Annotated in this window: 53 protein-coding genes and 1 pseudogene; 23 read left to right on the forward strand and 31 right to left on the reverse strand. The window is 64.2% G+C overall.

What is annotated here, in order from left to right; translation table 11 throughout:
* A pseudogene (locus CK226_RS31490) lies at nt 1–191 on the forward strand (DNA recombination protein RmuC); the annotation flags it as partial.
* A 116-nt stretch (nt 192–307) separates the two neighbouring features.
* On the opposite strand, the gene CK226_RS31495 reads toward CK226_RS31490, so the two are convergent.
* The 4 genes from CK226_RS31495 to CK226_RS31510 form a co-directional block, all read right to left on the reverse strand.
* Entirely contained in the window at nt 308–1,120 is an 813-nt protein-coding gene (locus tag CK226_RS31495; protein ID WP_095773437.1) for a class I SAM-dependent methyltransferase, read from the reverse strand.
* Nucleotides 1,121–1,202: 82 nt separating this feature from the next.
* Nucleotides 1,203–1,607: a GFA family protein gene (locus CK226_RS31500; RefSeq protein ID WP_095788484.1), complete on the reverse strand. Its 405-nt coding sequence runs from the start codon at nt 1,605–1,607 to the stop codon at nt 1,203–1,205.
* A gap of 76 nt (nt 1,608–1,683) precedes the next feature.
* On the reverse strand, nt 1,684–2,637 hold the full coding sequence (locus CK226_RS31505) for a cation diffusion facilitator family transporter (protein WP_095793928.1): 954 nt from the start codon (nt 2,635–2,637) through the stop codon (nt 1,684–1,686).
* Nucleotides 2,638–2,763: 126 nt separating this feature from the next.
* The gene (locus CK226_RS31510) at nt 2,764–3,573 is read right to left on the reverse strand and encodes a transglutaminase family protein (RefSeq protein ID WP_095793929.1); all 810 of its coding nucleotides are present in this window, start codon (nt 3,571–3,573) and stop codon (nt 2,764–2,766) included.
* Nucleotides 3,574–3,786: 213 nt separating this feature from the next.
* On the opposite strand from CK226_RS31510, the gene CK226_RS36095 reads away from it, so the two are divergent.
* Nucleotides 3,787–3,912 carry a hypothetical protein gene (locus tag CK226_RS36095; RefSeq protein WP_013891842.1) on the forward strand — a complete coding sequence of 42 codons (126 nt, stop codon included), beginning with the start codon at nt 3,787–3,789 and terminating at the stop codon, nt 3,910–3,912.
* Nucleotides 3,913–4,113: 201 nt separating this feature from the next.
* The gene (gene sugE / locus CK226_RS31520) at nt 4,114–4,428 is read left to right on the forward strand and encodes a quaternary ammonium compound efflux SMR transporter SugE (RefSeq protein WP_095793930.1); all 315 of its coding nucleotides are present in this window, start codon (nt 4,114–4,116) and stop codon (nt 4,426–4,428) included.
* A 114-nt stretch (nt 4,429–4,542) separates the two neighbouring features.
* Here sugE and CK226_RS31525 read toward each other — a convergent pair whose 3' ends face one another.
* Complete coding sequence (locus tag CK226_RS31525) at nt 4,543–4,971, reverse strand: DUF6481 family protein (RefSeq protein WP_027047610.1); 429 nt, start codon at nt 4,969–4,971, stop codon at nt 4,543–4,545.
* 221 nt (nt 4,972–5,192) lie between these two features.
* Between CK226_RS31525 and CK226_RS31530 the strand changes: the two genes are divergently transcribed.
* The 5 genes from CK226_RS31530 (at nt 5,193) to CK226_RS31550 (ending at nt 10,291) form a co-directional block, all read left to right on the forward strand.
* Nucleotides 5,193–6,254, forward strand: a complete 1,062-nt coding sequence (locus tag CK226_RS31530; protein WP_095793931.1) for an LLM class flavin-dependent oxidoreductase — start codon at nt 5,193–5,195, stop codon at nt 6,252–6,254.
* Between the two features lie 89 nt (nt 6,255–6,343).
* Nucleotides 6,344–7,510 carry an AI-2E family transporter gene (locus tag CK226_RS31535; protein ID WP_095793972.1) on the forward strand — a complete coding sequence of 389 codons (1,167 nt, stop codon included), beginning with the start codon at nt 6,344–6,346 and terminating at the stop codon, nt 7,508–7,510.
* A 71-nt stretch (nt 7,511–7,581) separates the two neighbouring features.
* Nucleotides 7,582–8,418, forward strand: coding sequence for an arylamine N-acetyltransferase (locus tag CK226_RS31540; RefSeq protein ID WP_095793932.1), 837 nt, complete (start codon nt 7,582–7,584; stop codon nt 8,416–8,418).
* Nucleotides 8,415–9,416 carry an LLM class flavin-dependent oxidoreductase gene (locus tag CK226_RS31545; protein WP_095793933.1) on the forward strand — a complete coding sequence of 334 codons (1,002 nt, stop codon included), beginning with the start codon at nt 8,415–8,417 and terminating at the stop codon, nt 9,414–9,416. The genes CK226_RS31540 and CK226_RS31545 overlap by 4 nt, the downstream gene beginning before the upstream one ends.
* Before the next feature lie 80 nt (nt 9,417–9,496).
* Entirely contained in the window at nt 9,497–10,291 is a 795-nt protein-coding gene (locus CK226_RS31550; protein WP_095793934.1) for an inositol monophosphatase family protein, read from the forward strand.
* A 33-nt stretch (nt 10,292–10,324) separates the two neighbouring features.
* Here CK226_RS31550 and CK226_RS31555 read toward each other — a convergent pair whose 3' ends face one another.
* From CK226_RS31555 to CK226_RS31580, 6 genes are read right to left on the reverse strand one after another with little or no spacing between them, the layout of a single operon-like run.
* Nucleotides 10,325–10,786, reverse strand: coding sequence for a MarR family transcriptional regulator (locus CK226_RS31555; RefSeq protein ID WP_095793935.1), 462 nt, complete (start codon nt 10,784–10,786; stop codon nt 10,325–10,327).
* Complete coding sequence (locus CK226_RS31560) at nt 10,783–11,367, reverse strand: amino acid synthesis family protein (protein ID WP_095793936.1); 585 nt, start codon at nt 11,365–11,367, stop codon at nt 10,783–10,785. The genes CK226_RS31555 and CK226_RS31560 overlap by 4 nt, the downstream gene beginning before the upstream one ends.
* Nucleotides 11,360–12,244, reverse strand: coding sequence for a UPF0280 family protein (locus tag CK226_RS31565; protein WP_095793937.1), 885 nt, complete (start codon nt 12,242–12,244; stop codon nt 11,360–11,362). Before CK226_RS31565 ends, CK226_RS31560 begins: the two co-directional genes overlap by 8 nt.
* Nucleotides 12,245–12,246: 2 nt before the next feature.
* Nucleotides 12,247–13,785 (reverse strand): 6-hydroxynicotinate reductase, encoded by a 1,539-nt coding sequence (locus CK226_RS31570; RefSeq protein WP_095793938.1) that lies wholly within the window; start codon nt 13,783–13,785, stop codon nt 12,247–12,249.
* Nucleotides 13,782–16,610: a molybdopterin-dependent oxidoreductase gene (locus tag CK226_RS31575; RefSeq protein WP_095793939.1), complete on the reverse strand. Its 2,829-nt coding sequence runs from the start codon at nt 16,608–16,610 to the stop codon at nt 13,782–13,784. The genes CK226_RS31570 and CK226_RS31575 overlap by 4 nt, the downstream gene beginning before the upstream one ends.
* Nucleotides 16,611–16,627: 17 nt before the next feature.
* A complete protein-coding gene (locus tag CK226_RS31580) occupies nt 16,628–17,491 on the reverse strand; it encodes a xanthine dehydrogenase family protein subunit M (RefSeq protein ID WP_095793940.1) in 864 nt (287 codons plus the stop codon).
* A gap of 297 nt (nt 17,492–17,788) precedes the next feature.
* Here CK226_RS31580 and pncA point away from each other — a divergent pair, with 297 nt between their 5' ends.
* A complete protein-coding gene (pncA, locus tag CK226_RS31585; RefSeq protein WP_095793941.1) occupies nt 17,789–18,403 on the forward strand; it encodes a bifunctional nicotinamidase/pyrazinamidase in 615 nt (204 codons plus the stop codon).
* Nucleotides 18,404–18,452: 49 nt separating this feature from the next.
* Nucleotides 18,453–19,862 (forward strand): sodium:proton antiporter, encoded by a 1,410-nt coding sequence (locus tag CK226_RS31590; RefSeq protein ID WP_095793942.1) that lies wholly within the window; start codon nt 18,453–18,455, stop codon nt 19,860–19,862.
* Here CK226_RS31590 and CK226_RS31595 read toward each other — a convergent pair whose 3' ends face one another.
* From CK226_RS31595 to gcvA, 8 genes are all read right to left on the reverse strand, one after another.
* Nucleotides 19,863–20,579 (reverse strand): ABC transporter ATP-binding protein, encoded by a 717-nt coding sequence (locus CK226_RS31595; RefSeq protein ID WP_095793943.1) that lies wholly within the window; start codon nt 20,577–20,579, stop codon nt 19,863–19,865.
* Nucleotides 20,576–21,301: an ABC transporter ATP-binding protein gene (locus tag CK226_RS31600; RefSeq protein ID WP_095773229.1), complete on the reverse strand. Its 726-nt coding sequence runs from the start codon at nt 21,299–21,301 to the stop codon at nt 20,576–20,578. The genes CK226_RS31595 and CK226_RS31600 overlap by 4 nt, the downstream gene beginning before the upstream one ends.
* The gene (locus CK226_RS31605) at nt 21,298–22,260 is read right to left on the reverse strand and encodes a branched-chain amino acid ABC transporter permease (protein WP_095793944.1); all 963 of its coding nucleotides are present in this window, start codon (nt 22,258–22,260) and stop codon (nt 21,298–21,300) included. The genes CK226_RS31600 and CK226_RS31605 overlap by 4 nt, the downstream gene beginning before the upstream one ends.
* A complete protein-coding gene (locus CK226_RS31610; protein WP_095788473.1) occupies nt 22,257–23,138 on the reverse strand; it encodes a branched-chain amino acid ABC transporter permease in 882 nt (293 codons plus the stop codon). Before CK226_RS31610 ends, CK226_RS31605 begins: the two co-directional genes overlap by 4 nt.
* 187 nt (nt 23,139–23,325) lie before the next feature.
* Entirely contained in the window at nt 23,326–24,630 is a 1,305-nt protein-coding gene (locus CK226_RS31615) for an ABC transporter substrate-binding protein (RefSeq protein WP_095793945.1), read from the reverse strand.
* A 155-nt stretch (nt 24,631–24,785) separates the two neighbouring features.
* Entirely contained in the window at nt 24,786–26,243 is a 1,458-nt protein-coding gene (locus CK226_RS31620) for a hypothetical protein (protein ID WP_095793946.1), read from the reverse strand.
* Nucleotides 26,244–26,258: 15 nt separating this feature from the next.
* Entirely contained in the window at nt 26,259–27,563 is a 1,305-nt protein-coding gene (gene pncB, locus CK226_RS31625; protein ID WP_095793947.1) for a nicotinate phosphoribosyltransferase, read from the reverse strand.
* Between the two features lie 134 nt (nt 27,564–27,697).
* The gene (gene gcvA / locus CK226_RS31630) at nt 27,698–28,672 is read right to left on the reverse strand and encodes a transcriptional regulator GcvA (RefSeq protein ID WP_095793948.1); all 975 of its coding nucleotides are present in this window, start codon (nt 28,670–28,672) and stop codon (nt 27,698–27,700) included.
* Between the two features lie 211 nt (nt 28,673–28,883).
* Between gcvA and speB the strand changes: the two genes are divergently transcribed.
* The 4 genes from speB (at nt 28,884) to CK226_RS31650 (ending at nt 32,138) form a co-directional block, all read left to right on the forward strand.
* A complete protein-coding gene (gene speB, locus CK226_RS31635; protein WP_095793949.1) occupies nt 28,884–29,945 on the forward strand; it encodes an agmatinase in 1,062 nt (353 codons plus the stop codon).
* 79 nt (nt 29,946–30,024) lie between these two features.
* Nucleotides 30,025–30,831, forward strand: coding sequence for a transporter substrate-binding domain-containing protein (locus CK226_RS31640; RefSeq protein WP_095793950.1), 807 nt, complete (start codon nt 30,025–30,027; stop codon nt 30,829–30,831).
* A 6-nt stretch (nt 30,832–30,837) separates the two neighbouring features.
* A complete protein-coding gene (locus CK226_RS31645; protein ID WP_095773220.1) occupies nt 30,838–31,494 on the forward strand; it encodes an amino acid ABC transporter permease in 657 nt (218 codons plus the stop codon).
* Nucleotides 31,491–32,138: an amino acid ABC transporter permease gene (locus CK226_RS31650; RefSeq protein WP_095773219.1), complete on the forward strand. Its 648-nt coding sequence runs from the start codon at nt 31,491–31,493 to the stop codon at nt 32,136–32,138. Before CK226_RS31645 ends, CK226_RS31650 begins: the two co-directional genes overlap by 4 nt.
* An 84-nt stretch (nt 32,139–32,222) precedes the next feature.
* Here the strand turns inward: CK226_RS31650 and CK226_RS31655 are convergent, their stop codons facing one another.
* Nucleotides 32,223–33,107, reverse strand: a complete 885-nt coding sequence (locus tag CK226_RS31655) for an AraC family transcriptional regulator (protein ID WP_095773218.1) — start codon at nt 33,105–33,107, stop codon at nt 32,223–32,225.
* Between the two features lie 222 nt (nt 33,108–33,329).
* Between CK226_RS31655 and CK226_RS31660 the strand changes: the two genes are divergently transcribed.
* Nucleotides 33,330–33,587, forward strand: coding sequence for a hypothetical protein (locus CK226_RS31660; RefSeq protein ID WP_245437911.1), 258 nt, complete (start codon nt 33,330–33,332; stop codon nt 33,585–33,587).
* Between the two features lie 27 nt (nt 33,588–33,614).
* Here the strand turns inward: CK226_RS31660 and CK226_RS31665 are convergent, their stop codons facing one another.
* Complete coding sequence (locus CK226_RS31665; protein WP_179301171.1) at nt 33,615–37,031, reverse strand: autotransporter; 3,417 nt, start codon at nt 37,029–37,031, stop codon at nt 33,615–33,617.
* A gap of 41 nt (nt 37,032–37,072) precedes the next feature.
* Between CK226_RS31665 and CK226_RS35220 the strand changes: the two genes are divergently transcribed.
* Nucleotides 37,073–37,297, forward strand: coding sequence for a hypothetical protein (locus CK226_RS35220; protein ID WP_179301172.1), 225 nt, complete (start codon nt 37,073–37,075; stop codon nt 37,295–37,297).
* Nucleotides 37,298–37,379: 82 nt separating this feature from the next.
* Here CK226_RS35220 and CK226_RS31670 read toward each other — a convergent pair whose 3' ends face one another.
* Entirely contained in the window at nt 37,380–38,105 is a 726-nt protein-coding gene (locus CK226_RS31670) for a hypothetical protein (protein WP_095773434.1), read from the reverse strand.
* 136 nt (nt 38,106–38,241) lie between these two features.
* Here CK226_RS31670 and CK226_RS31675 point away from each other — a divergent pair, with 136 nt between their 5' ends.
* Nucleotides 38,242–39,705, forward strand: coding sequence for a caspase family protein (locus tag CK226_RS31675; RefSeq protein WP_095793973.1), 1,464 nt, complete (start codon nt 38,242–38,244; stop codon nt 39,703–39,705).
* Nucleotides 39,706–39,769: 64 nt separating this feature from the next.
* On the opposite strand, the gene CK226_RS31680 is transcribed toward CK226_RS31675, so the two are convergent.
* Nucleotides 39,770–41,173 (reverse strand): MATE family efflux transporter, encoded by a 1,404-nt coding sequence (locus CK226_RS31680; protein ID WP_095793952.1) that lies wholly within the window; start codon nt 41,171–41,173, stop codon nt 39,770–39,772.
* 253 nt (nt 41,174–41,426) lie between these two features.
* Here CK226_RS31680 and CK226_RS31685 point away from each other — a divergent pair, with 253 nt between their 5' ends.
* The 6 genes from CK226_RS31685 to ugpC all read left to right on the forward strand — a co-directional run bounded on the left by CK226_RS31685 (nt 41,427) and on the right by ugpC (nt 47,811).
* Nucleotides 41,427–42,344, forward strand: coding sequence for an AraC family transcriptional regulator (locus CK226_RS31685; protein WP_095793974.1), 918 nt, complete (start codon nt 41,427–41,429; stop codon nt 42,342–42,344).
* A 284-nt stretch (nt 42,345–42,628) separates the two neighbouring features.
* The gene (locus CK226_RS31690; RefSeq protein WP_245437912.1) at nt 42,629–43,861 is read left to right on the forward strand and encodes an extracellular solute-binding protein; all 1,233 of its coding nucleotides are present in this window, start codon (nt 42,629–42,631) and stop codon (nt 43,859–43,861) included.
* 130 nt (nt 43,862–43,991) lie between these two features.
* Entirely contained in the window at nt 43,992–44,858 is an 867-nt protein-coding gene (locus tag CK226_RS31695) for a sugar ABC transporter permease (protein WP_095773214.1), read from the forward strand.
* Nucleotides 44,855–45,667 (forward strand): carbohydrate ABC transporter permease, encoded by an 813-nt coding sequence (locus tag CK226_RS31700; RefSeq protein ID WP_095793953.1) that lies wholly within the window; start codon nt 44,855–44,857, stop codon nt 45,665–45,667. Before CK226_RS31695 ends, CK226_RS31700 begins: the two co-directional genes overlap by 4 nt.
* Nucleotides 45,668–45,682: 15 nt before the next feature.
* Nucleotides 45,683–46,729, forward strand: a complete 1,047-nt coding sequence (locus CK226_RS31705; protein WP_095793954.1) for an NAD(P)-dependent alcohol dehydrogenase — start codon at nt 45,683–45,685, stop codon at nt 46,727–46,729.
* Between the two features lie 2 nt (nt 46,730–46,731).
* Complete coding sequence (gene ugpC / locus CK226_RS31710) at nt 46,732–47,811, forward strand: sn-glycerol-3-phosphate ABC transporter ATP-binding protein UgpC (RefSeq protein WP_095773431.1); 1,080 nt, start codon at nt 46,732–46,734, stop codon at nt 47,809–47,811.
* Between the two features lie 8 nt (nt 47,812–47,819).
* Here ugpC and CK226_RS31715 read toward each other — a convergent pair whose 3' ends face one another.
* From CK226_RS31715 to CK226_RS31750, 8 genes are all read right to left on the reverse strand, one after another.
* Nucleotides 47,820–49,406, reverse strand: a complete 1,587-nt coding sequence (locus CK226_RS31715; protein WP_095793955.1) for an FGGY-family carbohydrate kinase — start codon at nt 49,404–49,406, stop codon at nt 47,820–47,822.
* Nucleotides 49,403–50,086 carry an HAD-IA family hydrolase gene (locus CK226_RS31720; RefSeq protein ID WP_095793956.1) on the reverse strand — a complete coding sequence of 228 codons (684 nt, stop codon included), beginning with the start codon at nt 50,084–50,086 and terminating at the stop codon, nt 49,403–49,405. Before CK226_RS31720 ends, CK226_RS31715 begins: the two co-directional genes overlap by 4 nt.
* A 15-nt stretch (nt 50,087–50,101) precedes the next feature.
* Nucleotides 50,102–51,580, reverse strand: coding sequence for a mannitol dehydrogenase family protein (locus CK226_RS31725; protein WP_095793957.1), 1,479 nt, complete (start codon nt 51,578–51,580; stop codon nt 50,102–50,104).
* A 155-nt stretch (nt 51,581–51,735) separates the two neighbouring features.
* Nucleotides 51,736–52,506 (reverse strand): L-iditol 2-dehydrogenase, encoded by a 771-nt coding sequence (locus tag CK226_RS31730; RefSeq protein ID WP_095773208.1) that lies wholly within the window; start codon nt 52,504–52,506, stop codon nt 51,736–51,738.
* Nucleotides 52,503–53,507, reverse strand: a complete 1,005-nt coding sequence (locus CK226_RS31735) for an ABC transporter ATP-binding protein (RefSeq protein ID WP_095793958.1) — start codon at nt 53,505–53,507, stop codon at nt 52,503–52,505. Before CK226_RS31735 ends, CK226_RS31730 begins: the two co-directional genes overlap by 4 nt.
* A 58-nt stretch (nt 53,508–53,565) precedes the next feature.
* Nucleotides 53,566–54,390, reverse strand: coding sequence for a carbohydrate ABC transporter permease (locus CK226_RS31740; RefSeq protein ID WP_019862521.1), 825 nt, complete (start codon nt 54,388–54,390; stop codon nt 53,566–53,568).
* A gap of 11 nt (nt 54,391–54,401) precedes the next feature.
* Nucleotides 54,402–55,274, reverse strand: a complete 873-nt coding sequence (locus CK226_RS31745) for a sugar ABC transporter permease (protein ID WP_027047618.1) — start codon at nt 55,272–55,274, stop codon at nt 54,402–54,404.
* A 124-nt stretch (nt 55,275–55,398) separates the two neighbouring features.
* Entirely contained in the window at nt 55,399–56,709 is a 1,311-nt protein-coding gene (locus CK226_RS31750; protein WP_095773206.1) for a sugar ABC transporter substrate-binding protein, read from the reverse strand.
* Nucleotides 56,710–56,911 lie beyond the last annotated feature (202 nt).

The raw sequence follows: 56,911 nt of genomic DNA on the forward strand, positions 1-56,911 counted from the left end.
TGGTCTCGACATCGAAAGTGACCAAGCGCGGCCAGAAGATCGAGGCGCTGGAGTTCGGCGCGCAGGCCGATGGCGATGCCGGCCCGGAGACGCCGTCACGGGCGCCCGCGGCGAAACTCGAGCCCGGTCCGCGCGCTGCCGATTCAAAGACCGGGCAGCTCAGGCTGCGGGTCGTCGAAGGCGACGACTAGAGCAATTCCAGGAAAAGTGTGAAACGGTTTTCCGTCCGGAATTGCGTGAAAACAAAGAGTTAGAGCGGGTTGCCGTTTCCGTGAAACGGTGAACTGCTCTAGCCGGCAATTCCGGCCTAGGCCATGGCCACGATGACGTGCGCCTGGATTTTGGCGGCAACCGCGCCGCTGCCATGTCTGGCCGCAATCGCGGATGCGGCGTAATCCGTTGCGGCGTCCAGTTTCCCGGGATCCCTGGCCTCGATTTCGGTGCGAAGCACCGTTCCCTGGCAATAGGCCACGGCCGGCAGGCGCGGCGAGGGGGCGCGGCTTTGTTCAGCCCTCGTTTCGATCGCCACACCGGAAAAGCCGGCCTCTTCCAGCTCGCCGCGGATCAGCGCCGTATCGTGGTAGCCATGCGGCGTGCGGGCGAGAAAGCGCGGCGGATCGTTCGCAAACATCCTGGCCAGCGCATTGGTCACATCATCGGCGAAGACATTCTCCTCGATGCGATCCCAAACGTTGAACAGGAAATGCCCGCCGGGTTTCAGCACCCGCCTGGCCTCGCGGTAGGCGGATGGGCGGCTGGGAAAGAACATCGCGCCGAACTGGCAGCAAACGAGATCGAAGGCCGCGTCCTCGAACGGAAGCGCCATGGCATCGGCCTGGCGCCATTGGATGCGACCGTCGCGAGCCTGTCGCGAAGCGGCGTAGTCGAGCATCGGCTGGTTGAGGTCGGTCACGACATAGGTTGCGTCAGGGGACAGTTTTGGCGCCAAGGCGCGGGTGACGACCCCGGTGCCCGCGGCGACTTCCAGGACGGCTTTGGGCGAAAAGGACGCTGCCCGCCGTGCAAGGTCCGCGGCGAATGGCTCGAAAATCAACGGCACCATATAGCGGTCGTAGTTTTCCGGGATCGAGCCGGCGAACAGTTTGTCCGTTTCCAACATCGCTATTACCCGCCGCTTGATGGTGAGCGAGGCTAGCACAGAATTGCTTGTCCTGGGGCGGCTTTCGACCGGGAGCGCGGGGCTATTGCTCCTCCACGATGCTCATGCCTTCGAATTCGGGAAGCCAGTGCAGGGCCGACCGGTGCCATTTCTGTTGTGTCGGCACCAGATCCTCGCGTTGCCGCGCGGTGCCCGCCCTGATTCCATAGACCTTCGGGCCGTCGCCAACCGAAGTCGCGAAAAGATGCGAACCGCAGTCGCCACAAAAGGCCTGGGCGCGCTTGGCGCCGCTCGATCCGGTCTTGATATAGAGTTTTGGCGTGCCCCTGGTGATCCGGTAGTGATCCTCGGGCGCGGGAACAGTGACGCGAAAAGCCGTGCCGGTCAGCTGCTGGCAGTCCGTGCAATGGCAGATCGAGGTCTTCGCCGGGTCGACCTCCGCCTCATAGGTGATGGCGCCGCAATGGCACCCGCCGTCGATCTTCATGGTCGTTCCTCCGAAATCCGTCGCCTGATCTTAGCAAGGCAATGCGACGGGGCAACGGTGCAGCGCTGGTCCAGGACTAGTTCGATGCCGTTTCGATCAGCTTGCGCCGCTGCTCCCAGGTGCCCGTGGTCTGCGGCTTGACGAACAGCCGCGCGATCTCCGGCATCTCCTTCTTCAGCCGTGCCTCGATGCGCTCGACACAGGCTTCGATCTCCGGCGCCGACAGATGGTCCTCGAATTCGATGCTGAGCCCGGCAACGATCTCTTGCGGTCCCATATGGACGGTCAGGACACCGTTCGCGCGCTGCACCGCCGGATCCTGCTGCACGATCGCCAGCACCTTTTTTTGCACTTCGGGCGACGCCGGTTCGCCGATCAGCAGCCCCTTGCTTTCGCGGGCGAGGAAAATCGCCGTGGCGCCGAGAATGAGCGCGATGCCGATCGAGGCGACGCCGTCGAGTTCCGGCATCTCCAGCAGCTCCGCCGCCAGTATGCCGGCAAAGGCGACGATCAGGCCGACAAGCGCCGCGCTGTCCTCGAACAGCACGGTATAGACGCTCGGGTCCTTGCTCGACTGCAGGGCCTGCAGCCAACTCTGTTTGCCTTTCTCTCGGCGGAATTCCTTCAGCGCCACCAGCCAGGAGCTGCCCTCGAACAGGAAGGACAAGCCGAGAACGACATAGTTCACCTTGACGTTGGCGACAGGCTCCGGCGCCATGATGTGGATGATGCCCTCGTAGAACGACACGCCGGCGCCCAGCGCGAAGACCAGGAGGGCAACGATGAAGCTCCAGAAATAGAGTTCGCGGCCATGCCCAAGCGGATGCGTGCGGTCGGCCGGGCGCGCGGCACGGTGCATGCCGTAGAGCAGCAGGCCGCCATTGCCGGTATCGACCAGCGAATGCACACCTTCCGACAGCATCGCCGAGCTGCCGGTGAAGAAGGCGGCGGCGAATTTGGTCAGCGCGATCGCCAGATTGCCGGCAAGTGCCGCATAGATGACCATTTTGGAGCCGCCGTGACCGGCCATGCGGTTTGGTCCTCGTTCAACGTGCCCCAGTCTAACGGCCGGACGGCCGCAGCTCCACCATAACGCGCCAACTGCCGGGTCGTTCAAGACGCGATTTGTTTGGGACCGGCCGGCGGGAGACCGCGACTATTCGACGATCTCGTCGGTCCACACCTTGAAGCCGGCCAGTGTCCCCGGTCCGAAAATATGGGTTAGCGGCACATCCGCGGCGTCGCGCCCGGAAGCGATCAGGATACGGCCGATGCGCGGCGCATTGTTGCGCGGGTCGAAAACATGCCAGCGGCCGCCGAGATAGACCTCCATCCAGGCGGCGAAATCCATGCTCGACCACGGCTTCGGCATACCGATATCGCTGATGTAGCCGGTGCAGTAGCGCGTCGGGATGTTGAGCGCCCGGCAGAAGGTGACGGCAAGATGCGCGAAATCGCGGCAGACGCCGCTCTGTTCCCGATAGGCTTCCGCAGCGGTGCGCGTCGGCCGCGCGTTGCCGTATTTGAAGACGATGTGGTTGTGGACGAAATCGCACACCGCCTGCACGCGCGGAATGCCGAGCGGCGTATGGCCGAACAGCCGCCAGGCTTCGTTGGCCAACAGGTCGCTCTCGCAAAACCGGCTGGGCAGCAGGAACAGCAGCGTCTCGGCCGGCAGGTCGCGCACCTCGTGCTGCCAGGCCATCGGCTCGCCCATCTCGAATGTGCCGGTGTCGCGGATCACCGCATCCGTACCGAAGGTGAATCGACCGGGCGGCGCGACGAAGCGATTGCACCAATTGCCGAAACTGTCGCGATAACCCTCAACCGGAACTGGCGGGCTGGAGGTCAGGAAATCCGGCCGCTCGAGGTCGGAGGCGCGGGAATAGTGGACATTGAGCATCGCGATGAGCGGCGTCTCCTGCGGGAAGTCGAAACTCATCGCGCAGCCGATGTGGATCCGCATTGTCGTCCTGACCGGCCTGCCCGACGATCACCCGGGCGAAGGCGCGGGTCGATGCTGCAGTGCGAAAACGAGAATGGCACGGACGGCCATGGTTTACGAGCAAATTAGAAACCGGTTGAAAGCAGTCGGCCGGCGGTTGCGACAGACACTGCCCACTTGCAGCAAAGCGTTTCTCTTGTTTCACTTCATTCCCCGCAACTGGAGGAACGAATCATGGCTAAAGGTGCGATGAAGGCAGGCAAGGAAGCCCGCAAGCCGAAGAAGGATGCCAAGAAGCCGGCACCCGCTCCCGCCCTGAAGGCGCCGCCGGTCAAGGCGATGCGCATCAAGGAAAAGTAGGCCTCGGCAAGTCAGGCACGCAAATCCCACCGGCGGCGTCAGACAATGCCGCCGGGTTGATCGGGCGTTTGGACAGCCTATATCGACGGTGCGGGGACGACCCCGCGCCTCCCCAACAATACGGTCGGGACGACCCGCCATAATGATCGGTATCTGAGGATCGGATCCTGTCTCCGGCCCGGTGCTGGATGGAGCGTTCCGATGTCCTGGACTTTTCTGTTTTTCGCTGGCCTCTTCGAAATCGGCTGGGCGATCGGCCTCAAATACACCGACGGATTTACCAGGCTGGTTCCGACCGTGCTCACGGTCGCCTCGATGATCGTCAGTCTCACCTTGCTTGGCCTGGCGCTGAAGGCGCTTCCCGTCGGCACCGCCTATGCGGTGTGGACCGGTATCGGCACGGTCGGCACGGCCCTGTTCGGCATCTGGCTGCTCGGTGAGCCCGCCACCGCGATCCGCCTCGGCTGCATCACGCTGATCGTTTGCGGCATCATGGGGCTGAAATTCGCGGCCTGAAAGCGGCGTGGGACAGCGATATGCGTCCAACAGGAAAAAGCGCCGCACAAACACCTTCAGGGCCGCTGCAAGGCGACCCTGATTCAATGTTCGAGCTTGGCTGCGCCGAAGCTGCTAGCGGGCGGAAAAGCCCGGAGGAGCCCTGCCGGTCCGTGCCTTGCGCGCCGCATAGCGTGCGTCGCGCTTGGCCTTGCGCTCGGCCTCGTCGGCGAGCAGGCGGGCAATGCGCTCGGTCTCTTCGGCTTCCCGAATTTTGGCCTCGGCCTGGGCTGCCTCTTCGGCGGCGATGCGTGCCGCTTCGGCTGCTGCCTCGCGCTCGGCCTTCTCCGCGGCTTCGCGTGCCAGCTTTTCCTGCTTCAGCCTTGCCTTCTCGGCTTCGCGGATCTCACGAGCCTGGAGGATTGCCTTGCGTTCGGCCTGTCGCGCCAGCACCGCAGGATCATCTGCCGCCGGCTTTGACTTGAAGCGCTCCAGAAGCGCCTTCTTTGCCTCGTTCGCGGCGTTGCGCCGCTCGAAAATGTCTTTTTCCCTGTAGATAGCCAAGTCCACTTCCCTGAAGTCAATTCGCGAGGCTTACATACGCGCGAATGCCGAGAGTTCAAGCGCCAAAACGGTATGCCAGCCATGAAATTCCGTGATGTTGCCGCCGGGAGACGCCTTTTGCCGCCCAAACCGACATGCACTGTTCACCGTCCACGCCTCTGGCGGCAAGACAGTTCGCTCGCTACGTCTAGCTGCAAAACCCAACGCCAGGATGACATCAAATGGAACTCGGTCTCTACACTTTCGCCGACGTCAGCCCGCAGCCCGGCCCGGGCGCCATCGGGCCGCATGAGCGCTTGCGCAACCTGATCGAGGAGGTCGAACTCGCCGACCAGGTCGGTCTCGACGTCTTCGGTCTCGGCGAGCATCACCGGCCCGATTATGCCGCCTCCGCGCCGGTCGTGGCGCTCGCCGCTGCCGCCGAGCGCTCGAAGCGCATCAAGCTGACCAGCGCGGTCACGGTATTGTCCTCCGACGATCCGGTGCGCGTCTTCCAGCAGTTCGCCACGCTCGATCTTCTCTCGGGCGGCCGTGCCGAGATCATGGCCGGGCGCGGTTCGTTCATCGAATCCTTCCCGCTGTTCGGCTACAATCTGGAAGACTATGACGAGCTCTTTGCGGAAAAGCTGGATCTGCTGCTCGCCATCCGTGACAGCGTCAAGGTCACCTGGTCCGGCAATCTGCGTGCGCCGATCAACGATCGCGGCGTCTATCCCCGGCCCTTCCAGGACAGGCTGCCGGTCTGGATCGCGATTGGTGGGACGCCGCAGTCCGCCGCCCGCGCGGGCGCGCTCGGCCTGCCGCTGGCGCTTGCCATCATCGGCGGCGAGCCGGCGCGCTTCGCGCCACTGTTCGACCTCTACCGCGAGGCCGCCAAGCGCGCCGGCAGCGACCCGGCGGGTCTCGCCACCAGCATCAACGTGCACGGCTTCATCGCTGACACCACCGAACAGGCGGCCGACGATTTCTACGGCCCGCAGGCCGAGGTGATGAACCGCATCGGCCGCGAGCGTGGCTGGGGTCCGACATCGCGGGCGCATTTCGACCAGTCGCGTGGTCCCGACGGCGCCCTGTTCGTCGGCAGTCCAGAACAGGTGGCCGAGAAGATCGTCGCCCAGCACAGGGTCTTCAACAATGACCGCTTCCTGCTGCAGATGGCGATCGGCACCATGCCGCATGCCAAGATCATGAAGGCGATCGAACTCTACGGCACCAAAGTGGCGCCGATCGTGCGCAAGGAAACGGCGAAGTCCGCGCCGGCGGTGGCCGCGCCCGTCGCATAAAGGGCCTTGCCGGCTAAAGGAACCTTGCTGGCGCGCCGGCGTTTTCGTCAACGGACTGCACCAGTTGCGGTGCCCGCTGAGGGTGCATGATGAAAACCGAACCCGCCGCTACGGGCGCAGGCGTTGCCGAAAGCCCGGATCCGCGCGTCGAAGCCCGAGCGGATACCCATCTGATGCGCTCGCTGCTGGTCGGCATCTTCATCTTCATGACCGTTTATGCGCTCTATTTCGGCCGTGCCTTCTTCATGCCGGTCATGCTCGCTTTCCTGCTGGCGCTGACATTGACACCGATCGTGCGGCTGCTGCGCAAGCGCGGCATTCCCGAAGCGGTTTCGGCGACGCTCCTGGTGCTTTTGTCCATCTGCGTGTTCGCCAGCGCCGGCTATTTGCTCTCAGGCCCTGTCATCGATCTCCTCAACAACACCTCGTCGATCGGCCAGCAACTCACCGAGCGGCTGGCGCAATTGCGGCGTCCGCTGGAAAGGATCATGCAGGTCTCGCATCAGATCGAGCAGATGACCGAAACCTCGCAGGAGCCTGGCGTCCAGAAGGTGGCCGTCGCCCAGTCCGGTATCCTGTCGTCGGCCGCCAGCAACATCCTGGCGGCGGGTACAAGCCTCACCATCATCTTCGTGCTGTCGCTGTTCCTGCTCGCCTCGGGCACGATGTTCTACGAGAAGATCATCCAGTCCTTCGCCAGCCTCACCGAGAAGAAGCGGGCGCTGCGCGTCGTCTATGACGTCGAGCACGAAATCTCGCACTATCTGCTCACCGTCACCATCATCAATGCGGGTCTCGGCACCGTCATCGGCCTTGGCCTGTGGGCGCTCGGCATGCCCAACCCGCTGGTCTGGGGTGTCGCCGCCGCATTGTTCAACTTCCTGCCCTATGTCGGCGCGCTGCTGACCATCGTGCTGGTCGCGGTGATGGCGCTGATCAGCTTCGACAGCATCTCCTACGCGCTTCTGGCACCGGCCTTCGTGCTTTTGTGCGATGTCGTCGAAGGCCAGTTCGTGACACCGATGGTGGTCGGCAGGCGCCTGGAAATCAACGCGGTGGCGATCTTCATCGCCATTGCCTTCTGGTCGTGGCTGTGGGGTTTCGTCGGCGCATTGATGGCGGTGCCGCTGCTGGTCGTCATCAAGGTGTTCTGCGACCATTTCGAAGGGCTTGGCCATGTCGGCAATTTCCTCGCCGCGCAGCAACCCGCCGTAGTCGAGGACGACGTCGAGGAGAACGGCAAGGCGGCGGCATAGAAGGCGGACGCCGTTTGCCGCGGCGGTATCGAATGCCTATATCCGGCCGATCAACGTCCGGTGCCTTCCCTATGAGCGATGCTTCTGCCTTCGACCTCGACGCCTATCTCGCGCGCATCGGTTACGCCGGTCCGCGCGACACGTCGCTGGATACGCTGAAGACGCTGCATTTCGCGCATCCGCAGGCGATCCCCTTCGAGAACATCGATCCGTTTCTTGGCCGCCCGGTCCGGCTCGACCTCGCCGCGCTGCAGGACAAGATCGTCCTTGGCGGGCGTGGTGGTTATTGCTTCGAGCACAACCTCCTCTTCATGCATGCGCTGCGGGCGCTTGGTTTCGAGGTCGGCGGCCTGGCCGCGCGCGTGCTCTGGGGCCAGAGCGAGGACGCCATCACCGCGCGCAGCCACATGCTTTTGCGCGTCGAGCTCGATGGCCGTACCTACATCGCCGATGTCGGCTTCGGCGGCCTGACCCTGACCGCGCCGCTGCTGCTGGATCCCGGCCCGGAACAGAAAACCCCGCATGAGCCATTCCGCATCGTCGAGGCCGGCGATCATTTCCGCCTGCAGGCCGCCATCGGCGGCGACTGGCGATCGCTCTACCGGTTCGACCTGCAGCCGCAATACGAGGTCGACTATTCCGTCACCAATCACTTCCTGTCGACCAGCCCGACATCGCATTTCCTCTCCTCCGTCATTGCGGCGCGCGCCGCGCCGGATCGGCGTTACGCGCTGCGGGGAAACCGCCTGTCGATCCATCACCTTGGCGGCCGCACCGAGCAGACGGAGATGGCCACCGCCGCCGAACTCGCCGACACGCTGCAAGGCCTGATCGGCATCATCATTCCCGACCGCGCTGCTTTCGAGGCCAAAGTGCGTGAGACGAAGATCGTGGAGACCACCGCATGACCGAATTGTCCGTTCTCGACCTGTCGCCGATCGTCGAAGGCAGCGATGCCTCGCAGTCGCTTGCCAACTCGCTCGATCTCGCCCGCCATGCCGAGCGGCTGGGCTACAAGCGCTACTGGCTGGCCGAGCACCACAACATGCCGGGCATTGCGAGCGCCGCCACATCCGTGGTCATCGCCCATGTCGCCGGCGGCACCAAAACCATCCGAGTCGGTGCCGGCGGCATCATGCTGCCCAACCACGCGCCGCTGGTGATCGCCGAGCAATTCGGCACGCTGGCCGCTCTGTTTCCCGGCCGCATCGATCTCGGCCTCGGCCGGGCGCCCGGCACCGACATGAACACCGCGCGCGCCTTGCGCCGCAACCTCGAGGCCGGCGCCGACACCTTCCCGCAGGATGTCGTCGAACTGATGGGCTATTTCCTGCCGGCGCAGGAAGGCCAGCGCTTGCGCGCCGTGCCCGGCGAGGGCCAGAACGTGCCGGTCTGGATTCTCGGCTCCAGCCTCTACGGCGCGCAGCTCGCCGCCATGCTCGGCCTGCCCTACGCCTTCGCCTCGCATTTCGCGCCGGCCGAGCTCGACCATGCGCTGGACATCTATCGCTCGCGCTTCCAGCCGTCCGAACAGCTCGACAGGCCGCATGTGATGCTCGGCCTCAACGTCTTTGCCGCGCCCACCGATGCCGAGGCACGGCTGCTGTTCACCTCCCTGCAGCAGGCCTTCGTCAATCTGCGCACCGGCCGTCCCGGACGGTTGCCGCCGCCGATCGAGAACTATGACCGCGATCTCGATCCGATGGCCAAGACCATGCTCGGCCAGGCGCTGTCCTGCGCCGTCGTCGGTTCTCCCGAAACAGTCCGCCAGGGCATCGATGCCTTCGTGCGCCGCACCGGCGCCGACGAGCTGATGGTCACCGCGCAAATCTTCGATCACGCGGCGCGGGTGCGGTCGTTCGAGATCCTGGCAGACGCTCACAAATCGCTGTCGCAAGCAGCCTGACTTTTATCCGCCAGGTGCTTTTGCCGGCGGCGATGCTCTGCTAAGTGGCGGGCGCATCCCCAGCAAGAGCGAGCCTTCCCGTGACCCATGATCTTGACGCCCGCACGCAGTTTGCCATCGATCTGGCGCGGCGGGCCGGCGAACGCGGGCTCGAATATTTCCGCGATCTGGAAAGCCTGACCATCGAGAGCAAGGGCCATCAGGACCTGGTCTCGCAGGCCGACCGCGAGGTCGAGCTGTTCATACGTGCGGCGATCGCCAAGGACTATCCGCAGGACGGCATCGTCGGCGAGGAACATGCTTCTGTCGCCGGCTCGAGCGGCTATGCCTGGGTCGTCGATCCCATCGACGGCACCGCCAATTTCGTGCGCGGCATTCCGGCCTGGTGCGTCGTGATCGCTTGCGCAAGGGACGGGGAGACGATCGTCGGCGTCATCCACGAACCGTCGACCGGGGAGACGTTCCATGGCAGGCGCGGCGGCGGCGCCTTCATCAACGGCAGGCCGATCAAGGCAAGTGCCGCGACCGGCCTGGAAGAAGGCTCGGTGGGGACCGGATTCTCGAACCGGGCCGAGGCCGAGAACATCGCCGTGCTGATCAAGAAGATCCTCGCCGAAGGCGGTGTCTTCTTCCGCAACGCGTCCGGCGCCCTGATGCTGGCCTATGTGGCCTCGGGCCGGCTGCTTGGCTATGTCGAGGAACACATGAACGCCTGGGACTGCCTGGCCGGCATGTTGCTGATCGAGGAGGCCGGCGGCACCGTCCTGCAGGCGGATCCCAAGACGGTGCTGCAGAGCGGCACGCAGGTCATCACCGGCGGCAAGGGCGTCTTTTCGAAGCTGCAGGAATTGTGCAGGGAAGCGTTCACGCTCTGATCGCCATTTGATGCGATGGATCGTGGCGGCACCCTACGCCAGCTTGGCCAGCAGCTTCATGAAGGTGGCGATCTCCTTGGCCGAGAGCGGCGCCAGCGTCTCCCTGGTGATCTCGCGCGCCAGCGGGATCAGGCGTTCGATCGCGTCGCGGCCTTCCGCGGTCAGATTGACCAGCAGCCGCCTTTTGTCGCCCTCATGCTTGGAGAGTTCGACCAGGCCGCGCGCCTTCAACCGGTCGATCACGCCCTTCACTGTCGCCGCATCCATGGCGATCAGCGTGCCGAGCTGGTTCTGAGAGGTCTCGCCGACATCGCGCAGCTTGGCCAGTGCGGCGAATTGCGGCGGCGTCAGGTCGCCGATATGCGCGGCGAAGATCGAGACGTGGCGCTGGTGCGCCTTGCGCAGGATGAAGCCGACCTGCTCCTGCAGCAGGTAATCGTGCTCCTCGGGCTCTTCGACCTCGACCAGCTTGAGCAGATTGTCCTCGCCGCTCACCGCAGCCCGTCCCAGGCCTTGATGCCGTCGGCCGCCAGGCCGCCCATGCGGTTGTGAATGCGCGGGCCACAGGTCATGGCGAGGCAGAACAGGATCTCGTCGGGACGCGGCCCGTCGCTGATGCCGACTTCCATGGCGTCGAAATGGCTGCGCACATAGGCGGCGTTGATGTGGCCGAGCGGCACGTCGAGCTTTGAGCCGAAGGCGCCGACTTTCTTGGCCGACGGCACGATCGCCTTGGCGTCGCCAAGCCGCTCGCGCATGGCGTAGCCGCCCGGCACGTGCCAGAGCGCGCCGTGCTCCAGCTCGCCCGCCGTGCCGACAATGGCACCCTTGCCGTAGCCGTCGATCTGTTTGACGTCGCCGCCCAATGCGGCGATCAGCCTGTCGGAAAGCAGCAGGCCGAGAGGCTTCAGATCGTCCATGGCGCTCTGCAGATCCTCGACATAGCGCCCTGCGAACGGGTTCCTGACCACAGCCATGGCCGCGGCACGCCGGCGCGGCACGTCCGCGACCGGACCGCCCTCATGAAATATCTCTTCGCTCAGCACTGCGATCTTGCGGATCGGAAACTCAGGCATGGGCAACTTCCTCCCTCGGATTTTTGTTGGGTGCGGCAAGCGCCACGGAACCACTGATGCGGGCCTCACCGCCAAGAAACAGCGCCGATCCGGCAATCAGGCCGCGCCGGCGAAAATCTTCGGCGACGGCAAGGCCATTGTCCAGCGCCCGCGCCACCTCGCCAGGCGCAAGCGTGCCGACGCCTTGCGTCACCAGCCGCGCGCCGAGGTCGCTGTCGGGCGACAGTTCACATGCGGGAATGCGCTGGATGGCGGGATTGCCGGGCAGGTCCACCGCATTGGCAATGAGCGTCGCCGCCGCATCGGCCTCGGCACCGGTCCGCGCCAGCACGGTGACGGCGTCGGCAATGCCAAGCGAGAAGGAACGGCCGCGCCAGCCGCTGGTGGCGACGCCGCGAACGCCATCCTCCGCGCGGATCGTGATCCGGTCGGCCATGCCGTTGCCGGTGCCGGCGACCGCCAGGCCGATCGATCGGCCCGTGCCGAGGTGGAGGGCGCTGTCGCCGCCATTGTTGACATAGGCGCGCTCGAGCCTGCGGCCGGCAAGCAATGCGGCGAGCATTTCGTCGGCTACCGATCCTGCGACGGCGGCCATCGGCGTTATGAAACATTCCGCGAGCGGCATGACGGCCGCTTCCATGCGGCGCGCCGTCGGACCGTTGAAGGCCCGCGGCGCCAGGAAAAATGCCGGGAGCCGCAATTCGGGAAGCTCCCTGACCAGCTCGATCAGGATCGTCTGGAAGCGCGCGACCGCTTGCTCATACGCCAGGCGGCATTCCTGCGCTTCGCCAAAGGCCTCGACGATCAGATCGATCGGCCCATGGTTGAGGTGCAGCCGCTTGCTGTCCTGCAGCCAATGTGCCTGCGGGCCGTCCATCGTCAGGCTCCGTTCGATGCGGCGCGCCGCAGCTGCGCCAGCGGCGGCCATGGATTGTCGGACGGCGCACCCGTGCCGTGGCGCGGGTTGAGGTATTCGCCGCCCTTGGCGACGATATCCTCGACACTGCGGATCTCGGCCTCGTAGCCGCCAAGCCTGACATAGTCGTCACGGCGCAAGGTGAACTCGATCGGCGCCACCAGCGCCGGCGTCGGCACATAGCCGAAGGCACCTTCCGGCACCCGGGTGACATCGACCATCAGCGTGATGCCGCCGCCCGGCCAGACATAGACCGGCGCGCCGCCGACCGTCACGTAAGTCTTCAGGCCTTGCACCGAGCGGGTGAGATTGACCGGGTTTTCGGTGACGCCGGCGCGCAGCGAGCCGCCGGCACCGCCGATGAACAGCACGGTGCACAGCGCCGGCTCGCAATTGTCCTCGATCAGATTGACCGACTTCTGCAACCGCTCAGGAAACGGCTTCTGCACCGGCTTCAATTCGTCGTCGAGCTCGTAGTAGGCGAACTGCTCGCCGGTGGTCGAAACCATCAACAGCGACAGGCCCGGCCGCGCGCCCTTCTTGGCGTTCCATTCGCCGAGGATCGACAGCGGGTCGGAAATCGAGGTGCCGCCCCAGCCGAGGCCGGGCTCGGAGACCTTGAAATAGCGGCCCGGCGTCGAACGGCGTCCGATGATTTTGATGCCCGTGTCCTGCCAGCCCAGCACCTTGCCGGCCTGGTGCTCGGAGACGACGCCGGTGATGTGGTCGTCGACCACCACCACCTCGTCGACCAGCCCGCGCCATTGCGTGGCGAACATGCCGATGGTGGCCGAGCCGCAGCCGACGCGCATGCGGTGTTCTTGCTTGCCGTCGATGACAGGCGGTTTGCCGGCTTCCACGATGATGGTGGCGCCGCCGTCGATGGTCAGTTCCACCGGCTTGCGGTTGCACAGATTGAGCAGCGCGTCGCAGGTTGCCCGGCCTTCCGCCTTGGAGCCGCCGGTCAGATGGTGCACGCCGCCCAGCGACAGCATCTGCGAACCATATTCGCCCGTCGTGACATGGCCGATCGCCTCGCCTTGCGAGCGCACGACAGCCGTTTCGGGTCCGATATGACGGTCGGTGTCGATCTTCACCTTGACGCCGCAATACGAAAAAATGCCTTCGGTGACGACGGTGACGAGATCGACGCCTTCGACTTGCTGGCTGACGATGAACGGCGCCGGCTTGTAGTCGGGATAGGTGGTGCCCGCGCCGATTGCCGTGACGAAGCGGCGGCCGGTGTTGACCAGTTCGCCGTCCCATGCCTCGCCTTCGGCGACGAAGGGCACGATTGTCCCGCCGGTCTCGGCAGCATGGTCGAGAATGGTCAGCGGGTCCATGCGCACGATCCGGCCGCCGGCATTGCCGTAGCGGTCGCAGGCGCCGGTGCGGCCATCGGCTATGTAACACATGACCGGGCAGGCATCGCAGCGGATCTTCTCCGCCACCAGCTTCTCGCCGGGATCATGGGTCTCAAAACGCTCGGCAAGCTCACTCATGCGCGTGCCTCCTTTTCGCGGATGCCATCCTTTTCACGGATGCCAGCGCGGATGCGCGTCGGCGTCGCCGGAACCTTGGTGACCAGCACGCCGGTGGCATGGCGGATGGCGTTGAGGATCGCGGGTGCCGTCGGGATCAGCACATGCTCGCCCAGGCCCTTGGCGCCGAACGGCCCTTCGGGATCGGGAACCTCGACCAGGATGGTTTCGATCGGCGGCACGTCGCCGATGGTCGGGATGAGATAGTCGTGCAGATTCTCGGTGCGGCCGGGAATGTACTCTTCCATCAGCGCCATGCCGATGCCTTGCGCGATGCCGCCCTCGATCTGGCCCTCGGCCAGCAGCGGGTTGATCGCCTTGCCGACATCATGCGCGGCGGTGATCTTGATCAGCTTGACCGTGCCGAGCTTGAGATCGACCTCCAGTTCGGCGATCTGCGCGCCATAGCCATAGACGGCATAGGGCTTGCCCTGGCCCTTGGCATCGAGCGGCAGTGTCGGCGGGTCGTAGGTCTCCTCGGCGCGGAAGACGAAGCCCTCGGCATCCATGTCGAGCGAGGCGAGATCGATGCGGCGCGCGGCTTCGCCCTCGCGGATGACGATCGCCGCACCGTCCAGTTGCAGGGTTGCCTTCTCGGAGACGTTGGCAAAGCGCAGGATTTTTTCCCGCAGGGCCCGCCCGGCCTTCTCGGCGGCCTTGCCGGTCACGAAAGTCTGGCGCGAGGCAGAGGTCTTGCCTGCGTCGGGGCTGATTGCCGTATCGGCGCTTTTCAGCCGGAACCTTTCCAGCGGCAGGCCAAGCGCGTCGGCACAGATCTGCGCGATGACGGTGTTGGAACCCTGGCCGATGTCGACGGCGCCCTGGTGCAGGATGACGGTGCCGTCAGCCGCGATGCCGACCCGGATGGTCGACGGATTGGGCAGCGAAGTGTTGCCGCAGCCATACCAGCAGGACGCCACGCCGACGCCGCGCTTTTTATCGCCGTTGGCATTGTTGAAAGCATTCGCGTCGGCTTCCGCCCGCGCCCAATGCGGCCGCAAGGCCTCGAGACATTCGGCAATGCCGACGCCGGATTCCAGCTTCTGGCCGGTGACTGTTTCGGATCCGTTCCGAAGGCAGTTTTTTACGCGGAAATCGAGGCGGTCGATGCCGAGCTTGCCGGCCAGCTCATCGTAAAGCGTCTCCTGCATGATCGTCGCCTGCGGCACGCCGAAGCCGCGGAAGGCGCCGGAGATCGGGCCATGGGTGTGGATGGCGCGGCCCTCGGCGCGGTAGTTCGGCGTCGCGTAGGGGCCGGAAGCATGCACCGGCACGCGGTTGGCGACGGTCGGCCCCCAGCTGGCATAGGCGCCGGTGTTGAAATCGCCTGAAAAGATCATGCCGGTGACATGGCCGTCGGCATCGGCGCCGATGGTCGCCTTCATCTCTGCGGGGTGGCGCTTGGTGGTCGACATCATCGATTCGTTGCGCGTGTAGGCCAAGGCGGCCGGACGCCCGGTCTTCAGCGCCACGAGGCCGATCAGCGGCTGCAGCGAAACGTCGAGTTTCGAGCCGAAGCCGCCGCCGGTCGCGGTCGGCACGATGCGCACCTTGTCGACAGCCAGGCCAAGCACCTTCGCCGTGTCGTCGCGGTCCATATAGGGCGCCTGGGTGCAGGCGACGACGACCAGCGTGTCGGCGTCCATATAGGCATGGCCGGCCTCGGGCTCGATATAGGCGTGCTCGACATAGGAGGTGTCGATCGCACCGGTCACGGTCACAGCGGCGCCGGCAAGCGCCGCCTCGGGATCGCCGCGCTCGACGAAGCCGGAGGTCAAGAGGTTCGAAGGGCGGTTCCGATGGATCAGCGCAGCACCCTCAGCCTGTGCTTCGCTGGGCTGCAGGACATGCGGCAGCTCGGTCCAGCGGATTGGGAAATCCGACAGGTCCAGATCGAAAATTGCCTCGCGCTCGCCGGCGACCAGCGCCACCGCCTCGCCGCGAAGCCGCGCAAACCCTTCGGCGAGCGCCGGCTGGTCGGCAAACGGGCCGATGACGCCGAAACAGTTCTTGCCCGGAATGTCGGCCGCCGTGAAGACACCAACGATGCCGGGGGTCTTCCTTGCCCAGCCGTCGAGGTCGCCAAAGGCGAAGCCGGCGTGATAATGCGGCGAGCGGACCACCAGCACAGCAAGCGCATCGGCCGGGAAGGAATCGCCGCCGAATTTCTCGGCCCCCGTCACCTTTGGCACACCGTCCAGCCTGACGGGCGACGCGCCGATCGCATGGCCGGACTGGGGCAGGCGGAAATCGAGGCTTGCCACTTGCGAGGAGGCGTCCATCACCGCCGCGATGATCTTCCGGTAGCCGGTGCAGCGGCACAGAATCCCGCCCAGCGCATCCTGCACCTCGATTTCGGTTGGTCTCGGCGTCGTGTCCAACAGTGCTGTCGCCGCCACCAGCAGCGCCGGCGTGCAGATGCCGCATTGTGCCGCGCCATGGGCCAGGAAAGAAGCCTGCAGCGCTGACAACAGGCCGTTGGCCAGCCCCTCGACCGTCGTCACCGATGCGCCCGCGGCCGAAGCCGCCGGCATCAGGCAGGCGCAGACGGGATCGCCGTCGACCAGCACCGTGCAGGCGCCGCAATCGCCGGCATCGCAGCCGACCTTGGTGCCGGTGAGCCGCAATTCGTCGCGCAGGACCTGGGACAGCCGGCGCAGCGGCGGCACGTTGACCGAGACGGCGGCGCCATTGACCGCGAAGGCGATGTCGGCGCGCTCGAGGCCGGGCTGGACTATGCCCAAATCCGGCCGACCTTCATCCACTTCGGGCAGAACCTGGTTCATGTCAGGCTGAGCTTGTCTCATGCCGCCGCCACCATATGATCGTTCATCGGCCCAGCGGCCGTCAGCACGGCCCGGGCAACAATTTCGCGCACCGCGTCGAGCCTGTACTCGGCGCTGCCGCGCACATCGGCGATCGGCGACAGTTCCGTTATCGGCGCGGACTGGATGGCGCCGTCGAGCCCGCCATCCCCAGGCAATCCGAGCAACGCCGCCTCGACGCCGGCAAGCCGCCTGGCGACAGCCGAGCAGGACCCGACGGCAATGGCCGCTTCGGCAACCCTGCCGTTCTCCACGACCAGGCGCGCCGCCACCATGGCGATGGAAATGACGAGATAGCGTCGCGCGCCGAGCTTGACGAAAGCCGATGCACCGGCGGCGGCCAGCTTCGGCACGCGAATGGCGGTCACCATTTCGCCAGGCCGCAGGGCCGTGCGGCGATTGCCGAGAATGAAATCCGGCAAGGACAGATGCCGCGTCGCTCTCGCCGAGCGCAGTTCGACCTCGGCATCGAGCGCGAGCAGGCCCGGCACGCCATCGGCGGCCGGCGAGGCGTTGCAGAGATTGCCGGCCACCGAGGCGACGTTCTGGATCTGCGGCGAACCGACCTCGCGCGCGGCCTGTTTCAGCGCCTCGAAAGCCGGCGGCAAGGGGTGACGGATGAGGTCGGTCCAGGTCGTGCGCGCGCCGATGACAAAGTGGTCATCCGTCTCGGCAATACCGCGCAAAGCAGCGAGGCCATTGATGTCGAGGACATTGTCGCGGAACGGCTTCGCGCCCTGCGCCGGATAGAAATCCGTGCCGCCGGCAAGAATGCGCCAGGCGCCCTCGCCAAGCAAAGCGAGCGCCTCGTCGACCGTGGTGGGTTTCGCGTAACGGATCACGCTTTGCCTTCCCAGAGAGTGGGCCTTCCCCGAAATGGCCCTCCCAGGGCGTTTACCCCAGGCATGATCTTGCCGGTCCGCAAACCGGAAATTCATTCGTATGCAAATGATATCAAGCCGGTGGAAATTGTCAAAGCCAGAGTTTGGGCCGCCGTGCTTGCCAGGGTGCATGCAACGAGATTGTTACGCCTTCGGAGGTTGACGCGGCCGGCCATCTGGTCAAGTTTCTGCCTCCGGTCGCGTCAGCGGCACCTTTCCACTGGAGCCTGAGCCCAACGCAGAGAAGAAGGAGGCCCAATGGCCGACCAAGCGCTTGTTGTGATCGACCTGCAGAACGACTTTTGCCCGGGCGGCGCGTTGGCCGTGACCGGCGGCGACGAGATCGTGCCGCTGGTCAATGACATGATCCGGCACGCCGACCATGTCGTGCTGACGCAGGACTGGCATCCCGCCGGGCATTCGAGCTTCGCCTCCAGCCATCCGGGCGCGCAGCCCTTCACCATGATCGAAATGCCCTACGGCCAGCAGACGCTGTGGCCGGATCATTGCATCCAGGGCAGCCTCGGCTCGGACTTCCATTCCGGCCTTGCCTGGACCAAGGCCGAACTCGTCATCCGCAAGGGGTTTCGCCCGGCAATCGACAGCTATTCGGCCTTTTTCGAGAACGACCACACGACGCCGACCGGCCTCGGAGGCTACCTCAAGGAGCGCGGTATCGACACCGTCACCCTGGTCGGGCTGGCGACGGATTTCTGCGTCGGCTTTTCGGCGCTGGATGCCGTCAGCCAGGGTTTCAAGACCACCGTCCGGCTTGACGCCTGCCGCGGCATCGATCTCAATGGCTCGCTCGATGCCATGCTGCGGCGCATGCGCGATGCCGGCGTGACGCTCGAAGACCATTTTTCGGACTGAACGGAAGGTGGGGCGGCAGGGGAAGTTATCGCGGGTCGGTGCAGGCGTGATGGCGGGCGCGGCCCTTGCCGTCGCCATGCTGTTGCCGGACGCCGCCGTCGCGGCGGAGGAACACACGCTGCCCGGCGCCTCGATGTCGCTGTGGTGGGCGCTGCCCTTTTCCGGCCTGCTGCTGTCGATCGCCACCGGTCCGCTGCTGTTCCACCATGTCTGGGAGCATCATTACGGCAAGATCGCGGCCCTGTGGGCGGCGCTGGTCGTCGTGCCGCTGGCGCTCGCCTTCGGCATCCCTTCGGCGACCGAGGCGGTGCTGCACGCGCTGCTCACCGAATACATGTCCTTCATCATTCTGCTGTTCGCGCTGTTCACCATTTCGGGTGGCATCCTGGTCGCCGGCAACATCCACGGCACGCCGCTGGTCAATGTCGGGCTGCTGCTGGTCGGCGCGCTGCTCGCCTCGGTCATCGGCACGACGGGCGCCTCGATGATCCTGATCCGGCCGATCATCCGCGCCAACGACGCCAGGCCATTCAACGCCCATGTCATCGTCTTCTTCATCTTCCTGGTCTCCAACATTGGCGGCTCGCTGACGCCGCTCGGTGATCCCCCGCTGTTCGTTGGCTTCCTGCGCGGAGTCGACTTCTTCTGGACGACCGCCAACCTTTGGCGCGAGACGCTGTTTGTCGGCGGCTTGGTGCTGGCGGTGTTCCTGGCGATCGACATCATCCTGCACCGGCGCGAGGCCGGCGAGCCGAAGATCAAGGATCCGACGCCGGATTCGAAGGTTCGCATCCGCGGCCTGCCCAACATTCCGCTGCTCGCCGGCGTCATCGGCGCCATCCTGCTGTCGGCCACATGGAAGCCTGATGTCACCTTGTCCATTCAAGGCGTGACGCTGGAACTGCAGAACCTGGTGCGCGACGCCGTCATCCTGGCGCTTGCCTTCGTGTCACTGGCGGTTTCGCGCAAGGAATACCGCAAGGCGAACGGCTTCAACTGGGGCCCGATCGCCGAAGTGGCAAAATTGTTTGCCGGCATCTTCATCTGCATCGTGCCGGTCGTCGCCATCCTGAGGGCCGGTCACGAGGGCGCGCTGGCGCCGCTGGTCGCGCTCGTCACTTCGGCGCAAGGCACGCCCAACGATCTCGCCTATTTCTGGCTGACCGGGGCGCTGTCGTCCTTCCTCGACAATGCGCCGACCTATCTGGTGTTCTTCGAACTGGCGGGCGGCGATCCACACCACCTGATGACCGAATTCGCCTCGACGCTTGCCGCGATCTCGGCGGGAGCGGTGTTCATGGGGGCCAACACCTATATCGGCAATGCGCCCAACTTCATGGTCTATGCCATTGCCAGGCATCGCGGCGTCAAGATGCCCGGCTTCTTCGGCTACATGCTGTGGTCCGGGCTGGTGCTGATCCCGACCTTCTTGATCGCCGGCTTCCTGTTCTTCGGCTGATCAACCAACGCCCACATACCGCCGCACCGCCGACGGATCCGCGCGCAATTCCTCGACATCCACCGTCTCGCGGTTACGGCCGTTCTCGATGAACGAGACGCGGTCGGCGACCGACAGCACCGCATCGACCCGCTGTTCCACCAGGATGGTCGAGACGTGCATCTCGCGCAGTTTCGATACCGTCTCGCGGATCTTGGCGATCATCGACGGCATCAGCCCCTCCGTCGGCTCGTCGAGCAACAGCACCTGCGGTTCGAGGCAGAGTGCGCGCGCCATCGCCAGCATCTGCTGCTCACCGCCCGACAAGGTGCCCGAGCGCTGCCGCAGCCGCTGGCGCAGCAGCGGGAAGAGGTCGAGCACGCTCTCTCGTGTCGCCTTGCCCTTGCCGCGCGCCATCAGCCCGATCTCGATGTTTTCCGCCACCGTCATCTCGGCGAACAGCCGCCTGCCTTGCGGCACATAGGCGACTCCGGCCTTGGGCACTTCGTGCGCCGGCAGGCCGGTCAATTCCCGGCCGGCGAGTTTGATCGAGCCGGCGCTTGAAGGAAGCAGGCCCATGATCGCCTTCAGCGTCGTCGTCTTGCCGGCGCCGTTGCGGCCGAAAAGGCACAGCACCTCGCCCTTGTTCAGCACGAGGTCGAGGCCGTAGAGCACCTGGACTTCGCCATAGAAGCAGTCCAGTCCCGTAATCCGCAACGCCTCCGTCCTCTCAATCATGGGGCGGTCCCCAGATAGGCTTCCTGCACCGCCGCGTTTTCGCGGATCGCCTCCGGCGTGCCTTCCGCCAGGATCTTGCCGGCGTTGAAGACGGTGATGCGGTCGGCCAACTGCATGACGACGGGCATATTGTGTTCGATCAGCAGCACCGTGGCGCTGCTGGCGATGTCGCGCACCAGCACGATGAAATTGTCGATCTCGCTGTCGGCCAGCCCCTGCGTAGGCTCGTCGAGGATCAGCAGGCGCGGCTTCAGCGCCAGGCCCATCGCCACCTCCAGCAGGCGCTGGTGGCCATAGGACAATTGCCCGGCCGGCATATGGGCGCGGTCGGCCAGCCCTGTGCGTTCCAGCGCCGTCATGACAGCGGCCTGTATCGCGCTCTTGGAAGGCCCGTGCCGCAGCGTCAGTTGCACGGGCAGCGCGACATTGGCGTAAACAGACAGGTTGGCATAGATGCTGGTAATCTGGAACGTGTAGGCGATGCCTTGGCGCACCCTGACATAGGCCGGCAGGCTGGTGATGTCGGTGCCATCGAAGACGATCGCTCCCGAAGACGGCTGGATGCGGCCGCTGACCATGCTGACGAAGGTGGTCTTCCCCGCCCCGTTGGGGCCGATGACGGCGCGGATCTCTCCGGGCATCAAGGTGAAGTCGACGCTGTCGACGGCGCGCAGGCCGCCGAAATTGCGGGACAGGCCCTTGGTGGCCAAAAGCGGCGTCATGGCAGCCACCCGAGCCAGCGCTGGCGGATGCTGCCGAGAATGCCTTTGGGAAAGAACAGCACCAAAAGGATGAGCGCGATGCCGACGATCAGCAGATAGGCCGAGGTGTAGCCGCTGGTGACGTCGATGACATAGTACATGAAGACCGTGCCGATCAGCGGCCCGAGCGTCGTGGCCGCACCGCCGAGCAGCACCCACAGCAGCGGCAGGATCGAATACTGCACCGACGCGAAGCTCGAGCCGACATAGCCGAACAGCACTGCGTAGGCGGCGCCCGACGCCGCGCAGATCGTGCCGGAGGCGACCACGGCGATGAGCTTGTTGGAAAAGGTATCGTAGCCCAGCATCTTCGTGCGCTCCTCATTCTCGCGGATGGCGACCAGCACGCGGCCATACCGGGAGCGGACGACAGCCAGCGTGACCAGAAGCACGAGCGCGAACAGCACAAGCGCGCTCATGTATCGCACGGTCGGGTTCGTGAGGTCGAGCGAGGTCGCGCCGAGATTGAGGACGCGCGCCGGCTGCGGCACGACCTGGCCCTGGTCACCGCCGGTCCATGCCGCGAAGTAGAGGATCAGGAGATAAAACACCTGGGCGAACATCATGGTGACGATCATGAAGGCGACACCCGTGGTGCGCAGCGCCAGCAGGCCGATCGCCAGTGCCAGCACCGCGCCGCAGGCAATCCCGCCGAGCAAGGCCAGTGGCACGCTCCAGCCGAGCTGGATGATGGCAAGGCCGGCGCCGTAAAGCCCGGCGCCGAAGAACATGGCATGGCCGAGGCTGAACAGGCCGACATAGCCGAACAGCATGTTGTAGCCCATGGCGAACACCGCCAGCACCATGATGCGGGCGAGCAGGCCGTGATAGTAGTCCGGCAGCATGAAGCTCAGCACGAAGAGCAGCGCGATGACGCCGAGATGCAGAGCATAGGCTTTTGCCGGCGAAGCTTCGCTCATCGCGATGCCGTCCCGAACAGGCCTTGCGGCCGGAACACCAGCACCATGGCGACCAGCAGCGTGGCGATGATCTTGGCCAAGGTCGGCGAGAAGAACATCGAGATGATGCCGTCGGACAGGCCGATCAGCACGGCGGCGACGACGGTGCCGCGCAGCGAGCCGAGGCCACCGATGATGACGACGATGAAGGACAAGAGCAGCGGATCCTGCCCCATCAGGTAATGCGCCTGGCTGATCGGCACGATCAGCACCGCGGCGATGGCCGCCAGCATGGCGCCGAGCGCGAAGACGCCGCCATAGACGCGGTCGACTGGGATGCCGAAGGCCTGCGCCGTCTCGCTGTCATACTGCGTGGCGCGCATGATCAGGCCGATCCTGGTGCGCGTCAGCACCAGCCATGTCGCGATCAAGAGAAGCGCGGAAGCGGCAATGATCGACAGCTTGTAGCCGGAATAGCCGAACCACGGCAAAAGGATGCGGTAGCTGAAGGGCGGCTCGACGGGCCGCGCCTCCGGACCATAGAAGCTCAGCGCCAGCTGCTGGATGATGTAGAGCATGCCGATGGTGGCGACGATGGTGGCTTCCGGATTGTAGTTGAGCCGGCGCAGCACCAGTCGCTCGGCGACCAGCGCAATGGCGCCGACGATCAGCGGCGCGATCACCAGCGCCGCCAGGAAGCCGAGCGCCGGATGGCCCGATATCGCCGTCGAGATGGCCCAGGCCAGCACGGCGCCAAGCATGAAGAACTCGCCATGCGCGACATTGACCACGCGCATGACGCCGAACACCAGTGACAGCCCGAGCGCCGTCAGCGCCAGCACGGCTGATGTGACGAGGCCTTCGAGGGCGGCGAGGAGAAGGTGAGGACCGAAGTGCATCGGCTAAGAGCCCAAGGCACATGCGAAGGGCCCACCCCTTGAGGGGGGTGAGGAGTGGTCCGCGGAGCGGACGGAAAGCCAATTGCCTGGCTTTCCGAACGACGAACGCCCGGAGCGACAGCGAAGGGTCTGGTCCGGCAGGGCAGAGGGGGGGAGGCCGAAGGGCACTGTGCTTAAAGAACCAAGCCTAAAGCGCCTGCGTCGTATAGTCCCCTTCCGGCTCGTAAAGCCCGTCCTCGATCTTGGTCTTGTGCACCACCTTCAGCTTGCCGCCTTCGACCTTGGAGATGTTCTGGATGCCGAAGCACTGATGGATCTTGCCGTTGAAGGTCTTTGGCCCCTGCGGATGCTCCGGACCTTCGGCGAAGGCGGTCAGCGCCTCGGTCGCCTCGACCAGCTTGGCGCGGTCTTCCGGGCCCTTGTAGCCGGCGTCTTCCATCGCCTTCTTGACGACATAGAGGGTTTCCCAGCAGCCGAACATGTGCGACGCGGTGGAGACGTCCTTTGGATCGCCTACGGCCGCACCATTGTCGTCGATGCCGACGGCGGCGCGATAGGCTTTTTGCGCGGCGCTGTCATCGGCCTGCGCATAGCGCGGCGAACCCTCCCAGAAATGGCTGCCGTCCAGAAATTCGAGCCCGGGGCTGTTGATGTCGGTGGCTTCCAGCGAATCCATGAAGCCGAACAGCTGCGGCAGGTTGGAGCCGTAGAACTCGCCGAGCTCCTTGACGAAGGTGAGCACCGCCGGGCCGACCATGACGTGGTAGATCACCTCGGTCTCGGGCGGGATCTGCGGAAAATATTTGGTGAAGGAGGATTCCGTCGGCGGGATGGCGATCTGCGCGATGACCTCGGCGCCCTGCGCCTTCAGCGCCGGCGGCAGGTAGTCGCGGTGGTCGTAGCCGAAGGCGAAATCCGGGAAGATCTGTGTGACCTTCTTGCCGGCATTGGCCGCGATCCACGGCGCCATCGACTGGATCTGGCTCTTCACGTCGGTGATGCCGGGCTGGAAGACATAACGGTTGAGCTTGGTCGAGGCGACATGGTGGCCTTCGCTGACGACGAAATAGGGCATCTTGTTTTCGCCGGCGGCTGGCGCCGAGCCGATGACGACATGCGAGAACAGCGTGCCGAAGACGATGTCGGTCTTGTGCTGGGTGGCGAACTTGCCGACCACTTCGGCGCCGCGGCCGGGATCGGTGCCGTCATCCTCGATGATGACCTCGATCTGGCGGCCATTGATGCCGCCGGCGGCGTTGATCGCCTTGACCGCGGCGGCGGTGGTCTTTTCGTACCAGCGCCCATAGGCGGCGCCGATGCCGGTGCGGTGCGACTGGAAGCCGATCTTGATCGGCGCCGAGCTCTGCGCCTGGGAATAGCGGACGAAACCGGGCGCCACGGCGAGGCCGGCGCCCGCGGCAAGGCCCTTCAGGGCTGTGCGGCGGGTGAGGGTCGTCTTGGAGAGGTCGAAAAATCCGTTCTTGTCAGCCATGTTCGTTCCCCTGTTTTTTCAGTCTTGACCAACGATAAGGCGGGTTCGGCATCCTCGCTCAGAGGATGCGGAAAATTGCATGTGTACAAACTAAATCACCAAAGCCCTGATGTGGCAAGCGAGCTTTCCCCAACGACATCCGGGCCGCCCTTTTTTCATCCAACCGTTGGCGTGGCAAGCAGCCAGAGGCCGAAGACCGTGTAGGCGATCATCAGCAGGGTGAGCGGAAACTGGCTGAGCGCGGCGCGGCCAGGCTGCGGATGCAGGCGCCAGGCAAAGCCGTGCGCGACGAGAACGGCGAGCACATGGCCAAGGATGATGGCGCCGGCCTGGATGTTCCACAGCCACCAGGCCGACTCCGCCCCGGCGACGATGCCGGCCTCGACCTGAAGGTCGGCGGTGCCGAACAGGTTCCAGCCCAGCGCGAACGGGTCGGACAGCGAGGCCAGTGCATACTGGCCGTCGACCAGCAGCGCCGTCAGATAGTGCGCGACGTGGTAGGCGAGCGCGATCGACACGATCGACCACACCAGCAGTCCCGCGGCCTGGCCAAGCGGCGGACCGCCGCCGGCCAGGCGCTGGCCGAGCCAGACGGCGAGAAGGAACACCGCCGTCAGCATCGCGAATGTCAGAACGAGCCCAAGGCTGCCGCTGCCGATCACGGCAGTGCGGCCGGGGAATTCGAGCGGATTGACGCCGAACAGACCCAGCCAGAAGAAGGTTTTCGACAGGCCGTCGAAGGAGACCGAGGACAGGGCCAGCAGCAGGAAGGCGATGCCGCCGGGCGGCAATGGCTCTGCCGCCAGCAGCTGGGCGGCCGGCCAGCACAGCGCAAGCCAGCCATTCTCGTCGCGCTCGGCCGGCGCGAAACGCGCCACCATCGAGAAGAAGATCGTCAGAAACTCGCCACTGCGGCTCCAGCCGCGATAGCCGAAAGCCAGCATGGCAAGAAAGGTGAGCAGCCAGTACAGGCCGGCGGCGCAGGCGAGCCGTGCCGGGTCGTCAGGCGCCGGATCGACGAGTTCGAACCAGGCAAAGGCGAGGAACAGGATGACAGCCGGCCAGCAGCCGAGCCAGCCGGGGAGGCGCCATGGTGCCTCGTCGCCTGTGCCGACCAGGCGCGAGACGAGGCGCCACGGTCCAACCCAAGGGTTCAGCCATGACCAGAGATCGCCGAAGACGCCTTGCAGCAGCGTGATGCCGGCCCACAGCAGTGTCCAGATCACCAGCGGCAACGGGTTGGAGAGCGGGTCGCGGCTGCCGAAAAGCCCGGCGGCGACGAGAATTGCAAAGCCGGCAAAGGATATCAGGCTGATGGCGGTGCGGGCGCTGTCGCCGAGGGTGAACAGCGGCAGGCGCCTGCGGCAGAAACGGTCGAGGGCGGCCGCGGGCAGCAGCGCCAGCACGAGGAAGCTGACGGCCACGGCGAATGCGCCGCCGATCAGATAGTAGCCGGTCGGCAACAGCAGGACGTGGCCGCGATCGGAGGCGTGGGCGACGGCGGGGGTGGGAAGCGCTAGCGGAGCGACGAGGCATGGGAGCGCAACTCTCGCAAGAAAGCACTCTTCGGCGCCCCCCTCAGAGGGGGGCGTGAAGGAACTCGAACTATCCATGAGTCCGATCTCTCTTCACACCTTGACCAGTTGCTCCACCCGGTCCTTCTCGCCGAAAATCCTGAGATACCGCTGAATTTCTTTCTCGTCTCCCGTCGCCTTGGCCGGGTTGTCGGACAGCTTCACCGCCGGCCTGCCATTGGCTTCCGTTACCTTGCAGACCAGCGATATGGCGTCGAGGCTGTTGGTTTCCGTCGGCGCGCAGCCTTCGAAATCATTGGTCAAATTGGTGCCCCAGCCGAACGACATGCGCACCTTGCCCCTGAAATGGCGGTAGGTCTCCTCGATGGTTTCGACCTCGAGCCCGTCGGAGAAGATCAGCAGCTTCTGCTTCGGGTCCTTGCCCTTCTCGCGCCACCAGGACAGGATTTTCTCGCCGCCCTCGATCGGCGGCGCGCTGTCGGGGCGAAAGCCGGTCCAGTCGGCCACCCAGTCCGGCGCGTCGCGCAGGAAGGAGGCCGTGCCGAAAGCGTCGGGCAGTACGATCAAAAGGTTGCCGCCATAGTAGCGCTGCCAGTCCTGCAGCACCTTGTAGGGGGTCTGTTTCAGCTCCTTTTCCGAATTGGCAAGGGCTGCAAACACCATCGGCAGTTCGTGCGCATTGGTGCCGAGCGCTTCGAGGTCGTTGTCCATGGCCAAAAGCACGTTGGAGGTGCCGGTGAAGGCCTCGCCAATGCCTTCCTTCAGCGCTTCGACGCACCAGCGCTGCCACAGGAAGGAATGCCGCCGGCGTGTGCCGAAGTCGGAAATGCGGATGCCGGGAAGCGCCTTCAGCCGCTCGGTCTTGGCCCACATCTTGGCCTTGGCGCGGGCATAGAGCACATCGAGCGCAAACGGGCCGAAGGCCCGCATGGCCGCGCGGGAACGGAGCTCGTTGATGATCGCCAGCGCCGGGATTTCCCACAGCGTGGTGTACATCCACGGGCCGCCGAAGGAGAGCTCGTACTGGCCGCCGCGTTTGGACAGCTCGTAGTCCGGCAGCCTGAAGCCTTCCAGCCAGGCCAGGAACTCCGGTTCGAAGATCTGCTTGCGGCCATAGAAATTGTTGCCGCCGAGCCAGATCATCTCTTTCTTGGAGAAGCGCAAGGTGCGGGCATGGTCGAGCTGTTCGCGCAATTCGCCTTCATCGATCTCGTCGGCCAGCCGCACCGAAGTGGTGCGGTTGATCAGCGAGAAGGTGGTGTCGACCTTGGGGTACATGCCCCAGATCATCTGCAGCATCAAAAGCTTGTAGAAATCCGTGTCGAGCAGGCTGCGCACGATCGGGTCGAGCTTCCAGGTGTGGTTATAGACACGCCGCGCAATATCGGTCTTTGCCATGCTTGCTGCCGCCTTCGCTGCCTGCCATCCACAATCGCGACAGGCCTCATAGCATCGAATTGGCCAGAGCGCTGCCCGCTTTCAGGCTGGCCCGACAAAAAGAACGGCCTGCGCATGGCCTTGAGCAGTCGCTCTCAGCCGGCCGTCTTCGCGCCGATGACCTTGAGTTGCGGATGCTTGCGGCGGCTGATGATACGGCCGGCGACCGGAGCGTCGGCACGGCCGTCATCTCCGGCCTTCTCGGCGAACAGCCAGTCGATGAACACCTGCACGATCGGCGTCGTGCGCATTTCGTTGCGGCAGACGACGTAGAAATCGTCGACCGCCGGCACCGAAAGGCTGAACGGCGCGACCAGCATGCCCCTGGCCAGCAGCGCGCTTGCCGTCACCGAATCGCCGAGCGCCACGCCATGGCCGTGCACCGCCGCCTCGGTCGCCATGCGCGCATCGCCCAGATGATGGCGGCGGCCGCGCTCCAGGTCCAGCGCATCGGCGGCCGCCAGCCAGGTGTGCCATTCGCGGCCGTCATCGCCATGCAGGAAGACATGATCGGCCAGGTCCCTGACGCTGCGGATCGGCCGGTTGTTGATCAAGGTCGGGCTGACCACGGGAAACAGCTCCAGCCCCGACCATTTGCGCATCCAGCAATCGGCCCAGCTGCCATCGCCATAGTGCACGCAGACATCGATGTGCGGCGCGCGGATATCCCTGGGGTCGTTGGACGGGATCAGCGTCAGCTGTATGTCGGGATATTGCGCGGTGAAGCTGCCGAGCCTAGGCGTCATCCACAAAAGCAGCAATGCCGGCACGCAGGACACCGACAGCGCGCCGCTGCTGGCCGGCCGCGTCAGCCGCTGCGTGGCGGCGGCGATGCCGTCGAAGGCCGTCGATACCGCCGGCAACAGCTCCGCGCCATGCGGCGTCAGCCTGACGCGCTGGCCGACGCGCTCGAACAGCTTGACGCCGAGCGAATGCTCCAGCGCCTTGATCTGGTGGCTGACGGCGCCATGCGTGACATTCAGCTCACTCGCCGCCTTGGTCAGCGAGCCATGGCGCGCGGTTGCCTCGAAGGCGCGCAGCGGGTTCAGGGGTGGCAGGCGCTTGACCATGGATGCCCGACTTCTTTGTGAGATTTTCTCACAGAAAACACCCTAACAATATCAATTGCTTTTTCAATCGGGCTGCCGGACACTTCGGCACGAAATAGCACCAAGACGTGAAATCTGCAGACAGCCAGCGGGACAGCGACCCCGGCCGGATGACGGTCGGTTCGTTTGAGATCGCCGACGGCCGCGCTGCATCAGCCCAGGAGGAGCGGATATGGGTTACGATCGCGGCAAGCTCGACGCGTTGCGCCGCAAATATGGCGAGAGCCATGGCGGCGAGATGTTCGACCCGAAATTCCGCAAGGTCGCCGACAAGATCTTCTCCAAGAGCGGCACAAGACTGGCACCCTATTCCGGCATCCCGACCTTCCTCGCCGCGTCCTATCGCGAAATCGCTGCAGAGAACCCGGATTTCGGCGACCTGCAGGTGGCCATCATCGGCGTGCCGATGGATCTGGGCGTCACCAACCGGCCGGGCTCGCGCTTCGGGCCGAGGGCGCTGCGCGCCATCGAGCGCATCGGCCCCTACAATCATGTGCTGGAATGCGCGCCGACGCACGAGCTTCGCGTCGCCGATATCGGCGACACGCCGTTCCGCAGCCGCTACCGGCTGGAGACCAGCCATGAGGATATCGAGCGCCGCACCAACCAGATCGTCGATGCCGGCGTGCTTCCCCTGTCTGTTGGCGGCGACCATTCGATCAGCCACCCGATCCTGAAGGCCGTCGGCAAGAAGGCCCCGGTCGGCCTCATCCACATCGACGCCCATTGCGACACCAGCGGCCTGTTCGACATGACCAAGTTCCACCATGGCGGGCCGTTCCGCAACGCGGTGCTCGACGGCGTGCTGGACCCGACGCGCACCATCCAGATCGGCATTCGCGGCTCGGCCGAATATCTGTGGGAGTTCACCTACGAGTCCGGGATGACCGTGGTGCACGCCGAGGAGGTGACCGGTCTAGGCATCCCAGCCATCATCGAGAAGGCGCGCAAGATCGTCGGCGACGGGCCGACCTATGTCTCCTTCGACATCGACAGCGTCGATCCGGCTTTCGCGCCCGGCACCGGTACGCCGGAAGTCGGCGGGCTGACGACACGCGAAGTGCTCGAGCTGCTGCGCGGTCTCAAGGGTCTCAACATCGTCGGCGGCGACGTCGTCGAGGTGGCGCCGCAATATGACGCCACCACCAACACCGCGCATGCCGGCGCCCAGGTGCTGTTCGAGATATTGAGCCTGATGGTGTTCAGCCCGGCCATCACGGGCAAGGGCACCTGACACCTGAAACGAAAGGCGGCCGCCGCGCTGGAGCCGGCAGCCGCCTCAAACAATCAAAGCTTCCAGAAGGGGAATAAAAATGACAATCCACTCGACACTGAAATCATCCATTGCCGCCGTCCTGGTGCTCGGGGCCGGCCTCGGTCTCGCCACCCAGGCCGCCAATGCCGATGCTCTCGCTGACATCACCAAGGCCGGCACCATCAATGTCGGCGTCTTCGCCGACTTCCCACCCTTCTCCTCGGCCAGCGCCGATATGAGCCTCAAGGGCTACGACATGGACGTCGCGCAATACATCGCTGACACGCTCAAGGTGAAGCTCAACCCGGTCGCCGTCACCGGCCAGAACCGCATCCCCTATCTCAACGACCATCGCGTCGACATACTGATGAGCGTCGGCTACTCGAAGGAGCGCGAGCAGGTCATCGACTTCGCCGCCGCCTACGCGCCCTATTACATCGCGGTGATCGGCCCGGCGGCGATGTCGGTCAAAGGCAAGGAAGACCTTGCCGACAAGTCGATCGCCGTCAATCGCGGCACGCTCGAGGACACCTCGCTGACCGAGGCCGCGCCCGCCTCGGCCGACATCAAGCGCTTCGACAACTACAATTCGGTCATCCAGGCCTTCATCTCCGGGCAGACCCAGCTGATGGTCGTCGGCAACGATGTCGGCGCCCAGGTGCTGGCCAAGCAGGATGCGCTGAAGCCGGAGCAGAAGTTCCAGCTGCTGACCTCGCCCTCGCATATCGGCCTCAACAAGAACGAGGACGGCTTGAAGAAGGCGGTCAACGACGCCATCGCCAAGATGCTGGCCGACGGCAAGCTGGACGAAAGCTCGAAAGCCTGGCTGAAGACGCCGCTCAATCCCGACAACCTCAAGGATTGAGCCCCCGTGGCCTTTGCCTGGCTCCCGGGTGCTTTAGGCGACATCGCGCACGGCGCGGCCACGACGATCCTGCTGATCGCCGTGACCACACTGGCGGGGACGCTGCTCAGCATCCTGGGCGCCGCCGGACGGCGAAACGGCCCCGCGCTGCTGCGTCACGCCATCGCCTGGTATGTCGAAGTGATGCGCAACACGCCGTTCCTGGTGCAGCTGTTCTTCATCTTCTTCGGCCTGCCCAGCCTCGGCATCAGGCTCGACCCGATCCTGGCCGCCATGCTGGCGATGACGCTCAACATGGCGGCCTATACGATCGAGATCGTCGGCGCCGGGCTTGATGCCGTGCCGGGCGGGCAGACGGAAGCCGCCCTGGCTTTGGGGCTCAGGCCCCGCCAGGTGTTCATCAAGATCGTGCTGCCGCAAGCCCTCAAGATCATTTATCCGGCGCTCACCAGCCAGATTGTCATCATGATGCTGGAATCGGCCGTTGTGTCGCAGATCGCGGTGCGCGAGCTGACCTATGAGGCCGACATGCTGCAGGCGCGCACCTTCCGGTCCTTCGAGACCTATTTCGTCGTGACGCTGGTCTACCTCGCAATGTCGATGGCCTTGCGCCGGCTTCTGGTCACCGGCGGCCGCCGCGCGCTCGGAGCGGGCGTATCATGATCGAGTTCACTTTCTGGGACATCGTGCGCAACCTTCTGTTGGCCACACGCTGGACGGTGCTGCTGTCGCTGGCCGCTTTTGTCGGCGGCGCGCTGGTCGGCATGGCGGTGCTGTTCTTCCGGATCTCCAAGCATAAATGGAGGCGGCGCCTTGCCTCGGGCTACATCGCCCTGTTCCAGGGCACGCCGCTGTTGATGCAGCTGTTCCTGATGTTCTTCGGTCTGCCGATGCTCGGCCTGCGCATCGAGCCCTGGACCGCGGCGGTGCTCGGCCTGACCTTCTTCGCCAGCGCCTATCTCGCCGAGATCTGGCGCTCCGGCGTCGATGCCTTGCCGCGCGGCCAGTGGGACGCCGGCGCCAGCCTCGGCCTGCACTATCTGCAGGAGCTCAGGCTGATCATCCTGCCGCAGGCATTCTCGATCACCCGCGCGCCGACGGTCGGCTTCCTGGTGCAGCTGATCAAGTCGACCGCGCTGACCTCGATCATCGGCTTCGAGGAACTGGTGCGGACCTCCAACGCCATCAACAACGCCACCTTCGAGCCGTTCAAGGTCTATGGGCTGGTGGCGCTGATCTTCTTCCTCATGTGCTTCCCGCTGACGCAATATGCCCGTTCGCTCGAAAAGCGCGCGGCGGTCCGCTAGGTCCAGGCGGAATAACCGAGATGGAGTGGACAACGGGCTTGTCCGCTTCTCGCGATCAGCAGGGACAAGCCGCTATCCCACTCGCTATTTCAGAGGCAGGAAGAGTTCGACGACCACTTCGTGCAGCGGGCCCTCCGCGAGGCGGGACAGCCAGCGCTGGCAATAGACCGGAAAGTCCCGCACTTCCTCGCCGCTGGCCGGAAGCCATTCACGATAAAGGTAGAGTGCTGCGGGTTCGAGATTGTTGGTGTTGCCGGGGTAGCGCAGCACCGCGCAGCGTCCGCCGGGGATCACGCCGGCCTTCATCTGCCCGTCCTTCTCATCGATCGGCCGATCGGTCCCGACACAAATGTCCATGCTGTAGTCGGCCGCGATCGCGGGCTCCCTTTCGGAACGGAAGACGTTGAAGGTCGGGCTTGTCTCGGGCGACAAGCCCGCGGCCTTGCGCCAGGCGATGAACCGCTGGATGGTGTCCTGGAGTGTCGCCCGGTCGCCGCGATGCTCCATGATCGCCACCGGTGTGGGCGGTACATCGCGGATCGTCACGTCGTCGTGGTCAAAGATGATCTGCATGAGCGTGTTCCTTGCTTTGTCGAAAGGCCCGAAGGCCATGAGCCACGCCCCCCAGTCGGGAGATTTCCGAAACGACGAAGGCGACTGTCCGAACCGTTGCCGAAAGGCGCGGGCGAAGGCATCCGGTGCGTCGTACCCGGCATCCATCGCTATATCGGTGACGCTTTGGGCATCGCTCGCCGCAAGCCTGTGCGAAGCGCGCTTCATGCGGGCGAGTTGGACGTAGCGATGCACGGACAGCCCGAAGGTGGCCATGAATTGCCGGTGGAAATGGAATTTCGAGAACGCCGCGACGCCGCTCAACGCTTCCAGGCCCAGATCGCCGTCCAGATGCTGGTCTATGTGGTCCAGCACCCGCTGCATCCGGGCATGATAGTTTTCAACGGACGCCTTCACCGTCTCTTCCTCCGTGGCAGCACCAGATAGGCGCTACCAGATATGTCACGCTCGACCGATCTTGCGCTTTGGCCTGGTCGGTTTCCCTGTCTTCACCACGCAACCCTGATTTGCGGTAGGCCGTGCCGCGCTTCAAGGTGAGCGCAACGGCTTCGGGAGGGAGGGGCTCTGGCGATGCAGGCGAAATATCGTGTCGCTCCCGCGGGCCTCTTTGCCTTTTGGATGACACAGCCGGCCGCGGCAACCTCCCAGGAACCCGATCGCGTCAGCATAGCGGCCGACGGCAAGAACGTGCCGGCGACGCTGGACGCAATGCTGTTCAAACCGCGGGGGCAAGGGCCGTTTCCGGCGGTCGTGGCCATGCATGGCTGCCGCGGCCTGTGGAGCAGCAAGAACGGCGCGGAGTTCAGCCCGCGCCATGCCGATTGGGGCCGGCGCCTGGCCGCTCTCGGCAGGCTACGGCGAAGTCGCCGAGCCTGACCGCTGCGCCCTTTTCCTGGAATTGCTCTAGAATGCTACTTTGAGGCCGAGCTTGGCGCCGAGCGTTGAACTGTCGGTGGACCACTTTCCCCGCACTTCGCCGTTCAGTGTCGTGGCTTCCGTCATCTTCAGGTTGAAGCCGGTCGACAGCGCGGCCGAAAAGTCGGCGTCATCGAAGTTTACCTTTCTTGTGTCGATTTCCGTGGTGTTCTTCGCCCCAAACCGTTGCTGCAGTTCCAACCGCGCGTAGGGGCTGAAGACCATGGCGTTTTCCAGCTTGAAATCACCATAGATGCCGGGCGCAAACTGCACGGCACCGAAGGAAATCCTGCTCTGGCCAAATTCGTTGCCGCCGCTGTCCGTATACGAATCCCCCTTGAAGGTGACGCCGAGCAGTCCACCGCGAAGGTCGAACCGTGTGCGGTCCCCGAGCCTGAAGATGTGGCCGACCGACCCCGTGACGGCGTAACCTTGCGTATCGTAGCTGCCGGTCGTGTCGAGCACGCCGTTACTCACATCCGTGTTGCCGATAAACGCCGACGCCGACACCAGCGCGTAGTTGTAGTCCTGGCGGAACAGCGCATAGCCGCCGAACATGCCGCTGCGGTTCCTGCCGCCGCCAATGTCGACAAAGCCCTGGAACGGATCGAGCCCGACATCGGTGGAGGCGTAGCCGGCGAAAAGGCCGAGGTTGAGCCCGTATTTGGTATCGAAGCCGAAATGCTTCGCCGCATTGAAATCCAGGCTGATGGCGGCCGAGAAATCGTCGGCGCCGAAAGTCGGGCCGACGCCGCTGAAGCCGCCGTCTGAAACATCGTAGCCATCATGCTCGGTATGGGCGAATTGGCCCGACGCGAACACGCCGAAGGACGGCGAGATCGCGATTCTCGCAGAGCCGTTGGCCAATGCCAGGTCCGCGTCCAGCGCATCCTTGTTGATGCCGTAGAGCGCGTCCACCGCAACGTCCACGATACTGGCGTTGACGGCGCTGTCGGGTGCCGTGGCGATGCCGAAACCGGCGGGCGTTGCCCGGATCAACAGGGAGCCGTCCGGCGCCTCCAGTACGGAATAGGTGAACAAGGCGCCGGGTGTTCCGGGGATGCCGGTTATGGTGAAGGTGCCCGTCACGGGGGCGCCCGTCGACACGATGATCGGAATGTCGGTCTGGCCGGTGAAATTCGGCGCTCCGATCAGATTGACGTTGACGACGTTTGCCCCGGTTGCCGCGAATGCCGCGGCGACCAGATGATCCGCCTGCCCCGTCTGTTGATTTAGATCCAACGCGATTGTCGAGTTGTTGAGCGTGATGCCGCCCAATGTGAGGACATCACCCGCCGTGCCGTTCATCATGTTGATGGTCGCGTTCGTGGCGGTGACCGCGCCGGTCAAGGTAATGTTGCCGGGGGCATAAAGGGTCGAGCCGGGGCCGAGCAGCAGATTGTTGATCTGCTGCATCGTGCCGGGTGCGAAGGCGAGCGTCGCGTTGCTTAACGCGACATTGTCGAAGCCAACGAAATTCTCGGTCTTGCTGCCGCCGGCGGCAAGGTCGACGTCGCTGATTTGGGCATTGGCGCCGATGCCGCTGAAGGTGACGCCGTTGGCGAGGTTCAAGGGATCGATCGAGCCGATATTGTCGATGACCAGCGTGTCTGCGCCGATGCCACTGACATTGCCGGTCACCGTGCCGCCATGCAGTTCGACGTGCTGCCCATTGATGCCGCCATTGACCGCGCCGCCGGTCAGCCCGACCGTCTCGGCGTCGACGTTGCCGTTGATCGTGCCGCCGGATATTGCGATGCTGTCGCCGTCGCCGCCATCGCCGGTGACATTGCCGTTGACGGTGCCGCCGGAAACTGTGACGGCATCGTTTCCGGCGCCGCCGCCGACATTGCCGTTAACCGTGCCACCGCTCATCTGGACGATGTCGGCGCCGTCGCCCAGGTCGATTCCCTTCGGCGCCGCAGCCGTGCCGATCGTGCCGCTCTTGAAGATGATCGTATCGTTTCCAGCGAGAACGGAGACGAAGCCGTTGACCCGGGCGCCGTCGATCGTGACCGTGTCGTTGCCGGCTTCAGCGTCGTTATCGTCTCCCAAAACATCGCCACCCACCATTGCGCCGTTCGTAAGGGATATGACGTCGTTTCCGGCGCCGCCGTTCACGTAGGTGGCAATGCTGCCGCCGCTGATATCCAGCGTATCGGTGCCGTCGCCGCCGCTGACGCCGCCGGCGAGCGTGCCGCCGGTCATGGTGAAGTTGTCGTCGCCACCTTCGAGACCGACCGAATCGCTTCCTGTCCCGTCGTCGCCCGGATCCACGCCGATATGGGCAGTGCCGGAGATTGTCACCTTGTCGGCCTGGCTACCGGCAAAGATCGAACCGTCGATCGTGCCGCCGCTGACGTCATAGGTGTTGCCGCCTCCTTCGCCCAAAACCGAACCGGTGACGTGACCCGCGCTCATATTGAAAATATCGGAACCGTCGGCGAGGTCGACATTGGCCCGCTCGGCGGTCGTCCCGACGGTGCCGCCATTGATATTGACGGTATCGTTGCCGGCGTTGCCGAATATATTGCCGTCAATGGCAGCGAGGCCGGTGACCGTGACCGTATCGTTGCCGTCGGCGCCGTCCACATTGCCGGCAACGGTGCCGCCGTCGACCTCGATGGTGTCGTTTCCGGCGCCGCCGTCCACGCCTGCGACATTGCCGCCGCCGATGCTGACGGTATCGTTGCCATCGCCGCCTGAGATGAGTCCGGTGGTTGGCGCGCTGAATACGGCGGTGCCGCCGGTGATCGCGACGCCAACCGATATCCTGTCCTGGCCCGCGCCACCGTCTACATCGCCGACCGTCGTACGGTCGCCGGTGATGGTTGCGGTGTCGGCCCCGTCCCCAAGCTCGATGTTGAGAATCCTGCCGCTCTCGATTGTGACCGAATCGTCGCCTGCGCCGGTGTCGAGATTGGCCTGGACGTCGGGTGCGAACGGATCCCCCAGGTAATCGCCGTCAGACATCAGAAACCGGTCGTTTCCGCCAAGCAGTTCGATGGTTCCGATCGTGGGTTCAAGAGAGGGTGTTACCGGTGTCGTTATCGGTGGAAGACCGCTGACGACCGGCGTCGAATCCGCGCTGTCGGTTATGATGCCGCCGAAAATATTCACGACGTCATCGCCGTTGCCGTCGTAGTCGTGGACGATGACGGTTGACGAACTGTTGTCCAGTCCGGTGTACCCGGTGAACCGGGTCGTGAACACGCCGTCGACGTCCTGAGAGTCTCCCGTCGTCCTGCACTCGACGGTGACCGACTTCGTGTCTATCGTGTTTACGGTTGCAACGCCTGAGCCGGTTGTTGTCGTGGTGCTGTCCGGGGTCGCGGTGCAGGCCGCCGCGTCAGATACCTCGAAGACAAATGCCGCCGTCAGCGCCAGCAGCGAAACGCCAGCCAACTGACAAGCTCTGTTTGATATGCGCATTTCACCCCCGCCTGATGAAAATCGACATCAGTAACAATAGGCCGGTCAAAATCGCATCGGCGACCCGGCGACCCGGCGTAAGCGGCGTAAGCGGCGTAACTGTACGCGGTGCGCTGATTTACGGCAATGAGTTGGCGCCGCGCCTTCGGCAATTGTCGGGCTATTGTTACCGCGAGGCCACTGCTCAAGACTTGAAGCGACTTTATTGGAGCGTCAACGCTCCGGAATATGATATCTAGAGCAATTCCGGGAAAAGTGCGTAACGGGCTAGGCTCGGCGACTTCGCCCTAGCCTTTACGCCCGAATTGCGTAAAAAAGGCTCTAGAGATCAGAGTAAGCGGCCGAGACGGTCATGTCTCCGGCATGTGCGATCTTGCGGTCATAACAAGCCCATATCTCGCCACCGCATTGCTTGACCCAGCGATGACAGAAGGAAAAATCGGTTGGAAGGTCGACGTCCGGCGTCACGATCTTCGAGAACAGCGTTAGGAAATTCTCGAACCGGGCGGTGTATTTGTTGTTTCTGTAGCGGCCCCGATTTATCGCTTCAGGCAGTTTCTCGATCATCTCTCCTATGCAGTCGCGGGACACCAAAAAAATGCCGGTGCCACATGACTCCACCCGGACAAAGCCGCCCATTTCCTGCCGGGGTTCGGTGACGGTTCCAAGGAATTCCAGGCTTTGCGCATAGGCTTTTTCGAAGGGGAGCGCCGAGAGGGCGTGGAGTTTTTGAAGGTCGATCACGCGGCGAGGATATAATGTGCCGACCACAGGCTTGTTCAACTCAAGCATCGCCCCGATGAGTCCGGGCGAGAAGCCCATGTCGCTGTCGATCATCAGGATGTGGCTGCAATCCGGCTTGTTGTAGTAGAAGTTCGTCAGCAGGTAGTTTCGGGAAAACGGAATGTCGGTATATTCAATTTCCGATAGGCTGAACGCGTAGCCGGACAGACTTTTGTGGGTCAGCGTTGCGAACAGGCTGCGGACGAAGATGCTCTTGTAGGCTGCCCCGTAAACCGGCAGCGCAAGGTTGATTTTGCCCGGCATTTTGTCCTCCACCGTTGCTACCTGGATACCGAACCAGGCGCATGTAAATCCCTTTTTCCTATCTTTGAAACGATCCTTGATGTAAAAATCGCGTCCGCAGCGGATTGAGGCGCCTATGGGCGAAGGAGGTGCCGATATGACCTATCAACGCAGCTCTTTTGCACTCCTTGCGGTGCTGCTGATGATGATGCTGTCCTCTGCCCGCGCGGCCGTGGAAGGCAACGCGGCGCCGCCGCATCACAATCGACTGGCGATCGTCATCGGCAACTCCAGCTACCACAACGACAGGCTTCCACATCTTGCCAATGCCTCGAATGACGCAATCGTCTTATCGGAGACGCTGAAGAGGCTCCACTTCGACGTTGTGACAGGCACGGACCTTTCGTACGCCGGTTTCGACGAGCTGTTTGCCGACGCGGCCGCCAAACTGTCGAAGGCGGATGCGGTTCTGATCTTCTACGCCGGTCACGGCGTGCAGATTCAGGGCGAGAACTATCTGGTGCCGACCGATGCCAATGCCGAAAGTATCGACAAGCTTCAGGCGAGTTCAGTCAAACTCAACGATATCATGACCAAATTTGCCAGCCGCGACCGTCAGACCTTTATTTTCCTCGACGCCTGCCGCAACAACCCGGTAGCTGCCGCCGGCACACAAAGCGCGGGTTTGGCGCAGGTCGACATTGGCGAAAACAGTTTCATCGCGTTCGCCACCCAGCCGGGCAACATAACCGTGGACGGTGGCGGACAGAACAGCCCGTTCACGACCGCGCTTGTGCACAATATCGAGATTCCGGGACTGAGCGTTTCGGACATGATGATTCGCGTCCGCAACGAAACCGAGGCCCTGACCGTCGGAAGGCAGGTGCCCTGGGATCAGTCGAATCTGCGCGAGCAGTTCTATTTCACCGAGGAGCAGACACTTGATCCGGCGCAATTGAGCGCGAGCCTGTCGCAAATTCTCTCGGATCCGGCCGCCAAGCAGAAGCTCGTACAGGAACTGGCTTCTTACGACCTTCAGACGGCGGTCCTGATCGTTGGCCAGACGCTCCGCTCTGTCGATATCTCCGGCCAGCAGGTCGAGCCCTCGCCTTCCGCGAGCGGGACAAAGGTGGCCAGCCTGTCGCCGCCCAGTAACATTGCCGACGACCGGCAGAATGTCATGTCGGGGCTGAAAACCCTGATTGTCGGCACCCCGGACGGACAGGGACAAGTGGACAAGGACAACAGCCTTGCGCGCAATGTTCAAACAGAGTTGCGCCGGCTCGGTTGCTATCGGCTCGACGTGGATGGCGACTGGGGCAGCGGCTCAGTACGCGCGTTGACCGATTACTATCGCAATCGCAAGCAGCCAGCGGTGTCGACCGACCCGACATTCGAATTGTTGAGCGACCTCTTCCTGCAATCCGGGCGCGTGTGCAGGCAACCCGTCATCGTCAAGAAAAACAAGGATCCAGCCAGAACGAAACTGGTTTCGGACGAGAGCACGTCTTCAGGAAATCGGTCAAAGGCGCAGTCAGCGAAGAAACCCCGCGCCAGCCGTGCGCCTGCCGCACCACCTCCCGACATTAGCGGGGGAATTGGCATCGGTGGGGTATTTTAGAACGACAGGCAACCGAGCGGCCGCCACAATGTCGGGACATGGCGACCGTTGGCGATTGCTGCTTTCAATGCCCGAACGCCAGCGCCGGTGCGATCCGGTCGCGGCGCAGCCAGCGCGCCAGAAGCAGCGCCGCCACCACCGCCAGCCCCGATGACAGGCCGATCCAGATGCCGACGCCGTGGAAGCCGAAATGGAAGGCGAGCAGCACGCCGAGCGGCAGGCCGACGCCCCAATAACCGATCGCTGCGTAAATCATCGGCACCTTGGTGTCGTGCAAGCCGCGCAGCATGCCGGCGGCGACCGCCTGCGCGCCGTCGAAGACCTGGAACAGTGCGGCAAACACCAGGAACGACACGGCAAGCGCGATCACCCGGGCATTGGCCGGGTTGGCGAGATCGATGAAGGCGCTGATCAGCAGATGCGGCCACAGCACCATCACCAGCCCCATCAGCGCCATGAACGAGACGCCGATGACGAAGGCGGTCCAGCCGGCACGCGACACGCCTTCCGGATTGCCGGCGCCATGCGCAAGCCCGACGCGCACCGTCACCGCCTGGTTGAGACCGAGCGGCACCATGAAGGAGATCGAGGCGATCTGGATGGCAATGGCATGCGCGGCAAGCGAATCCGCGTCGATCAGGCCCATCAAAAGGGCTGCCGCGTTGAAGATCGTCACCTCGAAGGCGAGGATGCCGGCGATCGGCAGGCCGAGCCGCAGCAGGCCCTTGAAGCGCGGCCAGTCGGACCGCCAGAAGCGGCCGAACAGGCGGTAGCGCCGGAACTTCTTCTCCAGCATCACCACGAGAGCCATGCCCATGAACATCAGCGTGCTGGACAGCGATGTGGCAAGGCCCGAGCCGGCAATGCCCATCGCCGGGACACCGAGATTGCCGAACATGAACACCCAGTTGAACAGCGCGTTGCAGGCGACGGCGACGAAGACGATGATCAGCGCCCAGCCCGGCCGCTCCAGCGCCGAGATGAACGAACGCAGCACGATATAGCCGTAGAAAGGCAGCACCGCCCATTCCAGCCAGCGCAGATAGATGCCGGCCTGGTGCGCCAGCGCGGGCTCCTGGCCCATGGCCAACAGAATCGCCTCGCCGTGCCAGAGCACGATCCAGATCGGGATCGAGATCAGGATCGCCAGCCATAGGCCCTGGCGCACGGTGCGGCGCAGATCACGCACCGAATAGCGGCGGCGGCCAAGCTCGGTGGCGATCATCGGCGAGGTCGCCAGCATCAGGCCGAGGCCGAAGATCAGCGGCATGAAATAGAGGTTGGCGCCGAGCGCGCCGCTGGCCAGCGTGTCCGGCCCGAGCCTGCCCATCATCATGACGTCGGTGGCCGTCATCGCGGTCTGGCCGAGATTGGTCAGCACCATCGGCCAGGCGAGTGCCAGCGTCGCCCTGATTTCCTGACGCCAAAGATTTTCCGGCGCGCGAGCGCCGGCTTCGATCGCAGACATTGTTCCGCTCTTTCAAGGTTGCGGCGCATCGGCATAAGGCCGGAAGCCGCATTGCAAACGGCAAAACCTTCGGTTTCGCGGCGTTTGCGCCGTCTATTGAACGAAATGCGACATGATGGCAAGGGAGGAGGAGCGGGCACCGATTGAGCCAGCGCCATTCCAGGGGTAATCGTCGCCTCGTTCCCTTGCCGGCCGCTGGCTGTTACGGGTTGCCGTGGAGACCGGCAGCCGGCGAACCCGCCGGGAGGAATGGATGGCGTTCAGGCAGCGAAAAAACACGGCCGCGATTCCGCGCACGGCGCCGGCTTTCGAGCACATCGTCACCGAAGCGAGCGACAGTTTCCTGTGGCGGCTGGATGACTATCCCTGGGAACGCAATGTCTGGAACTTCCATCCGGAATACGAAATCCACCTGCTGCGGAAATCCTCCGGCGTGGTCCTGGTCGGCGATCACATCGGCGAATTCGGGCCGGGCTACCTGACTATTGTCGGCGGCGGCCTGCCGCACGACTGGGTAACGGCGGTGCAGTCGGGCGAGCTGATCGAAGGCCGCGACATCGTCCTGCAATTCGATGCGCAGAGGCTGCGCGGCTCGGCGGGCCTGCTGCCGGAACTGCGCGAACTGGAGCCGTTCCTCGAGCGCTCGCTGCGCGGCATGGTCTTTCACGGCCGCACGGCACTGGAAGGCGCCGAACTGATGGAGCGGATGGGAACCGTGCATGGGCTCGCCCGTCTCTGCCTGTTCCTCGAACTTGTCGACCTCCTGGCCAGGACCGACGAATACGAGCTCTTGTCGTCGCCGGATTTCTCGCCGGTTCTCGACGCCGCCTCGCTCGACATCATTCAGCGCACCCTGACCTATCTGTTCCAGCATTTCGCCGAGGATCTGAGGCTGCCCGACGTTGCCGAACGCGCCGGAATGAGCGAGAGCACATTCTCGCGCTTCTTCCAGAAGAACACCGGCAACTCCTTCAGCGACCACCTCGCCAAGCTCCGGCTCTGGCAGGCCTGCAAGCTCCTGGCCGACACCGATGTCGCGATCACCGACATCTGTTTCCAGGTCGGCTACATGAACATCTCCAACTTCAACCGCGCCTTCCTGCGCAAGCACAAGATGACGCCATCCTCCTATCGCAAGCTGTCGCGGCAGCGCCTGACGATGCGCGCATAAGCACAGGCTAAATCAGCGGCTTTCACGCGATCGATACTCATGTGACGGACTTCGTTGCAGAGCACCGGATTTTGCGCTGCACAATGCATAAAAGTACAGGTTTGCTGCAACGGGGCTTCTAGCTTGGCCCGGTTGAACTCCGCATTTTGGCGATGGGGTGGCTTGTCGCTCGGGCGATGGTGAGGATCGCGGAGCCCGAGGACTTGCGCTTCCTGCGAATGTTCCTGGAGGAGAAAAAATCAATGAAACCAATTCGGCTCGCTGCGGGCTTGGGCGCAGCTTTCATGCTTTCCGCTACCGTATCAACCATCGCGCTGGCGCAGGCGCCGGTCTGCTCGGCGCCGGTCAAGGTGCTGGCGCAGCCGCGCGACGGCCTGACGCTTCTGGAGGACTCCAAGGCCGAGTTCGAGAAGCTTGCCGGCGCCGGCTTCCAGATCGACTATCTGAACGAGAACGATCGCCGGGCGAAATCACGCGCCGATGCGTCCACCGTCGGCAATTACAACGTCTACTATGTCGACGAAGCCAATGTCGCGCTGTTTGCCTCGTCGAAATGGATCGTGCCGCTGACCGATTATTACCCGGCTGACTATGACTATGCCGACTTCGACCCCGGCCGCCAGAAGGTCGCCACCTATGACGGCAAGGTCTGGTTCGCGCCGCTGACCGGCGGCGGCGACCTGATGGTCTACCGCAAGGACGTGCTCGAGGCCGCCGGCATCCAGCCGCCCAAGACGCTGGACGAACTGATCGCCGACGTGCCGAAGCTCACCAACCCGGACAAGGGCATGTATGGCATCGCGTTGCGCGGCGCACGCGGCTCGGGCGCCAATGTCTGGCGCTGGATGCCGTTCTTCAAGGCCTATGGCGGCCAGTGGTTCGATGGCGACAAGCCGGTCTTCAATTCGGACGCCGCCGTCAAGGCGACCGAGACTTACCTCAAGCTGTTCAAGGATTCGGCACCCGGCACGCAGACCGGCAGCTGGGATGAATCGACCGGCGCCTTCCTGTCGGGCCAGGTCGCCATCCTCGTCGAATCGACGCCGCTGTCGGGCATGGCGGTCGATCCGAAGACCTCGCAGGTGGTCGGCAAGATCGGCTTCCTGCCGCCGCCCTCGCCGCTGCCCGGCGGCGGCTACGGCCATGGCCTCGCCATCGCGGCGAAGGCCAATGCCGACGATGCCTCGAAGAAATGCGCCGGCCTGTTCATCGCCTGGGCGACATCGAAGGAAAACGAGAAGCGCCGGCTCGACGCCCACCAGTTCGGCGAGCTGAACCGCACCAGCATCCTGGCCAGCAAGGAGTTCGCCGACATCTACGGCGCCGATCTCGGCCAGGCGCTGGCCGAAACCGGCAAGGCCACGGCGGTCAACTTCTGGCAGGATCCGCACTGGCCCGATCTCGGCGACCGCTGGGGCATCATTCTCGAGGAACTGGTGACGGGCACCCGCACCGACATCAAGGGCGGCCTCAACGAGCTCGATGCCTATGCCACCGAGCTGGCCAAGAAGAAGTAGGGCATCCTCCCGCCCGTGGCGCGCGGTCCGCGGCATTGTCCGCAATGCCAAGGACCTGCGCGCCGCGGGGACTTTGCCCAATGAGGAAATCATGCCGACACGACCGAGACGCAAGCGAGGATAGATGCCCATGGCCCGACGCACGTCGCTCCCTGTCACTTTCGTCGTTCCGACCATCGCCATCCTTCTGGTGCTGTCGATGGTGCCGACGCTCTACGCCATCGTCATCGCCTTGCAGAACCGTGAGCTGAGCACGCCCGATTATTCCTGGGTCTGGCTGTCGAACTTCGTCGACCTGTTCCTCGACCGCCGCTTCCTCAACGCGGTCTGGGTGTCAGTGAAATGGGAGATCGTCACCGTCGTCGCCACCATGGTAGTGGCGATCGGGCTCGGCGTGCTGATGTTCGAGGTCGCCAGCCCACGCCTGCGCAATGTCTACTGCCTGCTCTTCATCATCCCGGTTCTGTTGCCGCGCGTCTCGGCGGCCTTCGTCTGGAAGTTCGCCTATCACCCGCTCTACGGCATCGCCACCTATCCCTACAGGCTCGTCACCGGCGGGCTGATCTTCGACCCGTTGTCCAAGCCGGCGACGGCTTTGTTCGCCGTTGCGTCGGTCGATGTCTGGCAATGGGGGCTGTTCTTCGCCGTCATCGTGCTGAAACTGCTCGAAACCCTGCCGCCGCAGCCGATCGAGGCGGCGCGGCTCGACCATGCCAGACGCTGGCAGATCCACGCCTATGTCACCTTGCCGATGCTGAAGGCGCCATTGATCAGCCTGATGTTCGTCAAGATGATCGAATCGCTGCGCTCCTTCGACCTGATCTATGTCATGACCCGCGGCGGTCCGGGCGTTGCGACCGAGACACTCGACATGTACGCTTTCTCGCAAGGCTTCATCGAATCCGGCAAGGTTTCATATGCCTCGGCCATGGCCGTGCTGATGATGATCGCCACCGTCATCACCTTCACCATGCTGTGGAAGCGGGTGCAGGCATGAGGCCCGGCAGACTGATCGGCAAGGCCATTTTGGCGCTGGCTGGGTTCCTGGCCGTGTTCCCGCTGCTGTGGACGGCGCTCAATGCGCTCAAGAACAATGTCGACATCATCACCCGCGCGCCGCGCCTGGTGTTCACGCCGACGCTTGCCAACATCGGCTATATCATCGGCCGAGACAGCGTGCTGACCGGGCTCTACCACTCGGTCGTCGCCTGCGGGTCGGCCGTGCTGATCGGCGTCGTGCTCGGTCTGCCGGCGGCTTACGCGGTGGCGCGCTATCCCAACCGCTGGGCTGGCGACATTCAGTTCTTCGTCCTGTCGCTGCGCTTCCTGCCGCCGGTGGCGGTGGCCATCCCGCTGATGGTGATCTGGCTGCAGGTTGGCCTCTACGACACTTTGCCGGCGTTGATCATCACCTATTCGCTGCTCACCATCTCGGTGATTATGTGGCTCGCCATCCCGGCCTTCCAGAGCGTGCCGAACGAGATCGAGGAAGCCGCCTTCGTCGACGGCTACGGCGCCTATTCGGTGTTCTGGCGCATCGCGCTGCCGGTGGCCGCCCGCTCCTTGGCAGGGGCGGTCGCTTTCAGCTTCGTGCTGGTCTGGAACGAATTCCTGATCGCGCTGATGCTGTCGAGCTCCAACGCCAAGACCTTGCCGATCGTCGCGTCCGAACTCTCCCAGCAAGGCATGAACGTGCCATGGGGCATTCTCAACGCCTCGGTCGTGCTCCTGTCGCTGCCGCCGCTGCTGTTCCTCGGCGTGCTCAGCGGCTTCCTGAATTCCGTTTTCCGGCAAAAAAAGACTTGATGTGAGGATTTCCCGATGCGGGCACTGGTGCTTGAGAAAAAAGGCGAACTGTCGCTGCGCGAGATCGCGCTGCCGCTCGATGTCGGACCGGACGACGTCAAGATAGCCATACACACGGTCGGCGTCTGCGGCAGCGACGTGCATTATTACACGCATGGCGCCATCGGCAGCTATGTCGTGCGCGCGCCGATGGTGCTCGGTCACGAAGCCGCGGGGACGGTCGTCGAGACCGGCGCCAATGTCGAGACGTTCAAGGTCGGCGACCGCGTCTGCATGGAGCCGGGCGTGCCGAACCTGTCGTCGCGCGCGACGAAGCTCGGCATCTACAATGTCGACCCCGACGTCAGTTTCTGGGCGACGCCGCCGGTGCATGGCGTGCTGGCGCCCTATGCGGTGCACCCCGCCGCCTTCACCTACAAACTGCCGGACAATGTCTCCTTCGCCGAGGGCGCCATGGTCGAGCCCTTCGCCATCGGCATGCAGGCGGCAAGCCGAGCCCGCATCGTCCCCGGCGATGTCGCCGTCGTCGTCGGCTGCGGCCCGATCGGCATCATGATCGCACTTGCCGCCCTGGCCGGCGGTTGTTCGAAGGTGCTGATCTCCGATTTTTCCGCGCCCAAGCTGAAGATCGCCGCGCAGTACGCCGGCATCGTGCCGGTCAATATCGGCGAGCAGTCGCTGGCCGAGGCGGTCGCGGCGGCGACCGACAAGTGGGGTGCCGATATCGTTTTCGAGGCCAGCGGCAGCCCGAAGGCCTTCGCCGATCTGTTCGATGTCGTGCGGCCGGGCGGCGCGGTGGTGCTGGTCGGCCTGCCGGTGGAACCGGTGGCCCTCAACGTGCCGGCGGCGATCTCGAAGGAGGTGCGCATCGAGACGGTGTTCCGCTACGCCAACATCTTCGACCGCGCCTTGCAGCTGATCGCCTCCGGCAAGGTCGACCTCAAGCCGCTGATCACCGGCACCTATGATTTCGCCGACAGCATCGAGGCGTTCGAGCGCGCTGCCCAGGGCAATCCGGAAGACGTCAAGCTGCAGATCCTGCTCACCGGCGAGAAGGGATGATCATGTCCGCGATCGTTTGCTCCCATGTCGACAAGGCCTATGGCGCCACCACCGTCATCCGCGATCTCAACCTCAGCATTGAAGAGCACGAATTCGTCGTGTTCCTCGGCCCGTCCGGCTGCGGCAAGTCGACCTTGCTGCGCATGCTGGCGGGGCTGGAGGACATCAGCGGCGGCGAGGTCTCGATCGGTGGCAAGGTGGTCAACGATCTCGATCCAGGCGACCGCGGCATCGCCATGGTGTTCCAGAACTACGCGCTCTATCCGCACATGACGATCTTCGACAACATCGCCTTCGGGCTGCGGCGCCAGAAGGTGCCGGCGGCCGAGATCCGCAAGCGGGTTGACGCGGTGTCGAGGACGCTCGGGCTTGACCCTTACCTCGGCCGCAAGCCGGCCGAGCTTTCCGGCGGCCAGCAGCAGCGCGTCGCCATTGCCCGCGCGATGATCAAGACGCCGAAAGTCTTCCTGTTCGACGAGCCGCTTTCCAATCTCGACGCCAAATTGCGCAACCACATGCGCGTCGAGATCGCGCGCCTGCACCAGTCGCTGAAGACCACCACCGTCTACGTCACCCACGACCAGCTGGAGGCGATGACGCTCGCCGACCGCATCGTGCTGCTGAAAGAGGGTGTCATCGAGCAGATCGGCCCGCCGGCGGAAATCTATCTGCGCCCCGCCAACATGTTCGTGGCCGGCTTCATCGGCACGCCGAACATGAATTTCGTCGAGGTGACGGTCGGCCGCACAGGCAATGGCTGGACGTTGACCGGCGCCGGAACGGTTCTTTCTATCGAGGGCCGGGGTTTCCATCTGCGGCATGGCGACCGCGCCGTGCTCGGCATCCGGCCGCCGGACCTGAAGACGGCCGGCGCCGCCGGCATATTGCAAGGCACGGCCGATCTCATCGAATTCCACGGCAATGATGCGCTGGTGACGTTCGGCTCCGGCGGCAAGGAGATCAGCGCGCTGGTCCCGGCGCGTGAATGCCCGGCGCTGAATGCCCCTGTCCGCTACACATTCGAGGAAGAGGCCATCCATTTGTTCGACGCCACGTCGGGCGCGTCGCTGCGCAAGCAGTAGGCAAAGGCCTACCGGATGGCGTCGAGCGCCTGGCGCTGGCGGTGCATCTCCAGGAAGATACGGTAGTCGCGATCGAAGCGGGCGCCGGCGGCCGGGTTGGCGGCACGCCTCTTGCCGCCTTGCTGCATGGCAAGGCAGGCGGCGTTGAGGTCGGGGAAGAGCCCGGCGGCGGTGGCGGCGACCATGCCGGTGCCAAGAAGCACCGCCTCGTCGGCCAGCGGCTCGACCACCGTGCAGCCGGTGGCGTCGGCGTAGAGTTCCATCAGCAGCGGGTTCTTGGTGTGGCCGCCGGTGACATGCAGCGTGTCGATCAGATAGCCGTTCTCGTTCAGCGCCTCCAGCACATGGCGCACGCCGAGCGCGATGCCGACGGCGGTGCGCCAGTAGAGCTTGCACAGGCTGTCGAAGGACGAATCCAGCGTCAGCCCGCTGACGACGCCAACGGCATGCGGGTCGGCGAGCGGCGAGCGGTTGCCGTGAAAATCCGGCAGCACATGCAGGCGTGCGGCGAGGTTCTCGCCCTCGGCGGCGCGCAGTTCGGCGACTCGTTTGGCGATTTTGGCATGCATGGCGGCGTCCGGCTCGCCGCCGGCGCCGTGCCAGCGGATGATGTGGTCGAGCAGCGCGCCCGTGGCCGACTGGCCGCCTTCCGACAGCCACAGCTTCGGCAGCGCCGCGCCGTAATAGGGCCCCCAGACGCCGGCGAAAGGTTGCGGGTCGGGCGACATCGCCATGACGCAGCTCGACGTGCCGGCGATCAGTGCCAGATGCCGGCTGATATCCTGCTCGTCGCCGGCAAAGCCGCCGAGCACGCCAAGCGCGCCGGCATAGGCGTCGATGACCCCGGCGCCGACCCGGCAGCTTTGCGTCAGGCCGAGCTCCGCCGCCGCTTGCGCCGTCAGCGCACCAATGTCGGCGCCGACTGGACTGGCCCGCTCCGGCAGATTGCCGTGCTCAAAAAGGTCGTCGAGGCCGACGATCTCGAAGAAATCGCGCTGCCACGCGGTGCCTTCATGCGCCAGATAGGTCCACTTCGCCGTCAGCGTGCATTGCGAACGAGCGAGCGAGCCGGTCGCCTGCCAGGTCAGGAAATCGGCCAGGTCGAATAGATAGCCGGCTTCATTCCACGTATCTGGCAGATTGCGCTTCAGCCACATCAGCTTTGGCGTCGCCATCTCCGGCGACATGACGCCGCCAATATAGTTGAGCACCTCGTGGCTGCTCGCCGTGCATTCATCGGCTTCGGCGATGGCGCGGTGGTCGAGCCAGACGATGGTGTCCCATCGCTTCTCGCCGGTGGTCGAAACGCTGAGCTGATCGCCTTGCCGGTCGCGCACGACCAGCGAGCAGGTGGCGTCGAAGGAGATGCCGACGATATCTTGCGCGGCGACGCCGGCCTTTTCGCGGGCGGCACGCACGGCGGCGCAGACCGCCGACCAGATATCGCGCGAATCATGCTCGGCATGATCGGGCTTCGGCTGGTTCATGGCGATTGGCCGATCGGCGCGGCCAAGCAAGGTACCACTGGCATCGAGAATGCCCGCGCGAGCGCTCCCGGTGCCGACATCGACCGCGCAAACAAACTGTTTCGTCAAGATGCTCTAACTCTCGCTCCCAGGCCTGCAATCAGATCGGGCAATTGCAGCATGTCAGCGAATATAAAGTCCGGTTCACTCGACGCAAGCCGCGCTTTCAAAGCGGGGTCGCCGGCATGCGCACCGCCGGTGAAGGCAAGGACGCGCATGCCGGCCGCGCGCGCCGCCGCGACGCCGGCCGGACTGTCCTCGATGACGAGGCATTTGCGCGGATGTGCCTGCATGATGGCGGCGGCGTGCAGGAAAAGGTCGGGCGCCGGCTTTCCTTTGGCCACCATGGCGGCGCTGAACAGATGCGGCTCCATCAACCCGAGCAGACCGGTAACGTCGAGCGCATAGCGGATGCGCTCAAGCGTGCCCGAAGAGGCGACGCAGAACGGCAGGCCGAGCTTCGGCAACATCTCCCTGACGCCGGGGATCGGCTTGAGCTCCTCGCGGAACTTTCGCATCAGGTCGACACGCATGGCGGTCAGATGCTGATCGCTGATCTCCAGGCCGAAGTCGCTGGCAAGGATCTCGCGCACGCTTTTCACGCTCTTGCCGAGGAAATGCTCGTAGGCAGCGTCCTCGCTGACAGTGCCGCCGGCACGTTCGATCATGCCGAGCAGCGCCGAGACGGAGAGCGCCTCGCTGTCGACCAGAACGCCATCGCAGTCGAAGATGACCAGTTCAGGCGTCATGATGGCTGATGGCTCTCAGAGCTCGCCGGCGATGTAGCGGGTCAGCGTGGCGCGCGCGCCATTCGCCCACAGCACGTTGAGCGCATGGCCGAAGGCCTCGACGAATGCCTTGGCGCGGCCGACATCGCCATAGATGTCCTCCATGGCGAGCCAGGCGGCGGGCGCCTCCTTTGCCGCCTTTGCCGTCGCCTGCAGCCGGTCCCAGCTCGGGTCGTTGGGTTCGATGACGGCGCCGCTGTCTGACGTGCCGAAGCAGTAGCGGCACCACAGCGCCGATTCCAGCGCCAGGCCGGCGACGCCTCTTCCGGCCTTCAAGCGGTCGGCGATGGTCGGGATGATGAATTTCGGCTGACGGTTGGAGCCGTCGAGGCAGAGCCGGCGGATGGTGTCGCCGATCTTGGGGTTGGAGAAGCGCTTCTCGATGAGTTGGTAGTAGTCCTCCAGCACTGTGTCCGGCACCGGCGGCACGGTCGGGATGATCTCGTCATGCTCGAGCTTGTCGAGAAAGCCGCGCACCAGCGGCTCCTGCATCGCCTCATGGACGAAATGGATATCCATCAACCCGGCCGGATAGGCGATCGTGGCATGGCCGCCATTGAGGATGCGGATCTTCATCAATTCGTAGGGGGCGACATCCCTGACGAACTGTACGCCGACCTTTTCCAGCGGCGGCCGGCCATCGGTGAAGCGGTCTTCCAGCACCCATTGCCGGAACGGTTCGCAGAACACCGGCCAGGCGTCCTCGACGCCGAAATCCTCGGCCAGTATGCCGCGCTCGCGGTCGGTGGTGGCCGGCGTGATGCGGTCCACCATGCCGTTTGGAAAGGCGACGTTGCTGCTCACCCAACTGGCCAGATCCTCGTCGATCAGCCGCGCCAGGCCGATGACGCCGTCAGAGGTGACATGGCCATTATGGGGGATGTTGTCGCAGGACATCACGGTAAACGGCACAGTGCCCTCGTCGCGCCGGCGCAGCAGTCCGGCCAGGATGATGCCGAACACGGTTTTCGGCGTCGCGCCCGGCTGCGCGTCGGCGACGATGTCCGGATGGGCCGGGTTGAAGACGCCCGACGCCGGGTCGATGAAATAGCCGCCTTCGGTGATGGTCAGCGAAACGATCTTGATCGCCGGGTCGGCCAGCCGTTCGATGATGCCGGCCGCATCGCCGGGCATCAGGAAGTCGATCATGGCGCCGGTAACGCGGGCGCTCATATGGCCCTCATCCTGCTCGACCACCGTGGTCAGCCAGTCCTGCTCTTCGAGCTTGCCGCGCCCGATCTTCTCGCCCTCGAACACGCCGGCGCCGACCAGCGCCCAGTCATGGCCGACACCTGAATTGAACAGATCGTCGAGATAGACCGCCTGGTGCGAGCGATGGAAATTGCCGACGCCGAAATGCACGATGCCGGCCTTGAGCTTCGAGCGGTCGTATTTCGGAACGGCAACATTGCCGGGCAGGCTGGCGAGGTTTGAAGACGAGAGTTTCACGGTCATCTGTTTTACCCTTTGGCCGGCTTCGGCCTCGTTACTCCGCCCTCCCGTCCTCTCTGGAGAGGGTAAGGGACGGCATATGCCTTATGCGGTCGATGGGGGCCTCGGATATCGGCCTCTGCTCCTCGCGGAGGGACGAGAAGCAGAGGCCGCCCCCCTCAACTCATCCACTGGCCGCCATCGACATTGTAGGTCTGGGCGACGATGTATTCGGCCTCGTCGCTGGCCAGGAAGACGGCCATGCCGGCGAGGTCCTCCGGCCTGCCCATGCGGCCGTAAGGCACCCCTTCGCCAACAAGCCGCTTCTTCTCGCCCTTCGGCCGGTTCTCGTATTTGGCAAACAGGGCATCGACCTGATCCCACATGTCGCTGTCCACGACCCCGGGCGCGATGCCATTGACGTTGATGCGGTGCCTGATCAGGTCGAGCCCGGCCGACTGGGTCAGCGAAATGACGGCGGCCTTGGTGGCGCAGTAGACGCCGACCAGCGGCTCGCCGCGCCGTCCGGCCTGGCTCGCCATGTTGATGATCCTGCCGCCCTTGCCGCGTTCGATCATCGAGCGGGCGGCCGCCTGCAGCATGAACAGCGTGCCTGCCACATTGACGGAGAACAGTTTTTCATAGCTCGCCCGCGAAATCTCGACGATCGGCGCCAGGTCGAACAAAGCGGCGTTGTTGATCAGTATGTCGAGGCCGCCGGTCCTCGTCTCGACCGCCTTCACGGCGGCGTCGATGGAGGCCTGGTCCGTGACATCGAGTTTGACCGCATAGGCCTTGTCGCCGATCTCTGCCGCCGTCTTTTGCGCAGCCTCGAGATTGATATCGGCAATGGCAACGACAGCGCCTTCGCGCGCATAGGCTTCGGCGAAGGCCTTGCCGATACCACGCGCCGATCCCGTGATCAGCGCCGATTTGCCTTTCAGCCTCACGTCGCCATCGCCTTGCCGTCGGGGCCGAAGCGATGCAGCTTGGCCTTGTCGGGCGTGAGGTAGATGGTATCGCCATGATGCACGGCCAGTTCGCCGTCGGCACGCACCGTCAGCGGACCGACGCCGTCGGTCTGGACATGCAGGAAGGTGTCGGAGCCCAGATGCTCGGCAACGCCGACGGTGGCCTTCCATTCGCCCGCCGTGGTCGAAATCTGCATGTGCTCGGGGCGGATGCCGATGGTCTTGGCGCTATATTTGGTGGCCGGGGCGCCCTCGACCAGGTTCATCTTCGGCGAGCCGATGAAGCCGGCGACGAACAAATTGCGCGGCGTCTTGTAGAGCTCCATCGGCGAGCCGACCTGCTCGATATTGCCGGCATTCAGCACGACGATCTTGTCGGCCATGGTCATCGCCTCGACCTGGTCGTGGGTGACGTAGATCATGGTCGTCTTGAGCTGATGGTGCAGTTCGCTGATCTCCAGCCGCATCGTGCCGCGCAGGGCGGCATCGAGGTTGGACAGCGGCTCGTCGAACAGGAAGGCCGAGGGTTGGCGCACGATGGCGCGGCCGATGGCGACGCGCTGGCGCTGGCCGCCGGAGAGCTGGCCGGGCCGGCGTTCGAGATAATTGGTGAGGTTCAGGACCCGCGCCGCGTCCTTCACCTTCCGGTCGATGGTAGCCTGGTCCTCGCCCGCCATCTTCAGCGGGAAGGCGATGTTCTTGGCCACTGTCATATGCGGGTAGAGCGCGTAGGACTGGAACACCATGGCGAGCTTGCGCTTGGCCGGCGCCTCGCCGGTGACGTCGCGGCCGTCGATGTTGATGGTGCCGCCGCTGGTGTCCTCCAGCCCGGCGATCAGCCGCAGCAGCGTGGACTTGCCGCAACCGGACGGGCCGACGAAGACGACGAACTCGCCATTCTCGATCACCAGGTCAATGCCCGGAATAATGACCGTCGACCCGAACGATTTGGAGACGTTCTTGAGCGTGATGTTTCCCATGGTTTCCTCCCCGAGGGGTTATTGTCCGACGTTCTTGAGCGTCACGTTACGCCACGGCTTACTTCACGGCGCCAAAGGTCAGGCCGCGCACCAGCTGCTTCTGGCTGAACCAGCCCATGATCAGGATCGGCGCGATCGCCAGCGTCGAAGCCGCCGAAAGCTTGGCCCAGAACAGGCCTTGCGGGCTGGAGAACGAACTGATGAAGGCGGTCAGCGGCGCTGCCTCCGTGGTGGTCAGGCGGATCGTCCAGAACGCCTCGTTCCAGGCCAGGATGATGTTCAAGAGCATGGTCGAGGCAATGCCGGGCACCGCCATCGGGGTCAGCACATAGATGATCTCGTTCCACAGCGAGGCGCCGTCCATGCGCGCCGCTTCCAGGATCTCGCCTGGGATCTCGCGGAAATAGGTGTAGAGCATCCACACCACGATCGGCAGGTTGATCAGCATCAGCATGACCATCAGGCCGATGCGGCTGTCGAGCAGGCCGGTGTCGCGGAAGATCAGGTAGATCGGGAACAGCACCGCGACCGCCGGCATCATCTTGGTGGACAGCATCCACATCAAAATGTCCTTGGTCCGCTTGGTCGGCGAGAACGCCATCGACCATGCCGCCGGAATGGCGACCAGCAGGGCCAGGACGGTCGATCCGACCGAGAGCAGCACCGAATTGAAGAAGAACTTGAAATAGCCGCTCTGCGCCTGAACCTCGGTATAGCTCTCGAAAGTTCCCGACGGGATCAGCGCGAAGCCCTGGATCGCCTCCTGTTCCGACTTGAACGAGGTGATGATCGTATAGAGGATCGGGAAGAAGATCAGCAGGGCGACGATCCAGGCGGCTACCGTCGCGATCGTCTTGTGCTGGGTGGTGACTGCACGGGCCATCTTGTCCTCCCTTACTTGTCGAGGTTCTTGCCGACCGCGCGCATGGCGAAGAAGGCGACGATGTTGGCGAGAATGACGGCGATCACACCGCCCGCGGATGCCTGGCCGATTTTGAACTCCAGCAGCGCCTTCTGGTAGACGAGGAAGGGCAGGTTGGTGGAGGCGTAGCCGGGGCCGCCATTGGTGGTGACGAGGATCTCGGCATAGACCGAGAGCAGGAAGATCGTCTGGATCAGTATGACGACGGTGATGGCGCGCGACATGTGCGGCAGCGTCAGATAGATGAAGCGGCTGATGAAGCCGGCGCCGTCCATCTCGGCGGCTTCCTTCTGTTCGCCGTCGAGCGACTGCAGCGCGGTCAACAGGATCAGCGTCGCGAAAGGCAGCCACTGCCAGGCGACGATGATGATGATCGCCGTCATGGGATGCTGCCCGAACCAGTCGATCGGTTGCGCCCCGAAGAAGCGCGCTATGTCGGCGAACACCCCATATTGCGGGTGCATGATCATGTTCTTCCAGACCAGCGCGGCCACCGGCGGCATGACGAAGAACGGCGAGATGACGAGGATGCGCACGATGCCCTGTCCCCACATAGGCTGGTCGATCAACAGCGCCAAGAGGATGCCGCCGATCACCGTGATCAGCAGCACGCTGATCACCAGGATCAAGGTGTTGAGGATCGACTGCAGGAAGGCCGGGTTGGAATAAAACAGCGCGTAATTGGAGAAGCCGACGAACCCGTCGCGGATCGGGTTGAGCGGATTGTACTGCTGGAAGGAGAACCAGATGGTGATGACCAGCGGCACGATCATCCAGACGAACAGCAGCACGACGGATGGTGCCATCATGAAACGGGCAAGCGAACGGGTCTGCTGAGTAGCCATGACGGTCACCCTTCAATGGTCAGACTGGAATTTTCAGAGGCGTTGAAGGCGGCCGCCCGAGCTGGGAACTCGGGCGGCCGTTGCCGGTCGAGGAGGCAACCGGCATTCGGCACCGGGAGGAGCCTTACTTGATATACCCGCCTTCGGTCATCGCCGCGGTTGCCGCGTCCTGGGCCTGCTTCAGCGCATCGTCGACGCTCGACTGGCCGGCAAGAGCCGCCGAGAAGAGCTGGCCGACCGTGGTGCCAAGGCCCTGGAATTCAGGGATGGCGACGAACTGGACGCCGACATAGGGCACCGGCTTGACGGTCGGATGCGTCGGGTCGGCGGCGTTGATGGAGTCCAGCGTCATCTTGGCGAACGGAGCCGCCTTCTGGTACTCGGCATTGGCATAGAGCGAGGAGCGCGTGCCCGGAGGAACGTTGGCCCAGCCTTCCTTCGAAGCGACGAGCTCGGCATAGTGCTTGCTGGTCGCCCACGACACGAACTTCTCGGCGGCGTCAGCCTTCTTGGTGCCGGCCGGAATGGCGAGCGACCATGCCCACAGCCAGTTGCCGCGCTTGCCGAGGCCATTGTCGGGCGCCAGGGCATAGCCGACCTTGTCCGCGACCTGGGATGCCTTGGGATCGGAGACGAAGGAGGCCGCGACGGTGGCGTCGATCCACATGCCGCACTTGCCCTGCTGGAACAGTGCCAGGTTTTCGTTGAAGCCGTTGGAGGACGCGCCCTCGGGACCGTCGGCCTTCATCAGGTCGACATAGAACTGCAAGGTCTTCTTCCACTCGGGCTGGTCGAATTGCGGCTTCCAGTTCTCGTCGAACCAGCGGGCGCCGAAGGAGTTCGACATGGCGGTCAGGAAGGCCATGTTCTCGCCCCAGCCGGCCTTGCCGCGCAGGCACACGCCGTTCACGCCATTGGCGCGGTCGGTCATCTTGTCGGCGGCCTGCTTGATGAAGTCCCAGGTCGGCGCGTCGGGCATCTTCAGTCCGGCTTTCTCCATCAGGTCCTTGCGGTACATGACGAAGGAGCTTTCGCCGTAGAAGGGCGCGGCGTAGAGCTTGCCATCGACCGAAAGACCGCCGGCGATGGCCGGGATGATGTCCTTGACATCATAGTCGTCGCCGAGCTTGTCGAGCGGCAGCAGCCAGCTCTGCTTGGCCCAGATCGGAACCTCGTAGGTGCCGATGGTCATCACGTCATACTGGCCGCCCTTGGTGGCGATGTCGGTGGTGACGCGCTCGCGCAGCACGTTCTCTTCGAGAGTGACCCAGTTGAGCTGGATGTCGGGGTTGGCCTTGGTGAAGTCGTCGGTCAGCTTCTGCATGCGGACCATATCGCCATTGTTGACCGTGGCGATGGTGATGGATTCGGCATGTGCGGCAAAAGCGAGAGCGCTGGCCGACAACAAGCCCAGGGTGAGCGTGCGCAGTTTCATCAAATTCCTCCCATGAACCAAGATGAGCATTTGCCTTGGCTGTGAGCAATTACTCACTTGCCATGAATTATGTCAAGCCGGATTCGATGCTGCAGCGCAGCACCGGACCTGCCGATGGACGGACGACGGGCGCCACACCCGCGCCCGACATCAGGCGGCGGGACAGGGAGGCCTGGAGGATTGGATCGGGAGAAAAGCGCCT

Origin of the sequence: Mesorhizobium sp. WSM4311 (assembly GCF_002295115.1) — a bacterium.
In the GTDB taxonomy this organism is placed as follows: domain Bacteria; phylum Pseudomonadota; class Alphaproteobacteria; order Rhizobiales; family Rhizobiaceae; genus Mesorhizobium.

Coding starts and splice junctions, on each gene's coding strand:
- CK226_RS31495 (WP_095773437.1), bottom strand. CDS start 1,120: ATGTTGGAAACGGACAAACTGTTCGCCGGCTCGATCCCGGAAAACTAC.
- CK226_RS31500 (WP_095788484.1), bottom strand. CDS start 1,607: ATGAAGATCGACGGCGGGTGCCATTGCGGCGCCATCACCTATGAGGCG.
- CK226_RS31505 (WP_095793928.1), bottom strand. CDS start 2,637: ATGGCCGGTCACGGCGGCTCCAAAATGGTCATCTATGCGGCACTTGCC.
- CK226_RS31510 (WP_095793929.1), bottom strand. CDS start 3,573: ATGCGGATCCACATCGGCTGCGCGATGAGTTTCGACTTCCCGCAGGAG.
- CK226_RS36095 (WP_013891842.1), top strand. CDS start 3,787: ATGGCTAAAGGTGCGATGAAGGCAGGCAAGGAAGCCCGCAAGCCGAAG.
- sugE (WP_095793930.1), top strand. CDS start 4,114: ATGTCCTGGACTTTTCTGTTTTTCGCTGGCCTCTTCGAAATCGGCTGG.
- CK226_RS31530 (WP_095793931.1), top strand. CDS start 5,193: ATGGAACTCGGTCTCTACACTTTCGCCGACGTCAGCCCGCAGCCCGGC.
- CK226_RS31535 (WP_095793972.1), top strand. CDS start 6,344: ATGAAAACCGAACCCGCCGCTACGGGCGCAGGCGTTGCCGAAAGCCCG.
- CK226_RS31540 (WP_095793932.1), top strand. CDS start 7,582: ATGAGCGATGCTTCTGCCTTCGACCTCGACGCCTATCTCGCGCGCATC.
- CK226_RS31545 (WP_095793933.1), top strand. CDS start 8,415: ATGACCGAATTGTCCGTTCTCGACCTGTCGCCGATCGTCGAAGGCAGC.
- CK226_RS31560 (WP_095793936.1), bottom strand. CDS start 11,367: ATGCCTGAGTTTCCGATCCGCAAGATCGCAGTGCTGAGCGAAGAGATA.
- CK226_RS31565 (WP_095793937.1), bottom strand. CDS start 12,244: ATGGACGGCCCGCAGGCACATTGGCTGCAGGACAGCAAGCGGCTGCAC.
- CK226_RS31570 (WP_095793938.1), bottom strand. CDS start 13,785: ATGAGTGAGCTTGCCGAGCGTTTTGAGACCCATGATCCCGGCGAGAAG.
- CK226_RS31575 (WP_095793939.1), bottom strand. CDS start 16,610: ATGAACCAGGTTCTGCCCGAAGTGGATGAAGGTCGGCCGGATTTGGGC.
- pncA (WP_095793941.1), top strand. CDS start 17,789: ATGGCCGACCAAGCGCTTGTTGTGATCGACCTGCAGAACGACTTTTGC.
- CK226_RS31590 (WP_095793942.1), top strand. CDS start 18,453: ATGGCGGGCGCGGCCCTTGCCGTCGCCATGCTGTTGCCGGACGCCGCC.
- CK226_RS31595 (WP_095793943.1), bottom strand. CDS start 20,579: ATGATTGAGAGGACGGAGGCGTTGCGGATTACGGGACTGGACTGCTTC.
- CK226_RS31600 (WP_095773229.1), bottom strand. CDS start 21,301: ATGACGCCGCTTTTGGCCACCAAGGGCCTGTCCCGCAATTTCGGCGGC.
- CK226_RS31605 (WP_095793944.1), bottom strand. CDS start 22,260: ATGAGCGAAGCTTCGCCGGCAAAAGCCTATGCTCTGCATCTCGGCGTC.
- CK226_RS31610 (WP_095788473.1), bottom strand. CDS start 23,138: ATGCACTTCGGTCCTCACCTTCTCCTCGCCGCCCTCGAAGGCCTCGTC.
- CK226_RS31615 (WP_095793945.1), bottom strand. CDS start 24,630: ATGGCTGACAAGAACGGATTTTTCGACCTCTCCAAGACGACCCTCACC.
- CK226_RS31620 (WP_095793946.1), bottom strand. CDS start 26,243: ATGGATAGTTCGAGTTCCTTCACGCCCCCCTCTGAGGGGGGCGCCGAA.
- pncB (WP_095793947.1), bottom strand. CDS start 27,563: ATGGCAAAGACCGATATTGCGCGGCGTGTCTATAACCACACCTGGAAG.
- gcvA (WP_095793948.1), bottom strand. CDS start 28,672: ATGGTCAAGCGCCTGCCACCCCTGAACCCGCTGCGCGCCTTCGAGGCA.
- speB (WP_095793949.1), top strand. CDS start 28,884: ATGGGTTACGATCGCGGCAAGCTCGACGCGTTGCGCCGCAAATATGGC.
- CK226_RS31640 (WP_095793950.1), top strand. CDS start 30,025: ATGACAATCCACTCGACACTGAAATCATCCATTGCCGCCGTCCTGGTG.
- CK226_RS31650 (WP_095773219.1), top strand. CDS start 31,491: ATGATCGAGTTCACTTTCTGGGACATCGTGCGCAACCTTCTGTTGGCC.
- CK226_RS31660 (WP_245437911.1), top strand. CDS start 33,330: ATGACACAGCCGGCCGCGGCAACCTCCCAGGAACCCGATCGCGTCAGC.
- CK226_RS35220 (WP_179301172.1), top strand. CDS start 37,073: ATGAAAATCGACATCAGTAACAATAGGCCGGTCAAAATCGCATCGGCG.
- CK226_RS31670 (WP_095773434.1), bottom strand. CDS start 38,105: ATGCCGGGCAAAATCAACCTTGCGCTGCCGGTTTACGGGGCAGCCTAC.
- CK226_RS31675 (WP_095793973.1), top strand. CDS start 38,242: ATGACCTATCAACGCAGCTCTTTTGCACTCCTTGCGGTGCTGCTGATG.
- CK226_RS31680 (WP_095793952.1), bottom strand. CDS start 41,173: ATGTCTGCGATCGAAGCCGGCGCTCGCGCGCCGGAAAATCTTTGGCGT.
- CK226_RS31685 (WP_095793974.1), top strand. CDS start 41,427: ATGGCGTTCAGGCAGCGAAAAAACACGGCCGCGATTCCGCGCACGGCG.
- CK226_RS31690 (WP_245437912.1), top strand. CDS start 42,629: ATGCTTTCCGCTACCGTATCAACCATCGCGCTGGCGCAGGCGCCGGTC.
- CK226_RS31695 (WP_095773214.1), top strand. CDS start 43,992: ATGGCCCGACGCACGTCGCTCCCTGTCACTTTCGTCGTTCCGACCATC.
- CK226_RS31700 (WP_095793953.1), top strand. CDS start 44,855: ATGAGGCCCGGCAGACTGATCGGCAAGGCCATTTTGGCGCTGGCTGGG.
- CK226_RS31705 (WP_095793954.1), top strand. CDS start 45,683: ATGCGGGCACTGGTGCTTGAGAAAAAAGGCGAACTGTCGCTGCGCGAG.
- ugpC (WP_095773431.1), top strand. CDS start 46,732: ATGTCCGCGATCGTTTGCTCCCATGTCGACAAGGCCTATGGCGCCACC.
- CK226_RS31720 (WP_095793956.1), bottom strand. CDS start 50,086: ATGACGCCTGAACTGGTCATCTTCGACTGCGATGGCGTTCTGGTCGAC.
- CK226_RS31725 (WP_095793957.1), bottom strand. CDS start 51,580: ATGACCGTGAAACTCTCGTCTTCAAACCTCGCCAGCCTGCCCGGCAAT.
- CK226_RS31735 (WP_095793958.1), bottom strand. CDS start 53,507: ATGGGAAACATCACGCTCAAGAACGTCTCCAAATCGTTCGGGTCGACG.
- CK226_RS31740 (WP_019862521.1), bottom strand. CDS start 54,390: ATGGCCCGTGCAGTCACCACCCAGCACAAGACGATCGCGACGGTAGCC.
- CK226_RS31745 (WP_027047618.1), bottom strand. CDS start 55,274: ATGGCTACTCAGCAGACCCGTTCGCTTGCCCGTTTCATGATGGCACCA.
- CK226_RS31750 (WP_095773206.1), bottom strand. CDS start 56,709: ATGAAACTGCGCACGCTCACCCTGGGCTTGTTGTCGGCCAGCGCTCTC.